The 57671-nt window shown below is 71.0% G+C and carries 46 protein-coding genes (2 of these 46 cut by a window edge); 30 read left to right on the forward strand and 16 right to left on the reverse strand.

All coding sequences use genetic code 11. The features are described 5' to 3' along the window. The 3 genes from D458_RS0129420 to D458_RS0129430 all read left to right on the forward strand — a co-directional run. Positions 1-359: the 3' portion of a hypothetical protein gene (locus D458_RS0129420; RefSeq protein ID WP_152521286.1), read on the forward strand. 580 nt of this gene lie to the left of the window's left edge; 359 of the gene's 939 nt are visible here — the last part of the coding sequence; the start codon falls outside the window, past its left edge; it ends in the stop codon at positions 357-359. A gap of 69 nt (positions 360-428) precedes the next feature. Beyond that, positions 429-1022: a hypothetical protein gene (locus D458_RS0129425; RefSeq protein ID WP_017590305.1), complete on the forward strand. Its 594-nt coding sequence runs from the start codon at positions 429-431 to the stop codon at positions 1020-1022. Beyond that, positions 962-1282, forward strand: a complete 321-nt coding sequence (locus tag D458_RS0129430; RefSeq protein WP_017590306.1) for a hypothetical protein — start codon at positions 962-964, stop codon at positions 1280-1282. Before D458_RS0129425 ends, D458_RS0129430 begins: the two co-directional genes overlap by 61 nt. A gap of 263 nt (positions 1283-1545) precedes the next feature. Here the strand turns inward: D458_RS0129430 and D458_RS0129435 are convergent, their stop codons facing one another. Continuing rightward, positions 1546-4119, reverse strand: a complete 2574-nt coding sequence (locus tag D458_RS0129435; RefSeq protein ID WP_083936466.1) for an AMP-binding protein — start codon at positions 4117-4119, stop codon at positions 1546-1548. Positions 4120-4194: 75 nt separating this feature from the next. Here D458_RS0129435 and D458_RS0129440 point away from each other — a divergent pair, with 75 nt between their 5' ends. Next, on the forward strand, positions 4195-5388 hold the full coding sequence (locus D458_RS0129440; RefSeq protein WP_017590308.1) for an MFS transporter: 1194 nt from the start codon (positions 4195-4197) through the stop codon (positions 5386-5388). A 148-nt stretch (positions 5389-5536) separates the two neighbouring features. On the opposite strand, the gene D458_RS0129445 is transcribed toward D458_RS0129440, so the two are convergent. After that, positions 5537-6022 carry an NUDIX hydrolase gene (locus D458_RS0129445; protein ID WP_017590309.1) on the reverse strand — a complete coding sequence of 162 codons (486 nt, stop codon included), beginning with the start codon at positions 6020-6022 and terminating at the stop codon, positions 5537-5539. Between the two features lie 11 nt (positions 6023-6033). After that, the gene (locus D458_RS0129450) at positions 6034-6684 is read right to left on the reverse strand and encodes a TetR/AcrR family transcriptional regulator (RefSeq protein WP_017590310.1); all 651 of its coding nucleotides are present in this window, start codon (positions 6682-6684) and stop codon (positions 6034-6036) included. 117 nt (positions 6685-6801) lie between these two features. On the opposite strand from D458_RS0129450, the gene D458_RS0129455 reads away from it, so the two are divergent. The 3 genes from D458_RS0129455 (at position 6802) to D458_RS0129465 (ending at position 11749) form a co-directional block, all read left to right on the forward strand. Continuing rightward, positions 6802-7926: a hypothetical protein gene (locus D458_RS0129455; RefSeq protein WP_017590311.1), complete on the forward strand. Its 1125-nt coding sequence runs from the start codon at positions 6802-6804 to the stop codon at positions 7924-7926. A gap of 146 nt (positions 7927-8072) precedes the next feature. Then, complete coding sequence (locus tag D458_RS0129460; RefSeq protein WP_051049814.1) at positions 8073-9437, forward strand: methyltransferase family protein; 1365 nt, start codon at positions 8073-8075, stop codon at positions 9435-9437. 161 nt (positions 9438-9598) lie between these two features. After that, positions 9599-11749: a PrsW family glutamic-type intramembrane protease gene (locus D458_RS0129465; protein WP_017590313.1), complete on the forward strand. Its 2151-nt coding sequence runs from the start codon at positions 9599-9601 to the stop codon at positions 11747-11749. A gap of 60 nt (positions 11750-11809) precedes the next feature. On the opposite strand, the gene D458_RS0129470 is transcribed toward D458_RS0129465, so the two are convergent. Then, positions 11810-14182 carry a molybdopterin-dependent oxidoreductase gene (locus D458_RS0129470; RefSeq protein WP_017590314.1) on the reverse strand — a complete coding sequence of 791 codons (2373 nt, stop codon included), beginning with the start codon at positions 14180-14182 and terminating at the stop codon, positions 11810-11812. 255 nt (positions 14183-14437) lie between these two features. Between D458_RS0129470 and D458_RS0129475 the strand changes: the two genes are divergently transcribed. The 5 genes from D458_RS0129475 to D458_RS0129495 all read left to right on the forward strand — a co-directional run bounded on the left by D458_RS0129475 (position 14438) and on the right by D458_RS0129495 (position 19503). Further along, complete coding sequence (locus D458_RS0129475; RefSeq protein WP_026119802.1) at positions 14438-15385, forward strand: HpcH/HpaI aldolase/citrate lyase family protein; 948 nt, start codon at positions 14438-14440, stop codon at positions 15383-15385. A gap of 61 nt (positions 15386-15446) precedes the next feature. Beyond that, positions 15447-16145: a response regulator transcription factor gene (locus D458_RS0129480; protein WP_017590316.1), complete on the forward strand. Its 699-nt coding sequence runs from the start codon at positions 15447-15449 to the stop codon at positions 16143-16145. 5 nt (positions 16146-16150) lie between these two features. Further along, positions 16151-17674: a sensor histidine kinase gene (locus tag D458_RS0129485; RefSeq protein ID WP_083936471.1), complete on the forward strand. Its 1524-nt coding sequence runs from the start codon at positions 16151-16153 to the stop codon at positions 17672-17674. 131 nt (positions 17675-17805) lie between these two features. Further along, on the forward strand, positions 17806-18915 hold the full coding sequence (locus tag D458_RS0129490; protein WP_040702956.1) for a DNA polymerase III subunit beta family protein: 1110 nt from the start codon (positions 17806-17808) through the stop codon (positions 18913-18915). A gap of 78 nt (positions 18916-18993) precedes the next feature. Continuing rightward, positions 18994-19503 (forward strand): hypothetical protein, encoded by a 510-nt coding sequence (locus tag D458_RS0129495; protein ID WP_017590319.1) that lies wholly within the window; start codon positions 18994-18996, stop codon positions 19501-19503. Between the two features lie 16 nt (positions 19504-19519). Here D458_RS0129495 and D458_RS0129500 read toward each other — a convergent pair whose 3' ends face one another. Next, positions 19520-20806 (reverse strand): glycosyltransferase, encoded by a 1287-nt coding sequence (locus D458_RS0129500; RefSeq protein WP_026119803.1) that lies wholly within the window; start codon positions 20804-20806, stop codon positions 19520-19522. A gap of 280 nt (positions 20807-21086) precedes the next feature. Beyond that, entirely contained in the window at positions 21087-22940 is a 1854-nt protein-coding gene (locus tag D458_RS0129505) for a trypsin-like peptidase domain-containing protein (protein ID WP_017590321.1), read from the reverse strand. A 251-nt stretch (positions 22941-23191) separates the two neighbouring features. On the opposite strand from D458_RS0129505, the gene D458_RS0129510 reads away from it, so the two are divergent. Then, positions 23192-23797 (forward strand): response regulator transcription factor, encoded by a 606-nt coding sequence (locus tag D458_RS0129510; protein ID WP_017590322.1) that lies wholly within the window; start codon positions 23192-23194, stop codon positions 23795-23797. 219 nt (positions 23798-24016) lie between these two features. Here the strand turns inward: D458_RS0129510 and D458_RS0129515 are convergent, their stop codons facing one another. Continuing rightward, entirely contained in the window at positions 24017-26182 is a 2166-nt protein-coding gene (locus D458_RS0129515; RefSeq protein ID WP_026119804.1) for a SpoIIE family protein phosphatase, read from the reverse strand. 431 nt (positions 26183-26613) lie between these two features. Between D458_RS0129515 and D458_RS0129520 the strand changes: the two genes are divergently transcribed. Both D458_RS0129520 and D458_RS0129525 read left to right on the forward strand, forming a co-directional pair. Then, positions 26614-31041, forward strand: a complete 4428-nt coding sequence (locus tag D458_RS0129520; protein ID WP_017590324.1) for a HAMP domain-containing protein — start codon at positions 26614-26616, stop codon at positions 31039-31041. Positions 31042-31047: 6 nt separating this feature from the next. Further along, positions 31048-31689 (forward strand): response regulator, encoded by a 642-nt coding sequence (locus tag D458_RS0129525; protein WP_017590325.1) that lies wholly within the window; start codon positions 31048-31050, stop codon positions 31687-31689. Positions 31690-31858: 169 nt separating this feature from the next. Here the strand turns inward: D458_RS0129525 and D458_RS0129530 are convergent, their stop codons facing one another. After that, positions 31859-33019: a PAS domain-containing protein gene (locus D458_RS0129530; protein ID WP_026119805.1), complete on the reverse strand. Its 1161-nt coding sequence runs from the start codon at positions 33017-33019 to the stop codon at positions 31859-31861. A gap of 172 nt (positions 33020-33191) precedes the next feature. Between D458_RS0129530 and D458_RS0129535 the strand changes: the two genes are divergently transcribed. Both D458_RS0129535 and D458_RS0129540 read left to right on the forward strand, forming a co-directional pair. Then, positions 33192-33965 (forward strand): GAF and ANTAR domain-containing protein, encoded by a 774-nt coding sequence (locus D458_RS0129535; RefSeq protein WP_017590327.1) that lies wholly within the window; start codon positions 33192-33194, stop codon positions 33963-33965. Positions 33966-34129: 164 nt separating this feature from the next. Then, positions 34130-34477 (forward strand): STAS domain-containing protein, encoded by a 348-nt coding sequence (locus D458_RS0129540; protein ID WP_026119806.1) that lies wholly within the window; start codon positions 34130-34132, stop codon positions 34475-34477. Here D458_RS0129540 and D458_RS0129545 read toward each other — a convergent pair. After that, positions 34467-35477, reverse strand: coding sequence for an anti-sigma factor RsbA family regulatory protein (locus tag D458_RS0129545; protein ID WP_017590329.1), 1011 nt, complete (start codon positions 35475-35477; stop codon positions 34467-34469). The two genes, D458_RS0129540 and D458_RS0129545, sit on opposite strands and share 11 nt — an antisense overlap. 15 nt (positions 35478-35492) lie before the next feature. Next, on the reverse strand, positions 35493-36767 hold the full coding sequence (locus D458_RS0129550; RefSeq protein ID WP_026119807.1) for a glycosyltransferase: 1275 nt from the start codon (positions 36765-36767) through the stop codon (positions 35493-35495). Between the two features lie 859 nt (positions 36768-37626). Between D458_RS0129550 and D458_RS0129555 the strand changes: the two genes are divergently transcribed. Next, positions 37627-38388, forward strand: coding sequence for a PP2C family protein-serine/threonine phosphatase (locus tag D458_RS0129555; RefSeq protein ID WP_017590331.1), 762 nt, complete (start codon positions 37627-37629; stop codon positions 38386-38388). Between the two features lie 189 nt (positions 38389-38577). Here D458_RS0129555 and D458_RS0129560 read toward each other — a convergent pair whose 3' ends face one another. The 3 genes from D458_RS0129560 to D458_RS0129570 all read right to left on the reverse strand — a co-directional run bounded on the left by D458_RS0129560 (position 38578) and on the right by D458_RS0129570 (position 40307). Next, on the reverse strand, positions 38578-39216 hold the full coding sequence (locus tag D458_RS0129560; RefSeq protein WP_017590332.1) for a copper resistance CopC family protein: 639 nt from the start codon (positions 39214-39216) through the stop codon (positions 38578-38580). A gap of 125 nt (positions 39217-39341) precedes the next feature. Then, positions 39342-39920: a hypothetical protein gene (locus tag D458_RS0129565; RefSeq protein ID WP_017590333.1), complete on the reverse strand. Its 579-nt coding sequence runs from the start codon at positions 39918-39920 to the stop codon at positions 39342-39344. A 123-nt stretch (positions 39921-40043) separates the two neighbouring features. Beyond that, on the reverse strand, positions 40044-40307 hold the full coding sequence (locus tag D458_RS0129570) for a WhiB family transcriptional regulator (protein WP_017590334.1): 264 nt from the start codon (positions 40305-40307) through the stop codon (positions 40044-40046). Positions 40308-41058: 751 nt separating this feature from the next. Between D458_RS0129570 and ectA the strand changes: the two genes are divergently transcribed. The 12 genes from ectA to D458_RS0129630 all read left to right on the forward strand — a co-directional run bounded on the left by ectA (position 41059) and on the right by D458_RS0129630 (position 53221). Beyond that, complete coding sequence (gene ectA, locus D458_RS0129575) at positions 41059-41604, forward strand: diaminobutyrate acetyltransferase (protein WP_083936468.1); 546 nt, start codon at positions 41059-41061, stop codon at positions 41602-41604. Between the two features lie 92 nt (positions 41605-41696). Further along, positions 41697-42965 (forward strand): diaminobutyrate--2-oxoglutarate transaminase, encoded by a 1269-nt coding sequence (gene ectB, locus D458_RS0129580; protein WP_017590336.1) that lies wholly within the window; start codon positions 41697-41699, stop codon positions 42963-42965. A gap of 156 nt (positions 42966-43121) precedes the next feature. Further along, positions 43122-43523, forward strand: coding sequence for an ectoine synthase (locus D458_RS0129585; protein WP_017590337.1), 402 nt, complete (start codon positions 43122-43124; stop codon positions 43521-43523). 481 nt (positions 43524-44004) lie between these two features. Further along, the gene (gene ehuB, locus D458_RS0129590; RefSeq protein WP_017590338.1) at positions 44005-44859 is read left to right on the forward strand and encodes an ectoine/hydroxyectoine ABC transporter substrate-binding protein EhuB; all 855 of its coding nucleotides are present in this window, start codon (positions 44005-44007) and stop codon (positions 44857-44859) included. Positions 44860-44865: 6 nt separating this feature from the next. Then, the gene (ehuC, locus tag D458_RS0129595; protein ID WP_026119808.1) at positions 44866-45594 is read left to right on the forward strand and encodes an ectoine/hydroxyectoine ABC transporter permease subunit EhuC; all 729 of its coding nucleotides are present in this window, start codon (positions 44866-44868) and stop codon (positions 45592-45594) included. A gap of 35 nt (positions 45595-45629) precedes the next feature. After that, positions 45630-46235, forward strand: coding sequence for an ectoine/hydroxyectoine ABC transporter permease subunit EhuD (gene ehuD, locus D458_RS0129600; RefSeq protein WP_040702968.1), 606 nt, complete (start codon positions 45630-45632; stop codon positions 46233-46235). Beyond that, the gene (gene ehuA, locus D458_RS0129605) at positions 46222-47058 is read left to right on the forward strand and encodes an ectoine/hydroxyectoine ABC transporter ATP-binding protein EhuA (RefSeq protein WP_017590341.1); all 837 of its coding nucleotides are present in this window, start codon (positions 46222-46224) and stop codon (positions 47056-47058) included. Before ehuD ends, ehuA begins: the two co-directional genes overlap by 14 nt. 258 nt (positions 47059-47316) lie before the next feature. After that, a complete protein-coding gene (locus D458_RS0129610) occupies positions 47317-48258 on the forward strand; it encodes a CPBP family intramembrane glutamic endopeptidase (RefSeq protein WP_193374668.1) in 942 nt (313 codons plus the stop codon). Between the two features lie 233 nt (positions 48259-48491). After that, positions 48492-50594: an RNA degradosome polyphosphate kinase gene (locus D458_RS0129615; RefSeq protein ID WP_083936469.1), complete on the forward strand. Its 2103-nt coding sequence runs from the start codon at positions 48492-48494 to the stop codon at positions 50592-50594. A gap of 53 nt (positions 50595-50647) precedes the next feature. After that, positions 50648-51613 carry an NUDIX domain-containing protein gene (locus D458_RS0129620; RefSeq protein WP_017590344.1) on the forward strand — a complete coding sequence of 322 codons (966 nt, stop codon included), beginning with the start codon at positions 50648-50650 and terminating at the stop codon, positions 51611-51613. A gap of 56 nt (positions 51614-51669) precedes the next feature. Further along, entirely contained in the window at positions 51670-52116 is a 447-nt protein-coding gene (locus D458_RS0129625) for an SRPBCC family protein (RefSeq protein ID WP_017590345.1), read from the forward strand. Positions 52117-52486: 370 nt separating this feature from the next. Next, positions 52487-53221: a M50 family metallopeptidase gene (locus tag D458_RS0129630; protein ID WP_193374669.1), complete on the forward strand. Its 735-nt coding sequence runs from the start codon at positions 52487-52489 to the stop codon at positions 53219-53221. A gap of 123 nt (positions 53222-53344) precedes the next feature. Here the strand turns inward: D458_RS0129630 and D458_RS0129635 are convergent, their stop codons facing one another. The 3 genes from D458_RS0129635 to D458_RS0129645 form a co-directional block, all read right to left on the reverse strand. Further along, on the reverse strand, positions 53345-53701 hold the full coding sequence (locus D458_RS0129635) for an STAS domain-containing protein (protein WP_017590347.1): 357 nt from the start codon (positions 53699-53701) through the stop codon (positions 53345-53347). A gap of 622 nt (positions 53702-54323) precedes the next feature. Further along, positions 54324-56624, reverse strand: a complete 2301-nt coding sequence (locus D458_RS0129640) for a hypothetical protein (protein WP_086002549.1) — start codon at positions 56622-56624, stop codon at positions 54324-54326. Positions 56625-56767: 143 nt separating this feature from the next. Beyond that, positions 56768-57671: the 3' portion of a CaiB/BaiF CoA transferase family protein gene (locus tag D458_RS0129645; protein WP_017590349.1), read on the reverse strand. The gene runs 191 nt beyond the window's last position; only the last 904 of its 1095 coding nucleotides appear in the window; its start codon lies beyond the right edge, outside the window — the gene reads right to left on this strand; its stop codon occupies positions 56768-56770.

The raw sequence follows: 57671 nt of genomic DNA on the forward strand, positions 1-57671 counted from the left end.
CTCGCTCCCGATCCGGTTCCCGGCTCTGGGGATTCTGGCTCCCGTTCGTCCTGCTCATCTGCGGGATCCTCAGCCTCCCGGTGGGGTTCGCGGTGCATACCGGCCTTCGCTACGCCGCCCTGGCCGACTCACACGTGGTGGACGCCCCGGTGCTCGATACCGGTCGGGAGAGCGGTAGCCGTGGCGGCTGTCGCGGGTTCGTGACCGTGGAGTACGAGGCACACGGTCTGCGTTACGAGGACCGTATCCGGATCTCCTGCTCCGACATCGACGACTACCGGGAACGGGAGACGGTCGCCGTGGAGTTCGGTGCCACCCGCCCCGACGTGGTCCGCCTGGTCGGCCGACCGCCTTTCTGACCAACCCGATCCGCTGGCCTTCTCCGCGTCTTCCGCGGCCCCGCCCCTGCCCTGAACGGAAAGTTCCCCGTGAGACGTCACGTCCCCTTCTTCCCGCTGATGTCCCGGAAGGACTCCCTCTGGCTGAACCTGTTGGGTCTGCCTGTCCTCGGGGTCGTCCTCGTGATCGGGGTCGCACTCGGGGTTCACGATCTGCAGACCCGGATCGCCTACGAGACGGACGCGCTGACGGCGCCGGGCACGGTCGTCGAGATCGTGGCCGGCTCCCCGGTGGTGGAGTTCCTTCCTGAGGAGAACGGCTTCGTTCCCGTGGTCACCACGGCGCGGGGAACGTTCGAGCGGGGGGCCGAAACGGACGTGGAAGTCACCTACCTGGCCGGTGACCCCTCGGAGGCAGCGCTCGAGAACGGGATGTGGATCCCCCCGATCCTCTGGGGCGCGATCGCTCTGGCGGTGGCGATCGCCGTCATGCTGCTGGCCCCTGAAGGGCCGCGAGTGGTTCTCTACCGGCTCCGCCGCAAGGCGTATCAGACCGGGCCCACCGCCACGGGAGAGGCGGCCCGCCGAGCGGTCCGGTGGCGGCGTTGGCTCACAGCTGGATCATGTGGTTCTGGATCGGCTTCTTCGGGCTCTTCCTGCTGGCGATCCCGGTCGGCCTGTTGATGGGCGGCGATCCGAGGAACCCCCAGGAGGGCGAGGCCAGGGTCACCGCCCTCGGTTGCACCCCGGTGTACAGCGACAGGGGCTGCGGCAGAGGGGCCGTGATCGAGTACGAGGTGGACGGCCTGCCCCGTACCGAGTGGGTCCACCTGGACGGGCACGGGGTGCGGGTGGACCAGACCGTCGACATCGTCTGGGCGGAGCGGGACCCGAGCCGTGTCCGCCTGGTACTGCCCGACCAGACGAGTGATTCCGAGGGGTGAGTGGTCCGAGCACGAGGCGGGGGAGCCCATGGGCATGCTGTGACGCAAGACCTGAACTCCCTCGCCCGCGCGCTCCACGGACACCACCCGGCGGACATGTTCGGGGCCGCCCCCGGCCTGACCGCCCAACGCCCCACGGCGGACCCGCTCCGGGCGGGGAGACCGGATGCTCCAACGGCGCCCGGCACTGACCGCAGCGACCTGGCGCAACGACCGCACCGGGCAACCGGTCCCGCGACCACTGACCCTGCGGAAACACTCATCTAGGGGATCATCCCGTGCAGGGCGGTGCGATCGACCTTGCCGACCGGTGTCTCCGGCAGGCGGGAGACGGGCGTGATCCTGATCGGCCCGGCGAACGCTCCGGCCAGCTCACGCGGGTCGTGGTCACCGGCCCCCGGCTCAACGACCACGAAGGCGTGCGCGGTCCTCCCGGCGAACACCACCTTCACCCGGCGGAACTTGCCCGAGCACAACAGGATGTTCTCCACCTGGCGGCTGGTGAAGCTCCGGCCGTTGACCTCGGTCACCTCACAGATCCCGTCCTGGCGCAGGAGACGGCCACTCACGTGCAGACGTCCGTGAGCGTCGACCCAGCCGATGTCACCGGTGTCGGTCCATCGCGACTCCCTCGGCTCCGAACCGACGTATCCCACCATGGAGGTCGGTGTGCTCACCCAGACGCGCCCCTGGCTCCCGCTGGGCAGGGTCCGGCCCAGCGGATCACGGACGGAGATCTCGGTACCGGGCAAGGGCATGCCGACACAGTCGGGGGCCTCCGCGTCGGCGGCGGCGGTGAAGCACGAAAGGAGCACCTCACTCAGTCCGTACCCCTGGGCCAGGGGGCGCAGGAAAGTCCGCTCGAAGTCGTCGCGCAGCGCGGGGAGGACGGGGTCGTCCCCGCAGATGCTGACCGTCCACCGGGACAACCGGAGGCCGGTGTCGCCGGTGCGTTCACGCTCTCGCCACTCCTCGACCAAGGAGTGGAAGTGTGTGGGCACGCCGACCGCGTGCGTCACCCGGGTCCTCGACAGGGTCTCCAGACCCGTCCAGTGCGCCGGGGGGAGCACGACGGCGCAGCCCGCGTACAGCGCCGAGGGCAGCACTATCCCCGAGGCGAAGGCGTGGTACAGCGGAAGGAAGAGGGCGACCCTCTCGCTTCCGTCCAGCCCGACGGCGTCGGCTGTGGAGCGGCCGCTCGCCGGCAGGGAGCCGGCCGGATGCTGGACCAGCTTGGGCCGACCGGTCGTGCCCGAGGTCGCGAAGGCACAGCCCCCGGCGTGGGGGGAGAGCACCGACGGATCGAGGTGGCCCCGAGGGGGCTCATGCGCTCGCAGCGTCAGGGTGGGGCCCCACACCGGTGGCGGAGCCGCGTCTTCGGGCAGGAGGAGGACATTCGCACCGGCGCGAAGCGCCGCCAGGAAGGTGACCACGGAAGCGGAGTCGTGGGCCATGGCCAGGGCCACACGGGTTCCCGAGGCGATCCCCTGTTCCTCGAGGAGACGGGCGCGTTCATGGACCTCGCGGGCCAGTTCGGTGTAGGTGAGTACCGTGTCCGCGTTCACGATCGCGGGCCCGTCGGGCCGGTGCCGCGCCGCGTGGAGGATCACCCCGTCGAGGCTCCGGGGGTCCGGACGCGGTGTCGTGGTCGCACGGCCGCCGCCCGCCTTCGCCCTCGCCGGTTTCCGCGCGTCACCGTTGCGGCTCCCGAAGTCGTGTTCCAGGGCGTAGGACCACACACGGGTTCCGTAGTCCTTCAGCTTCGGGGGGTGGAGGCCGGTGGCGCGGATCGTCGCCGTGTTGTCGAACTCGGGCACCCCGGTGTCGAGGAAGGGCAGATAGGTCGAGATGAGCCGCGCCGTGCGCTTCAACCGTGACGAGGCCAGGCCGGGGGGAGCGGACTCGGCCCGTGCGATCAGCTCAGGCGGGAAGAACCGCAGGTCGAGACCGCTGTGTTGGCCTTGGTGCGCACCCACTGCGGCCCGCACGCTTTCGTAGACCTCCCGGACGCTCGGTGCCCCCGCGCCCGCGGTGACGTGGAACGTCTCCCCCGGCGGCGCGTCCGCCAGCGCGGTCATGGCCCTGGCGACGTAGTCCGAGGGAACGATGTCCAGTCTGTGCCCGGGTGTGGCCGGGACGAAGGGGAGTGTCCCCCTGGCGTAGGAGCGGACGAAGTTGTATACGGTGTCGAATCCGAAAGCCCTGCCTGTCCTCGACGAACCGACGATAATCGATGGGCGGTAGATGAGGAAGGGTATTTCTGATTCACGTATGAGCTGTTCGGCGTGCGCCTTCGAACGCTCGTAGGTGTTCCTGAACCGCTCGCCCAGGTCTGCCGGAACGGGTTCGGCCACGGGTTTTCTTGTTGTGGCGACATACGCGGTAGAAACGTAGTGGAGAACTCGAAGGGATCCGTCCTCCCGAAGTTTGCGGCAGGAATGGACAAGATTGTTCACAGTTTCGACATTGGCTTCCCTGGCCTGCTCCGCCGACATGGAGAAAGAGATGTTCGAAGCGAGGGAGTACAGGTCTTCCACGCCTTCGAGCAGGGAGGATCCCAGGCTGTCGAGCCCGAGGTCACGTTGCGTCAGATCGACGCGTGCGTAGGAGATGCGTGATCTGTCGAGGTCGCTCAAGGGTCCGAGGGACCAGTCCACGGCCTCGTCCAGGCGCGCCCGCAGGTGCCCTTCCGAATCCGCCCGGGCCATGAGTAAGAACTTTGTTTCCCTGTATTCGTGAAACATGGTGGATAAAAGTTCACGACCAAGGTGGCCGGTGACGCCGATGATCGCCACGCTCCGCGGGGGCCGCGAAACAGCTTCAGGGGGGTTGCGCATGGAGATAAGTTAGGGATAGATTTTTCCCGTGTCAATGGGATGTGCACCGTTTATTCTTATTATCAAGGTAGTCGAATGAAAGAAAAGGTCACCCCCAAGCGTGCGCTCGGGGCTGTTTTCATCACGGTCTTCGTCGACATGCTCGGGTTCGGAATGGTCGTTCCGATCCTGCCGACCTACGCTCGTGAATTCGACGCCTCGCCCGCCACCATCGGCGTGCTCATCGCGAGCTACTCGCTGGCCCAGTTGTTGTTGGCACCGGTGGTCGGACGCGCCTCGGACCGCTGGGGCCGGGGTCCGGTCATCGCCGCCACGGCCGCGGGTGGCGCCGTCGCCTACCTGACGCTCGGCTTCGCGAGCACCCTGCTCCTGGTGTTCATCGGACGGATCCTGTCCGGGGCCTGCGCGGCGAGCACCGCCGCGGCCCAGGGCGTGGTGGCGGACGTGTTGCCCCCCGAACGCCGCGCGGGCGGGATGGCGGTCGTGGGTGGCGGGATCGGTCTGGGGATCGTGCTCGGGCCCGGGATCGCGTCACTGCTCGTGGCCTTGGGCGACGAGCGGCTTCCGTTCTTCGCGGCCGCGGGCTTGTGCCTGGTCAACATCGTCTGGGCGCTCGCGGCCCTGCCGCGTGGCACCGGGACCCCGAGCGGGGGGCTGGGGGTGCGGAGTCTGCGCGCCTTTCCCGGCCTGTTCCCCCTGCTCGCCCTCTCCGGCCTGATCATGGTGGGTTTTTCCATGATCGACTCCCAGTTCCCGCTCTTCACCGCGGACCGGCTGGGCTTCGCCGAGGTGGAGAACGGTCTGCTGTTCATGTACGTCGGGGTGCTCATCGTCCTGGTCCAGCTCACCGCCACCCGGTGGCTGTCGAGCAGGATCGGCGAGGTCACCCTGATCTCGGTGGGTGCGCTGGTGCTCGCCCTGGGGGCCCTCCTGGTTCCGTTCACCCAGGACTGGTGGCACGTGGCGCTGCCCGCCGCCCTGGTCGCCGCGGGCAACGCCACCTACGCGCCGACCACCATGGCCGCGCTCTCACGGGTCACTCCGCAGAACCGGCAGGGGGAGATCTTCGGGGTGTCGCAGTCCGTCAACGCCGGTGCCCGGGTCATCGGCCCGCTCCTCGGCGGCTGGCTGTTCCAGCAGTACGCCCCGTCCGCTCCCTACTTCGCGGCGGCCCTCGTCCTCGCCCTGGCGACCGTCGCGGCGTGGTCGATGCGCGGCGCGTCGAGATCCTGGTGGCGCACCGAAACGGTGTCCCCCACCGCCGGATGACATCTGTCATCGGCCGAGTCGCGCGGATCGCGGTGCCGACCGGTGATTCGTGCGTCTGCCGAGCGCCCGGGCCCTCGACCCGGGTTCGAGGCACGAACAGCGACGGCCGGCACCCCCGGAAGCACTCGTCCGGGCCCGGGTGCTCCGGTCAGCGCAGTTCGCGGGCGGCGGCCAGGCCCTTCTCGACGATGTCCCTGATGAAGTACTCGCCGGGGTCGCGGGAGTCGCGCAGCAGGTCCAGCCCGGTCTCGTCGACCCACATGAACTCGGTGTGCTTGTCCGCCTCCAGGGTCGGGTCGGCCAGGTCGCCGTCCACCCGGACCAGGTAGTCCACCTCGCTGCGGGTGCGGCCGTCGCCCGGGTCCCAGTCCAACCGGTACAGCTCGGCCACCACCGCGGACAGCGTCCAGCCGGTCTCCTCGTGGACCTCGCGGGCCAGCGCCTGGAGCATGGTCTCGCCGTCCTCGACGTGACCGCCGACCACGTCCCAGCAGTTCGGGAACACCTTCCGGGTGGCCGACCGGCGCTGGGCGAACGCGTTCCCCCGGTCGTCGACGATCACGGCCCCGGCGACCCACATCCGGCCGTCGGCGGTGTCGGGGAACTCGATCCCCTCGGCGATCTCCACGTTCACACTGTTCTCCTTCACGGGGCTTGCCTGGGTTCGGTCCCGCGGCGGGGCAGGCGCAGGGTGAGCAGTCTGGCGCGCGGGGCGAGCGCTCCGGCCAGTTCGAACACGCCCTCGGTGCGGCTCTGGTCCTCGTCCAGCACCGAGAAGAGGTTGACCCCCAGGTAGAAGGTGATCGCCGCGTACGCGACCTCGCGTGCGGGAAGCAGCTTCCCCAGGGGCGAGCCCCCGAGCACACGATCCCATTCCCCCGCGATGAAGTCGATCCAGGGCTCTGAGCGCTGGTTGATCTCCGTGCGCAGCTCGGGTTTGGTGACCGCCGCCGCGACCAGCTCGGAGAACTCGGCGATGTAACCGCGTTCCAGGTCGATCCGGTAGATGCGGGTGGCGACCTCCACGAGCTCCTCCAGGGTGCGGGCCTGCCCGGCGAGCTCCCGGTACATGGCCATGCGTTCCAGGCTGGAGCGGTCGAGGGCCGCGAGCAGCAGCTGGTCGACCCCGCCGAAGTGGTAGAAGACCAGCGCCGAGTTGGCCTCCGCCCGGGTGGCGATCGCCCGGGCCGACGCACCGGCGTACCCCTCCTCGCGCAGGATCTCGCTCGCCGCCGTGAGCAGGCGTTCCTTGGTGTCGGCACTGTTCCTGCGGCCTGCGCCGCCGCTCCTGGCCATGGTCCTCCCTCTGGGTCGGCCTTCATCATACGGTTTAATCGAGTGATTAAACCGTGTGCTTTAATCATGGCGTCAAGAAAGTTCGCGGGATCGTGCCACAGCAAGGAGCCCCCCACCGTGACGCAGCCACCCGAACCACCCGAACCCCGGGAACCGGCCGAGCCGACCGCGTCGGACCAGCCGTCCGAAGCCGACCGGCGAGCCGACCGGGAGGCCGCCGAGCGCTACGCCTCCGGCCGCCCGCTCAGGGACACCAGGGGGAGGCAGAGCGATCTCCCCAGGCCCACGCCCGCCCGGTGGATCCTGGCCGGGGTGGTGCTCGCGGCCTTCGTCGGCCTGCTCGCCGTCCGGGTGACCAGGTTCGGCGGCCTCGACCAGACCGCCCTGTTCTACGTCGGACTGCCCGCACTCCTGGCCCTGCTCGTCGTCTTCGGCTGCCGAGCACGCAGCGCGGTCGGCGTCGCCATGGTCGTCACCACCCTCGGCCTGCTGCTGGCCGGGCCGCTGCTCGGCGAGGGCATGGTCTGCCTGGTCATCTCCGCGCCGCTCATCTACGGGATCACAGCCCTGGTCACCTGGTTGGGCGTCGCGCTGTTCCGGTCCGACCAGCGGCACCCGAACGCGCTGGTCGCGGTCCCGATCCTGTTCGCCCTCACCATGGAGGGGATCGGCGGGTTCTCGCTGCTGCCGCGCGAGGACACCGGCACGGGTTCGGTGCTGGTCGAAGCGGCCCCCGCCGACGTCGCCGCCGCCCTGGCGGCCCCGCCCGAGTACGCGCCCCCGAGCGCCCTCCTCCTGCGCGCCGTCCCCTTCCCCGAGCCGGTCGAGGCGGTCGGCGAGGGCCTGGCGGTGGGCGACACCCGCCTCGTCCACTTCACCCCGCGCCGGACCCTCGCGCTCGGCGCCGAAGCCACCCCGCGCCACCTGGAGCTGGAGATCGTGGAGAGCGAGGTGGGCGACGACGGGGGCCGGGTGGTCTTCGAGGTCACCGAGGACACCGCCTTCGCCAACTGGATGGAGATGGAGCGGGCCGTGGCCACGTGGCAGACGGAGGCCGTGGCGGGTGAGGCCGACCGGACCCGCCTGACCTGGGAGATCGACTACCGGCGCACCTACGACCCCTCCTGGTACTTCGGGCCCGTGCAGGCCTACGCCACGGGGCTGGCCGCCGACTACCTCGCCGGGACCTTCCGGGACGCCGCCCTGGCGCCCGCGGAGTCCGGAGAGGAACCCCGGCCGTGATCCCCGAGCTCACCACCGGGCTCGTGACGGAGCTCCCGTTCGGGCCGGGCCCCGCCCTCGCCCGGGGCCTCGCCCCCGCCACGGAGCTCCCCGCCCTCCTCGCCCCCGCCACGGAGCTCCCCGCCCTCCTCGTCCGCGGCGCGGGCCTGCTCCTGCCGCTCCTCGTGATCATCGGGCTGTGCCTGTGGCGGGCGCCGAGTCGGAGGGAGACCGCCACGATGATCGTGGCCTCCGGCTGGGCGCTGCTCACCCTCGTCCCGCTGAACCTGGTCGCGCAGCGGGCCGGCTGGTGGTCCTTCCACGCCGAGGGCGCCGTGTGGCAGGGGATGCCGGTCGACCTGCTGCTCGCCTGGGTCCTGCTGTGGGGTGCCCTGCCCGCCCTCATGCTCCGTCTGCTGCCGGTCCCGCTGGTCACCGGGCTGCTGGTGTGGCTGGACGTGATCCTCATGCCGCTGGCCGAACCGGTGGTGGTGCTGGGGGCGCTGTGGCTGCTCGGTGAGATCCTGGGCGCCGCACTGTGCCTGATCCCCGCGCTGATGCTGGCCTTCTGGACCCGGCGCCGCCAGTTGGTGCACGCCCGGATGTGGGCGCAGGCGCTGCTCGCCTTCGGGCTGATGGTCGCCCTGCCGCTGTACGTGCTGGCCACGGTGCCGTCCCTGCTGTCCGGGCTGTCCGGGCTGCCCGGGCTGACCGGCGGGGTGGTCGGGGGACCGGCGGCCGGGGAGCCCCTGTCCCCGGCGGAGTCGTGGCTGGCGGGCGGGGTCTGGGCCCGCGCCGCAGCCTCACCCGAGGCCCTCACCGTCGGCGTCCAGCTCCTCGCCCTGCTCTGCCTGCCCGGTCTGGCGGCGGCACGCGAGTTCGCGGCGGTCGGAAAGGGGACCCCGCTGCCCTACGACCCGCCCGAACGCCTGGTCACCAGCGGCCCCTACGCCTACGTGCGCAACCCGATGCAGCTCACGATCGTGCTGCTCTACCTGGGGCTCGGCGCCCTCCAGCCGCCGCTGCTGGTGGGAGCCCTGGCGGCCTTCGCCTACGGGGCCGGGTTCGCCTCGTGGCACGAGGGAGGTCAGCTGCGGGCGGCGTTCGGGGCGGAGTGGGACACCTACCGCGCCGGGGTGCGCGCGTGGCTGCCGCGGTGGCGCCCGTGGGCCGGCCGGGCCCGGGGCACGCTGTACGTCGCGATGGACTGCGGCATGTGCCGGGGCCTGGGCAGCTGGTTGGCGGTGCGCGGGCCCACGGCGCTGGCGATGCGCCCGGCCGCGGACCACCCGGAGGTGCTGTACCGGCTCACCTACGAGAGCGAGGAGGGTGTCCGGTGGAGCGGGGTGGCCGCTCTGGCAAGGGCCCTGGAGCACCTCGCCCTGGGGTGGGCGATGGTCGGCTGGGCCCTGTCCCTGCCGGTGCTGCGCCACTTCGCCCAGTTGTGCGGGGACGCCTTCGGTGCTGGTCCGCGCCCTTCCAGGAAAACGCACGAAACTGTTTCACCAGCTGTTGCGGTTGCCAATACCTGACACAAACCCACAAAGAGAATAAAAGCCCCGAATTCGCATGTTCTGTTGGACGCCTTCGCCGTTATGCTCGTGCGGGGCCACCCGCACCTGCCGGACAACTCCGGACATGGCCGCCCCGCCCGGTCAGCCCCCAGAACCAGCCCTCCGGCACGAGGAAGTCCATGGAAGAACAGGCGATGCTCGCGCGCGACCTCGTGCTGCGCGTCTGTGCCGGCGCCACCGAGTTCGACCCCCAGTGGATCCGGGCCCGGGGGAAGGTCACCACCCCCTTCGCGGTGCCGCGCGACCGCAACCTGATCCGGGGCGTGGTCGCCGCAGGGCGGGCCATGGGCGTCGACCGGCTCCTGGTCTGCCGCACCCGAGCCGAGTTCTCCTACGACCCGGTGACCGAGGTCCCCCTCGACACCGACACCCTCATCGACCTCATCCGCGGTTGGGGGCCCGACCCCACCGACTTCCTCGTCTGCGTGGAGGACTTCTCCGCCGCGGTCCTGGTCACCTCCGGCGAACTCACGGTCGCCGCGGGACCGGTCGACTTCGTGCGGGAGATCGTCGGCCCGGACATTCCCCGGGCCCGCGCCGAGTTCGCCGAGAAGGCCCTGGACGGCAACAGGCCGGAACTGCTCCGGGCCGCCCAGCACTACAACTGCGTCGAACCCGGCGCCCGGCACGCGCGCGTCTCCCGCGGCCCCGGACCCGACCTGGCCGAACGGATCACCCGCAGGGCCGAACGCGCCCGCGAACGCACCCCCGGGCTGGTCCGCTTCCTGCGCGGACTGCGCGGCACGTGGGGCTGGCTCATGCTGGCCGCGTTGCTGCTGGTCCCCCTGGCCGTCCCGGCGCTCGGTACGGCCCTGCCCGCGCTCTTTCTCACGTTCCTGCTGGTGTTCCAGCTGGCCCTGTCGGCGCGCTCCCGGACCGTCTCGTTCGCGACGCTCCTGCGGGTGACCGCTCTGGGAGCCCTCCTGCTGTGGCCGATCGCTCTGCTGTCCGCTCTGGTCAGCGGTCTGCTCGGGCTGGACGTCACTCACGTGGTGAGCCAGACCTACGTGGCGGTCACCGTCGAGGAGGCGGGCAAACTCGTCCCGCTGCTGCTCTTCCTGCTCCTGGCCCGGCGACGCGTGCGCCGGCTCTCCGCGGTCGACTTCCTGCTCCTCGCGGCGGCTTCCGGGGCCGGGTTCCAACTGGCCGAGCAGCTGCTCAACGGGATCGTCGCCCCGGCGGTGGACCCCGTCACCGGGGTGGGGGGCGCGGACCCCGGGGCCTTCACCGGGCACGCCGTCGTCACCGGCCTCATCGGCGCCACCCTCGGCCTGGCCGTCGTCGGCCGCAGGTACGGGGGCTGGCTGTGGCTGCTGCCGGTCCTGGCCACCGGTCTGGTGTTCCTGGAGCACCTGCACACGAACGCGCGGGCGGCCGGGGCCCAGCTCGACCCGGTCTCCACCTTCGTGCACACCGTGCTCGGCGGTGGCGCGCTCACCCCGTGGCTGCTGCTGCTCACCCTGGTCTTCGCGGTGGCCATGGACTACCGGGTGATCGGAACGGCGGCCGAGACCACACCGCCGCTGCCCGGCCGGACCCCGATGCCGGGGCTGCGCCGCTGGGCGCACGGCAGGTCGGTGGCCATGCGGGTGCGCATCCCCGCCGACATCGCACCGCTGTTCCGTCGGATCGCGTTGTCGTGGGTGAACCTCCCGGTCACCCTCGCGACCACGCTCACCACCGTCGTGCACGAACTCGCCACCGCCACCATGGCCGCGAAACAGGGCCCGGGCGCGCTGTGCGACGCCCTGCGGTTCCTGCGCTGGCGCCGGGCCAACGCCATGGGGGAGGCCCGGTCGAGGGGGAGGAGCTGGCGCCGCTACCCCTCCCAGGAGGAGCTGGCCGACAACGCCGAGGACCTGGCCCGCCGCATCGGCCTGGCCGGCACCGGCGGCATCGTGGTGGTCGCAGCCGGGTTGCTGGTCCTGGGCTGCCTCGCTCTCGGCCCCGCCCCGGTCCCGGGTACGGCCGGGGAGGGGACGCCCGCCTACGCGGTACGGGCGCTGGAGGGGTTCCAGGGCTGGCTCGCCGCGGCCGACACGACGGCCACGGTGTGGACCGCGCTCACCGGCCTGGCCGTCCTGAGCCTGCTCACCATGGGCAACGCGGTCCCGCACGCGCACCCCCGCATGGGCGAGTTCCTCCGGGCGCCCACCGCCAACACGGGCGCGATCCTCGGCATGCTCGCCCCGGGCCAGGTCGGGTACGCGCTGCTGGGCCTGGTCGGCCTGATCCTGCCCAGAAGGGTCAACCGCCTCATCCGCCGCTGACCGACAGAGCCGTGTCCGGAGCGGTGGGGCCGCGCCCCGGTCGGCGGGGCCGCACCCCGGTCAGCCCTCGAAGGGCTCCACGCCGACCGGGGGGTCGAAGGCCCGGACCGGAGGCAGCGCGTCCTCGTACGGTTCCACCTTCACCCGGACCAGCTGGCCGGTGCAGCCCTGGGACAGGGACGATGTGCCCACGTCCTCGGTGAGGGCGTTCGGGTTGCCGTGCACACAGGTGACGTCGGACCCCGACGGGTCGTACCAGGCGCCGGTCGACAGCTGCACCACGCCGGGCCTGAGGGCGTCGCTCACCACCAGCCCCGCCAGGCACGAGCCCCGCGGACTGGATACGCGCACCACGTCGCCCTCCACGACCCCGGCCCGGGCGGCGTCCTCCGGGTGCATCCGCAGCGGGTCGCGGCCGCCGACCTTCCGGGAGGTGCTGTACCCGCCCATGTCCTGCTGGCTGTGCAGGCGCGTGTTGGGCTGGTTGGCGACCAGGACCAGGGGCCGGTCCGCGGGCCCGCCGTCGCTCGGGCCGTCCGCGCGGTGCCTCCCGACCCGGCCGGTCACCGCGGGCCCGGCCAGCCACACCGGGTGGCCCGGGCAGTCCTCGTAGCCGAAGGACGCGATGGTCTCCGAGTACAGTTCGATCCGCCCGCTCGGGGTGCGCAGCGCGTTCGCCTCCGGGTCCTCGCGGAACTCGCCCAGATGGGTCTCGTCCTCGACCCGGGCGGGCATGTCGATCCGGCCCCGCTCCCAGAACTCGTCGAAGCCGGGGACCTCCAGGTCCCGGCGGGCCAACAGCGCGCGCCAGCGCTCGTAGGCCACCCGCATCCACTCGCGGCTGGTCCGCCCCTCGGTGAACTCCTCGCGCACACCCAACCGCTCGGCCAGGTCCGCGTAGGTGTCGTACTCGTCGCGGGCCCGCCCGTGCGGCGGGAGGACCCTGGGCATCGCCCGCAGTGCCAGGTCCCCGTGGCTGGCGGCGAAGTCGTCGCGCTCCAGCACGGTGGTCGCGGGGATCACGATGTCGGCGTGCCGGGCGGTGGCCGTCCAGTGCGTCTCGTGCACCACCACGGTGTCCGGGCGGCCGAAGGCCCTGGTCAGCCGGGACAGGTCCTGGTGGTGGTGGAAGGGGTTGCCGCCCGCCCAGTACACCAGCCTGATGTCCGGGTAGCTGCGGCGCTCGCCGTTGAAGTCGTAGGGCTCTCCGGGGTGCAGCAGCATGTCGGAGACCTTGGCCACCGGGATGAAGTCCCGCACCGCGTTGTTGCCCTGCGGCATGCGCGGCAGCCCCAGCGGGGTCGCCCCGCCGCCGTAGTTGCCCATGGACCCGTAGCCGGACGCGAACCCCGCGCCGGGGAGCCCCACCTGCCCCAGGCAGCAGGCCAGGGCGAACCCCGCCCACAGCGGCTGTTCGCCGTACCGGGCGCGCTGCACGGACCAGCCGACGTTGACCAGCGTGCGCTTCTCGGCCATCCGCCGGGCCAGCGCCCGCAGGTCGGAGGCGGGGACCCCGCTCACCCGTTCGGCCCACTCGGGGGAGCGTTCGGTCCCGCCCGGGTTCCCGTGCTCGTCCCGGCCGCCCATCACGTAGGCGCGCAGCCGGTCGGCGCCCACGGTGTAGCGGTCGAGGAAGGCGGTGTCGGCCAGGCCCTCGCTGAACAGCACGTGCATGAGGCCCAGCAGCACTGCGGTGTCGGTGCCCGGTCTGAGGGAGACCCACTCCGACTTCACCTCGTCGGCGGTGTCGTCGCGCAGCGGGGACACCGACACGAACTCCACGCCGGCGTCCGCGGCCGCGCTCATCGCCGGGCCCGCGGTCTGGGCGGCCCGGCCGCCGGAGGACGTCCACGTGTTGGAGACCCGCAGCCCGCCGAAGCTGACCAGCAGCTCCGTGTGCTCGCGGATGCGCTCCCAGGACGGCACCCGGCTGAACAGCCGGTTGGCCGCGGGGGTGCCGATCAGGTGCGGGAACAGCACCTCCAGGGCGCCGTGGCTGTAGGTGTTCACGGACCGCGTGTAGCCGCCGACGGTGTTCAGGAAGCGGTGCAGCTGGCTCTGCGCGTGGTGGACGCGGCCCGCGCTGCCCCAGCCGTAGGAGCCGCCGTAGATCGCGGAGTTGCCGTGTTCGGTGCGGACCCGCTCCAGCTCGCGGGCGAGCAGGTCCAGCACCGTGGACCACTCCACCTCCACGTAGGCGTCCTCGGGGTCGCCGCGGCGCGGGTCGGGACCGGGGCCGTGGTCCAGCCAGCGGCGGCGCACGGCCGGACGGGCCACCCGGGTGCGGTGGTGCTGGGCCACGGGGGTGTTGCCCATGACGGGGGCCGCCGCGGGGTCGTCCGGGTTGGCGCGGACCCCGACCACCCGGTCGTCGTGGACCTCGACCTGGTAGCTGCCCCAGTGGGCGCTGGTCGGGCGAAGCGTCGCGGACATGTGCACTCCCGTTGGTCCCGGGCCGGTGTGGTTCCCCGTCCCGGAACACACTCTACGCAGCTCGGGGACCGTGCCTCGTGCCCCGGCCGGACACGGTGCGATGATGATCCGCACAGCGGGATCCGGCAGGGGCCGACAGGCGCCGACGGGATCCGGCAGGCGTCAGCGGACGCCGGCGGCCGTCGGTGAAAACCGGGGTACACCGGCGGTGGCGCGGGCACGGGACGACACCAGCGACAGGGGAGCGGGACGGCAATGGGCGAGCTCAGGTCACGAAGGTCGGTACTCGCGGTGCCGGGGTCCAACCCCCGGTTCGTGGAGAAGGCCCGAGGGCTGGAGACGGACGCGTTCTTCCTGGACCTGGAGGACGCGGTGGCACCGCTGGAGAAGGCCTCCGCCAGGGACAACGTGGTGAAGGCGCTCAACGACGGCGGCTGGGAGGGCCGGGTCCGCTCGGTCCGCGTCAACGACGTCTCCACGGAATGGGCCTACCGCGACGTCATCACCGTGGTCGAGGGCGCCGGGGCCCACCTGGACACCCTCGTACTGCCGAAGGTGACCGCCGCCCGGGACGTCCACTGGCTGGACACCCTCCTCACCCAGATCGAACGCGCCGCGGACCTGCCCGTCGGACGGATCGGGATCGAGGCGCAGATCGAGGACGCCAAGGGCCTGGTGAACGTGGACGGGATCGCCGCCGCCTCGCCCCGCCTGGAGACCCTGGTCTACGGGCCCGCCGACTTCATGGCCTCGATCAACATGAAGAGCCTGGTCGTGGGGGAGCAGCCGCCCGGCTACGACACCGGCGACGCCTACCACCACGTCCTCATGCGCATCCTCGTGGCGGCCCGCGCCCACGGGCTCCAGGCCGTGGACGGCCCCTACCTGCAGATCCGCGACGTCGACGCCTTCCGCCGGGCGGCCGGGCGCACCGCCGCGCTCGGGTTCGACGGCAAGTGGGTGCTGCACCCGCTCCAGGTGGAGGCCGCCAACGAGGTGTTCGCACCCTCCCAGGAGGACTACGACCACGCCGAGCTGATCCTGGACGCCTACGCGCACGCCACCACCGTGGACCGGCGCGGCGCCGTGATGCTCGGCGAGGAGATGCTCGACGAGGCCTCCCGGAAGATGGCGCTGGTCGTGGCGGGCAAGGGCCGGGCCGCCGGACTGTCCCGGACCCGCTCCTTCGACCCCGGATCCTGATCACTCGGCCTTCCGACCCGCCTCTTACCGGCCTCTCACCAAGGTGGGAGAGCATGGGGGCATGGAAAGCACCGCCACCGTCCTGGTCGCCGACGACGACCGGGCCATCAGGGAGTCCCTGGAACGCGCCCTCCAGCTCGAGGGGTACACGGTGCGGACGGCGGCGGACGGGGTCCAGACACTGGCCGCCGTCCACGCCGACCCCGTGGACCTGCTCGTCCTCGACGTCATGATGCCCGGGGTCGACGGCCTCGGCGTGGCCCGTGTCCTGCGCGCGGAGCACGACCGGACCCCCATCCTCATGCTCACCGCCCGGGTGGAGACCCCGGACCGGGTGGCGGGCCTGGACGCCGGTGCCGACGACTACCTCGCCAAGCCCTTCGAGCTCGACGAACTCCTCGCCCGGCTGCGCGCCCTGCTGCGCCGCGCCGCCGTCGTCCCCGAGGAGGCCGGCGAGGAGGGCCCGCTGCGGGTGGGCGAGCTCCGCCTGGACACCCGGGCCCGCCGGGTGTGGCGGGGCGAGCGTGAGATCGACCTGTCCAAGACCGAGTTCGACCTCCTCGAACTCCTCATGCGCAACGCCGGGATCGTCCTGGACCACGCCACCATCTACGACCGCATCTGGGGCTACGACTTCGGCCCGGAGTCCAAGAACCTCGCGGTCTACATCAGCTACCTGCGCCGCAAGCTGGAGGACGGCGGACCGCCGATGATCCAGACGGTGCGGGGCGTCGGGTACACACTGCGTCCCCAGGGGTGATCCGCATGTCCGACAGCGTCCCCGCCGGCGCGGGCCCCGCTGACAGCGCTGCCGCGGGCGGTACGCCGTCGGGCGGTGCCCCCGCGGGCGCCTCCCGCGGCGGTGTCCTCCTGAAACCGGGCGAGTGGCGGCTGGGCACCCGGTTCGCCGTTCTGTTCGCCCTGGTCGCGGCGGTCACCATCGCCCTCGTCGGCACCCTCGCCTACAGCACCGCTGCGGCGCTCATCCGCGCGGACTCCAAGAGCGAGTTCGAGGCCGCCGTGCAGAACCTGTCCCGGCAGCTGGTGGTCTCCGCGGAGAACAACCAGGGCACCCCGGACAGCACCACCTTCAACTTCCTGGCCCCGGGCAGCCTCGACGCGCAGGTCCTCACCCCGGACGGCACCTGGGCCCAGCTGCTCACCAACCGCCACGAGCTCTCCTCCTTCCAGCCCACCGAAGCGGACCTGGAGGTCGCCCGGGCCGCCGAGGCCGGGGTCGTGGACACCCACGAGACCCAGGTCAAGGGCCAGGAGTACCGGGTGGGCACGGTCTCCCTGGGCGACGGGCACGGCGCCATCCAGCTCCTGCAGCGGCTGTCACCGGTGGAGCAGATGATCGGGCGGCTGGCCACCCAGATCCTGTGGGTGGGCCTGTTCGTCGCCCTGTGCGCGGCCTCCGTGGGCTGGCTGGTCGGCCACAGCATCACCGGCCGCCTGGTCCGGCTCACCGACGCCGCCGAGTACGTCAGTTCCACCGGCCGCCTCGACCCCGTCACCTCGGACCGCTCCGGCAACGGCCGGGGCGCCCCGGAGGAACCGGGCCACGACGAGGTGGGCCGCCTCGGCAGCGCCTTCAACGCGATGCTGGCCCGCCTGGCCCGCTCCAAGGACGAACAGCGCCGCCTGGTCCAGGACGCCGCGCACGAACTGCGCACCCCGCTCACCAGCCTGCGCACCAACGTCCAGGTGCTCGGCAGGGTGGACCGGCTCAGCCCGGAAGCCCGGCAGCGCCTCATCGACGACCTCCAGGGGGAGACCCGCGAGCTCGCCGACCTCGTCAACGAACTGGTCGGGCTGGCCACCGGGAACCACGAGGACGAGTCACCGAGCGCGGTGGTCCTCGCCGACGTCGCCGAACGGGTGGCGGCCCGCAGCCGGCGCCGCACCGGCCGGGAGATCCTGGTGGACGCGGACGGCAGCGTCGTGTGGGGCCGCCCGGGCGCCCTCGAACGGGCCCTGGCCAACCCGGTGGAGAACTCCGCGAAGTTCGACCCCGACGGGAGCGCGCCGATAGAGATCCGCATCCGGGAAGGGGTGGTGGAGGTACTCGACCGCGGCCCGGGTGTGGACCCCGAGGAGATCGGGCACCTCTTCGAACGCTTCTTCCGGGCCACGGTCGCCCGCAGCCTCCCCGGCTCAGGTCTGGGGCTGGCCATGGTCAAGGAGATCGCCCAGGCGCACGGAGGCCAGGTGTTCGCCCGCAACCGCGAAGGCGGCGGCACCGTCATCGGCTTCCACCTGCCGGTCCACCAGCCGCTCCAGGACTGAAAGCTCCGGGACCAGCTGCTCCGGACCCGGCCGCCGTCGGGCCCACCGGACCCCGCAGGTCCGGCAGGGCCCGGCGGGGCAGCCACACGGCGGGTTGACCTTCAGGTTGGTCGAAGCCCAATGATGGGGGAGTGCCAAACGACGAGCTGATGCCGATCGGCGTCTTCGCCCAGCGCAGCGGGCTGACCTCCAGCGCCCTGCGGTTCTACGCCGACTCCGGGCTGCTGCGCCCCGCCGAGGTCGACCCGGTCTCGGGCTACCGCTACTACTCCGCCGGTCAGGTGGCGAGGGCGACCGCGCTGCGGCGGCTCCGCGAGATCGCCATGCCCCTCGCCGGGGTCGAGGAGGTGCTGGACGCCGACCCCGCGGAGGCGTCCCGGCTGATCGACGGCCATGTCGCGAAGGTGCTCGGGGAGGCGGAGGCCGCGCGGCACAGGGCCGCCGCAGCCAAGGCCTCGCTCTCCGTCCCGGATGCCGGGGAGGCCCCGCCGATCGAACCTCCGGGCCTGCCGATCGCCGCGCTGAAGGGCCCCGTGCTGGCCGACGCGGTCGAGCAGGTCCTGACCGCGACCGCGCGCGAGCCGGGGGCGCCGGTCCTGTCCGGGGTACGGGTCGAGGCGAGCCAGGAGGCGCTCACCCTGACCGCCACCGACCGCTACCGGCTCTCCGTCCGGACCCTGGTCCCCGCCGAACCGCCCGCGATGACCTGGGCCGCCACCCTCGACGGCGGACAGCTCCGGGACGCGGCCGCGGAGGTCCGCCGCAGCGCGCTGGTGCGGATCGAGGCGGCGCCGCACGGGGTGTGGTTCCGTCTGACCGGCCGCGGCGACCGGTACTGCGGCACGCTGTCGGAGGTGTTCCCCGACTACCGGCTGATGCTCGCGTCGCTGCCCGAGGCCACCACCCGTGCGACGGTGCCCAAGGAGCCGCTGCTGAGGGCCCTGGAGGAGCACCCCGGGGAGCGCGTGGCCCTGCACGTGAGCGCTCACGGGGTGGCCGTCCTGTCGGAGGAGACCGTGGACGGGGACCACCCCGCCACCCGGCTCCCCGCCGCCACGAGCGGACCGGAGCTGCGGATCCGGTTCGAGCTGACCACCCTCTACCCCGCCGTGAGCACCGCCGTGGGCCCCGACGTGCTGTTCGACCTTCGAGGGAGCGAACAGCCGGTCACGATCCGCTCCGCCGACCGCGGCGACCTCACCACCCTGGCCATGCCGGTCCGGCCGACGCACCCGACCTGACCGCCCCGGCCACCCGGCCACCGGTCCACCCGTCTCCGTCCACCCGGCCGACCCGCCCGAACCGAACAGGAACCCGTCATGACCACCGCTCCCGCCGCCCCCGACCCGACGATGGAGGCCATCGGCCGCGCCGTCACCGAGGGCCGGGCCGGAGACCCCGCCTCCGCCCGCCGCCGGCTCCTGGACCTGTGGGCCGGGATCGGAGTGACCGGTGACCCGCTGCACCGCTGTGCCCTCGCGCACTACCTGGCGGACCTGTACGAGGACCCCGCACGGGCCCTGGTCTGGGACGTCCGTGCCCTGGACGCCGCCGACGCCGCGACCGACGAGCGCGTCCAGGAACACCACGCCGGCCTGTACGTCGCCGGCTTCTACCCCTCGCTGCACCTGAACCTGGCCGACAACCTCCGCCGTCTCGGGTCCTTCGAGGCCGCAGCCGAGCACGCCGACGCGGCCAGGGCGTACGCCCCGAACCTTCCGGAGGGGCCCTACGGAGACACCCTGCGCACCACCGTCGACGAGGTCGCGGAGGCCGTCGCCCGGAAGGACACCGCTCGGCGGAGTTCCGCCCCCGGTCCCGCCGCGTGAGGCACCGCGGCGCGGCCTACGGCCGGGCGGCCACCTGCGAGCGCACCCCGGTCACCGCGTCGCGGTAGATCCGCTCGAAGCGTTCCAGGGAGTCCTCCAGCCGGTGCCGCGAGGCCATCGCCCGGCTGTGGGCGCCCATCCGCGCCCGCACGGCCTCCTCCGACACCACCGAACCCACCCGGTCGGCGAGATCGGCCGCCCGCCCCGGCGGGTACAGGTACCCGTTGCGGCCCTCCTCCACCAGGTGGGGCAGGGCCATGGCGTCGGCGGCCACCACCGGCAGCCCGCTGGCCATGGCCTCCAGGGTGGCGATGCTCTGGAGTTCGGCGATGCCCGCGATGGTGAACACGTCCGCGCACCGGTACACGTCGGGCAGGTCCCCGTGGGCCACGAAGCCGAGGAAGACCACCCGGTCGCCCACCCCCTCCTCCCGGGCGAGCTCCTCCAGCCTGGCCCGGTGCGCGCCGTGCCCCGCGAGCAGCAGTTGCACGTCCGGGAGGAGGGCCACCGCGCGGACGAGTTCGTCGATGCGCTTCTCCTCGTCCAGACGGCCCACGAACAGCATCGTCGTGCGGTCGGGTACACCCAGTCGGGCGCGGAGGCGGCGCCGCTCGCCGGAGGCCCGGCTTCCGGGGCGGGGTTCGGGGAGCGGCTCGAACCGGACCAGGTCGATGCCGCAGGAGACCGGTTCCACCGGCCGGGCGAACCCCTGTTCCAGCAGGAGGCCGGCCGCGGCCGGGGTCGGCGTGGTCACGTGTTCGGCGCGTGACAGCACCCGGCCCAGGTCCCACCAGGCCAGGCGGGCCGCGTACGGGCGCAGTGCCTCGGGAACCCGCAGGGGGTCGAACAGGTTCTCGGGCATGAAGTGGTTGGTGGCCACCACCGGGATGCCGTGGTCGTGTGCGGCGTTGACGAGCATCCGGCCGACGATGAAGTGGTTCTGGACGTGCACGGCGTCCGGGCGCAGCCGGGCCAGGAGGCGGTTCAGGTGGCCGCGGACCCCGGGCGGCAGTGTCAGGCGCACGCTCTCGTGGGCCAGCGACGGCACGGAGCGCAGCCGGTGCTCGACCACCCCTCCCCGCTCCGCCACGTACGGGCGGCCGTCGGGGGAGGGGCACAGGACGTGCACCTCGGCGCCGCGTTCGGCGAGGCCCCGGGCGAGCCGGGCGGTGAAGTAGGCGGCACCGTTCACGTCGGGCGGGTAGGTGTCGGTACCGATGAGCACCCGGACGCGGCTCGGCCCCCGGCCGTTTCCCGAAACGCGGGCAACGGCCGGGGACTGCGGTGCGAAGGACGTGGACATACCGGTTCTCCTGGGGGCGTCGAGCGGCTGGGCCGTGCTCCGGTCCGGTGGGGACCACCACGAGTGTGGGCCACGGTCATGGACCGTCGCCGACCTTCCGGTGACGCTGAGAAGACCGATGACGTAGCACACGGCGCAGGGAAGAATACTCTTCGTGTTCGACTTTGTGTGTCAAGTCACAGAGGCGCCGACCGCCCCGGCATGCGGGCGGGGGCGGACCGGCCCGCTGGCCCGTCCGCCCCCGCTCGTCTTCCGGAGACCGTGAAGAAAGACGCCCCCGTCAGTCCTCCTCGGCCTCCGAAGCCTCCTCCGTGGCCGTGGCGGCACCCTGCTCGCCGAGTGTCACGGTCACGTCCTGCTCCGAGCCGCTGCCGCCGGACAGTACGCCCAGGGTGACCTCGTCACCGGGCTGGCGGGCGCGGATCTGCGCGATCAGCTGGTCGGGCGAGGTCACGGCCTCACCGTCCACGGACACGACCACGTCGCCGGGCTCCAGGCCCGCCTCGTCGGCGGCCCCGCCCTCGGTCAGCTCCATGATCTCGGCCCCGCCGGTCCGGCTGGGCGCGATGGTGGCCTGGATGGCCGGGTAGCTCGCGCTGCCGCCCTCGATCAGCTGCTCGGCGATCGGCTGGACCTGGTTGATCGGGATGGCGAACCCCAGACCCACCGAACCGCTCTCCTGGGAGAGCCCGGCGATCGCGGTGTTGACGCCGATCACCTCACCGGCCATGTTCACCAGCGGGCCGCCGGAGTTGCCGGGGTTGATCGCGGCGTCGGTCTGGATCGCGTTGATCACCGTCGCGGTCTGGCCGTCGCCGCTCTCGGTGGCGCCGGTGTTGACCGGGCGGTTGAGCGCGCTCACCACACCCGTGGTCACGGTGCCGGACAGGCCGAGCGGCGAACCGATCGCCACCACCTCACCGCCCACGCCGACCTGGTCGGAGTCGCCGAGCGTCGCCGGGGTGAGGTCGTTGCGGTCCTTGGCCTGGATCACGGCGATGTCGGAGACCGGGTCGGACCCGAGCACCTCCGCCTCGGCCGCGCTGCCGTCGTTGAACCGCACCTGGATGGGGCCGCCCCCGCCCGCCTCCACCACGTGTGAGTTGGTGAGGATCTGTCCGTCGGAGGAGATGATCACACCGCTGCCGCCGCCCGATCCGGTCTGGATGGAGACCACGCTGGGCAGGACCTGCTCGGCGACCTCGCCGACGGCTCCCTCTGTCGCGCTCGAACCCTGCTCGCCGGTGAGCGAGCTGATCGGCGAGCTGACCCCTCCGGGCATCAGGTAGGCGGTGCCCAGCGCGGCCGCCGGGCCCACGATCAGACTGGTGACCAGGGCGGTCGCCGCGGCGATGCCCACGATCCGGCCGGTGCCGCGCTTCTTGCGGGGCTCCTGGGGGTGGCCGGGGTAGGGGCCCTGCCCGAACTGGTTGTAGTGCGACTGCCCGGGCGGACCGAACGGGGGAAGGCCGCCCTGGTGCGGGTCGCCGGGCCGGGGTCCGTTGAAGCCGCCGGGCCCCTGCGGGCCGCCGAAGGCGCCGGACCCGTCGCCGTGGCCCACGGAGGCGAAGGCCGCGGTGTGCGAACCCTGCTGCCCCGGGTGCCCCTGGTGCGCGCTGTGACCGTGAGGGGAGCCGAAGGCGCCGGGCCGGGGGCCGTTCTGGCCCGCCTCGGGTGCGGACCCGGGGAAGTTCTGCGGGGCGCCGGGGGCGGCCCCGGGCCGGCCCTCGTCGGGGCCGGGGAAGACGTAGGAGGCCCGGTCGGTGTTGTTGGGGCCGGTCGCCCAGCCGGGCTCGGAGCCCTCGGGCGGCGACAAACGCGGCGCGGCCGGGCTCTGGGCCCCGGACGCCTCAGCGGGATCGGGTGTCTCGGTGAACGCGGAGGCCGCGACGGCATCGGACCCCGGGGCCTCGGAGGCCTCGGGTGCGTCCGGTGTCACCTGTTCCGCCGTGCCGACGTCGTCCGCGGCGCGGTCGTCGAAGAGCGAGTTCTCGAAGGAGCGCGCCTGCGCCTCGTCGGCCTGCTCGGCGCTGGTCTGATTCGGGGCACCGGACCCGGTGCGACCGTGCTCGGCGTCGCCGTGCTCGGCTCCAGCACCGGTCTCCGGACCGTCACTCGGGTCGTTCGGGTGCAACTCATCCTCCAACTGGCGGGACGATGTACTGACATGCTTCATCTTGGGGCGCGTGGGTTAGAACAGGGTGAGAGCCCCATACAGCGTGGTTTCGAGTCCGCTCCGATGCTGGTCGGCGGCGCCCCCGATCACCCGAACGCGCGACCCCGGTGGCTACTCCCCTGCGATTTCAGGGTCGTATGCACCACAATGTCCGGAACGATACCGTGCCCGCGCCCCCGAAACGCGGCTGCGACAGGGAAGGTCCACCCGTGATCAAGCTCGTGCTGGCCGACGACGAACACCTCGTGCGCGGAGCGATCGCCGCACTGCTCGGCCTGGAGGAGGACCTGGAGGTCGTCGCCGAGGTCGGCCGGGGGGACCAGGTGGTGGACACCGTCCTCGAGCACGACGCCGCCATCGCGGTCCTGGACATCGAGATGCCCGGGGCCACCGGCCTGGAGGCCGCCGCGGAGCTGAAGAAGCGGGCCCCCGGCTGCGGGGTCGTCATCCTCACCAGCTTCGGCCGCCCCGGCTACCTGCGCCGCGCCCTGGCCTCGGGAGCCCGCGGCTTCCTCGCCAAGGACGCCCCCGTCGAGCAGCTCGCCGGCGCCATCCGCAAGGTCCACGAGGGCGGCCGCTACATCGACACCGAACTCGCCGCCGCGGCGATGGTCGGCGGGGAGAGCCCGCTCACCGACCGCGAGGCCGAGGTGCTGCGCGCCGCCGCCGACGGCGCCACCGTCGCCCGCATCGCCAAGAGCCTGCACCTCACCGAGGGCACGGTGCGCAACTACCTGTCCAACGCCATCGGCAAGACCGGCGCCGACAACCGCATGGCCGCCATCCGCACCGCCCAGGACATGGGCTGGCTCTGACCGGACCCGGCCCCGCCGACCCCGGGGACTCCCTAGATCGTGTTCCTTGGATCATTTCGGGTTCGCGACCACCAGGCTGCCTCTCGCTGCACCGATATCACTCGGACAGCCAAACCCAGGCTGACCTTCGCTCATCGTCTGGCGAGAGATTGCCTGGACGGCCGCTCACGGACATCGACGCAAGCGCCGAGCCCACCGAAAGCATCCGCGGAACACTCCCTAGAGGAAGCGCAGCACGAGCATCGCGGTGTCGTCCTTGTTGCCGCCGGGGGCGTACTCCTCGAGTTCGCGCTCGATACGGCTGATCACCGCCTGGGCGGTCAGCCCGGCCGCGCCGGAGAAGATCTTCTCCAGTCCCTCGTCGCCGAGCATGTCCGAACCGCTGCGCCGCTCGGTGACGCCGTCGGTGACCGCGAGCACCACCTCGCCGGGGCGGATGTCCACGCTCTCCGTGCTGAAGCCGACGTCCTCGAAGGCGCCCAGCAGCGGCTGCGACGTACCGAAGGACTCCACCTCGCCCTTCTGGTTGAGGCGCATCGGCAGCGGGTGCCCGGCCGAGACCATGCGCACCCGCATGCCGCCCGCGGCGTCCGTGGCCGGGGTCATCTCGCCGTACAGCATGGTCAGGAACCGGGTCGAGGTGTTCTCGTCCAGGATCGCCAGGTTCAGCCGCTGCATGATGTGCGCCGGGGTGAAGCCCTCCCGGGCCAGGGCGCGCAGGGTGTGCCGGGCCAGGCCGGTGACCGCGGCGGCCTCCGGGCCGGTGCCGCACACGTCGCCGATCGCGAAGCACCAGCGCCCGCTCGCGGAGAACACGTCGTAGAAGTCGCCGCCCACCTCGCTGCGCTCGTCCGAGGGCCGGTAGTAGACCGCGTGGTCCACACCGGGGATCACCGGCTCCTTGTCCTTGGGCGGAAGGAGGCTGCGCTGGAGCGCCGTGCTCATCGACGTGTGCCGCTCGTGCAGCCGGGCGTTCTCCATCGCCGACGCCACCCGGCGGCTGAGGTCGTCGGCGACGTCGGCCTCCTCGCGGGTGAAGTCGTCCGAATCGTTCTTGCCGATCGTCATCCGGCCCAGCGCCCGGCCGTGCGCGACCAGCGGAATGCTGATCGCCGGGCCCCGGGCGATCGAGCCGGTGATCTGCTCGTCCAGCCCCTCCTGCACCAGTTCCTGGTGCGACCACAGCGGTCCGGGCTCGCGCTGCTCACGCGGGGGCAGCGCGGTCAGCAGGGACCGCAGGAGGTCGTTGAGGTTCTCGTCGCCGTGCACCACGTGCGTCAGCTTGGAGACACCCAGTTCGTTGATGGTGTGGATGGCGCACCACCGGCCCATCCGCGAGGTGATCAGCTGCGCGGCCAGCGCGCCCGTCATCCGCTCGTCCAGGGTGCCCGCGAGCAGGTCGCTGGCCTCGGCCAGGAAGCTCAGCGAGGCGCGGCGGCTCAGTTCGACCTCGGCCAGCCGGGACCGCTCCACCGGGAGCGCGATCAGGTCCGCGCCCTCCTGGAGCCGTTTGGCCGCCGCCGGACCGAAGTGCCTGGCCCGGGTCGAGGCCACACCGAGCAGCCCGGTCACCCGGCCGTCGACGATCAGCGGCGCCGTCACCAGCGAACGCATCCCGCCCCTGGCCAGGGCGCCCCGCGTGGCGCGGGCGATCATCAGGTCGTCGTTGATCACCGGGCCCTGCTCGGGCGCGGCCGACGGGAAGATCTCCTCGGTGCGCACCCGCAGCGGACGCCAGTGCGCTCCACCGGTCAGACCGACCGCCGCGCGCACCTCCCACATGGTCTCGTCGGAGGTGGCCAGCGCGATGTAGGCGGAGTCCCCGCTCAGCGCCGTGGTCGCGTACTCCACGGTGCGTTCCAGCAGCTGGGGCAGGGACAGCCGGGAGTTCAGCGCCGAGTCCAGGGCCGACCACGCGGGCGGCCGCACGGGGCGGGAGGGGCCCCTGCGCACCGGAGGGGACTCCAGCGAAGGGTGATCGCCGGCCTTGTCCTCGATCCGGAACCACACGGCCTTGTCGTTGCGCCCGTAGCTCACGCCCCAGCTGGAGGCGATCGCCGACGCCAGGGCCAGGCCCAGGCCGCCGCTGCGTTCCTCACCGGTGGAGGGCGAGGTGTCCACGGCCAGCGGCCCGGCCTGCGGGACGGCCCGCTCGGGCGCGGAGTCGGTGACCATGACCTCGGTCGAACCCTCCGAACGGCGCACGGTCACCTCCAGCGCCGAGTCCGCGTGGATGACGGCGTTGGTGACCAATTCGCTGACCAGCAGGATGATGTCGTCGAAGGGGTCGGGCACACCCCAGGTCAGGAGGGTGTCGTACACGAACTCTCGGGCGGCCGCCGCGGTCTCGGGAGCAGGGGGGAACTCTCGTCGAGCGACCTTCAACGCGTCTTGTGCTGCCAAGCCGTCGGTGTCCTTCGTCACTGGGCGCGGGTGTGGGAGTGGTGGCCACTGCCACGATACGCGTGCTGTTCCCCCGGGGAACCGGGATCCACACGGAACCCGCCTGGTGGCCCCTCCGATCGCCGGGGCGGGCGGGCACGCTTCCGACCGGTCGGTCGCGGGCACAAGGGGAACATGGCGAACCCTCCTGTGCACAATGCCGTGGCCAGTTAGTGTAAGACGACACATCCGCTTCTTTCGGGTGGTACCTCGCGACGATAGCGTGACGGGGTGTCGCCGAGGGCTCGCATGAGACATGCGTGCCTGTGTGTCCCGTGCGTGCGGTTCGTACGGGACCGGCCCACCGCGGGCCGGGCGGGTCTGGCCGCGCGGGTTCGGCAGCCGAGAAGACGTGCGGGATTGAGGAGGGGTTCATGCCCGAGGCGGTCACGGAACTGGCCGACGACCAGCTCGACGAGATCCTGAGTGCCCTGTACCGGATGCGTGACGGTGACTTCAGCGTCCGGCTCAGGTCGCGTGGCAGCGGCAGGATTCGCGAGATCACCTCGGTGTTCAACGAGGTGATCGACCACAGCGAGCAGCTCAGCACCGAGCTTCAGCGGGTCGGCGACGTCGTGCGCGACGAGGGCCGGCTCAACGAGCGGGTCAACGTCCATCCGGCCCGGGGCGCCTGGGGCAACAGCGCCAGAGCCCTCAACGTCCTCCTGGACGAGGTCGCCGAACCCGTCACCGACGTCGCCCGGGTCCTGGACTCGGTCGCCGAGGGCGAACTGAACCGCAGGGCCTCCACCGAGGGCCGCCGGGGCGAGCTCAAGGGCGACCTGCTGCGGCTGGCCAACACGGTGAACCGGATGGCCGACCAGATGAGCGGCTTCACCGAGGAGGTCACCCGCGTGGCCCGCGAGGTGGGCACCGAGGGCAAGCTGGGCGGCAGCGCCAACGTCGAGGACGTCTCCGGCGCCTGGCGCGAGGTCACCGAGTCGGTCAACCAGATGGCCTCCCGCCTCACCCTCCAGGTCCGCGACATCTCCACCGTCACCACCGCCGTCGCCCGGGGCGACCTCAGCAAGAAGATCACCATCGACGTCCAGGGCGAGATGCTCGAGCTCAAGGACACGTTCAACACGATGGTGGACCAGCTGTCCACGTTCGCGGACGAGGTCACGCGCGTGGCCCGCGAGGTAGGCACCGAGGGCAAGCTGGGCGGCCGCGCCAACGTCCGAGGGGTCCAGGGCATCTGGAAGAACCTCACGGACAACGTGAACTCCATGGCGGACAACCTGACCAACCAGGTCCGCGACATCTCCAAGGTGACGACGGCGGTGGCCCGGGGCGACCTGACCCGCAAGGTCGAGGTGGACGTCCAGGGCGAGATGCTGGCCCTGAAGAACACCGTGAACACCATGGTCGACCAGCTCGACTCCCTCGCGGACGAGGTCACCAGGGTGGCCCGTGAGGTGGGTACCGAGGGCAAGCTGGGCGGCCGCGCCAACGTCAAGGGCGTGTCGGGCATCTGGAAGGACCTGACCGACAACGTCAACTCGATGGCCAACAGCCTCACCTACCAGGTCCGCAACATCTCGCAGGTGACGACGGCGGTCGCCAAGGGCGACCTGAGCAAGAAGATCACCGTCGACGCCCAGGGCGAGATGCTCGACATGAAGGACACCATCAACAAGATGGTGGACCAGCTGTCCACGTTCGCGGACGAGGTCACCAGGGTGGCCCGTGAGGTGGGTACCGAGGGCAAGCTGGCCGGCCAGGCCCACGTGCGCGACGTGTCCGGGGTCTGGAAGGACCTCACGGACAACGTGAACTCGATGGCCAACAACCTGACCTACCAGGTGCGGCAGATCTCCATGGTCACCCGGGCGGTCGCCGCCGGCGACCTGTCGAAGAAGGTCACCGTCAACGCCAAGGGCGAGATGCTGGAGCTGAAGGAGACCATCAACGTGATGGTCGACCAGCTGTCCGCGTTCGCCGACGAGGTCACGCGCGTGGCCCGCGAGGTGGGCACCGAGGGCAAGCTCGGCGGGCGCGCCAGCGTCAAGGGCGTCTCCGGCATCTGGAACGACCTCACCGAGAACGTGAACTCGATGTCGCACAACCTCACCACCCAGGTGCGCAACATCTCCGAGGTCACGACCGCGGTCGCCGCCGGTGACCTCAACAAGAAGATCGACGTCAACGCCCAGGGCGAGATCCTGGAGGTGAAGACGACGGTGAACACGATGGTGGACCAGCTGTCGGCCTTCGCCACCGAGGTCACCCGGGTGGCGCACGAGGTGGGCAGCCAGGGGCAGCTGGGCGGACAGGCCAAGGTCGAGGGCGTCACCGGCACGTGGAAGCAGCTCACCGACAGCGTGAACGGCCTGGCGGGCAACCTCACCACCCAGGTCCGCGCGATCGCCGAGGTCGCCAACGCCGTGGCCAAGGGCGACCTGACCCGCAACATCCAGGTCGACACCCGCGGCGAGATGGAACAGCTCAAGGACAACATCAACCTGATGGTGTCCAACCTGCGCGAGACCACCGCGGACCAGAACGACGCCGACTGGCTCAAGTCCAACCTGGCCCGCATCTCCGGCCACATCCAGGGCCACCGCGACCTCAACGAGCTCGCCCGCCTGATCATGACCGAGGTCACGCCGCTGATCGGCGCCCAGCACGGTGCCTGCTACCTGCCCGAGGACCAGGACAACGAGGGCGTCTTCCGCCTCTACGCGGGCTTCGGCTTCGACCCGCCCGAGGAGCGCAAGCGCATCCGCAAGGGCGTCGGCCTGGCCGGGGAGGCCCTGTCCCAGCAGGTCGAGCAGCAGATCTCCAACATCCCGCCCGGGTACGTGATGGTCGAGTCCGGGTTGGGCGGTGCCCAGCCGCGCCACCTGTACATCCTGCCGATCGTGACGGAGGGGCGCTCGCTGGGCGTGGTGGAGTTCGGCTCCTACGACGAGTTCCGCGAGATCCACAAGAACTTCCTGCGCCAGCTGGTCGCCCTGCTCGGCACCACCATCAACACCATCCTGGCCAACAACCGCACCGAGCACCTGCTCGAGCAGTCCCAGCAGCTCACCAGCCAGCTGCGCGAGCGCTCCAACGAGCTCCAGCGCCAGCAGGAGGAGCTGCGCGGCAAGAACGCGGAGCTGCGCCAGAAGGCCACCCAGCTGGCCAACCAGAACCGCGCGATCGAACTCCAGAACCAGCAGATCCAGCGTTCCCGCAACGCCCTGGAGGAGCGCGCCCACCAGCTCCAGGTCTCGTCCAAGTACAAGTCCGAGTTCCTGGCGAACATGTCGCACGAGCTGCGCACCCCGCTGAACAGCCTGCTGATCCTGGCCCGGCTGCTCGCCGACAACGCCGAGCAGAACCTGTCCGCCAAGCAGGTGGAGTTCGCCCAGACCATCCACAAGGCCGGCAGCGACCTGCTGCTGCTCATCGACGAGATCCTCGACCTGTCCAAGGTGGAGGCGGGCCGCGCCGAGGTGCAGCCCAGCGAGGTCTCGATCGCGCAGCTCGTCGACTACGTGGAGGCCACCTTCCGGCCGGTCACCGGCGAGCAGGGGCTGGCGTTCGCGGTGGACGTCTCCCCGGACATCCCCGGCACCCTGTGGACCGACGAGCAGCGCCTCCAGCAGATCCTGCGCAACCTGCTCTCCAACGCGGTCAAGTTCACCCCGCAGGGCGAGGTGCGGCTGCTGATCGAACCGGCCTGGGCGCTGGAGGACACCGACCTCGACATGTTCGTGGAAAACGAGGAGGTCATCGCGTTCACGGTCGCCGACACCGGCATCGGGATCGCCGAGGACAAGCTCCAGGTGATCTTCGAGGCCTTCCACCAGGGCGACGGCGGTACCTCCCGGCGCTTCGGCGGCACCGGGCTGGGGCTCTCCATCAGCCGGAACTTCGCCCGCCTGCTCGGCGGTGAGATCCGGGTGCAGAGCGTGGCCAACCAGGGGTCCACCTTCACCCTGCTGCTCCCGGTGCGCCTGCCCGAGGACGCGGGGGAGACCGCCGACGAGATCCCCGCGATGGAGCCGATCCCCGCGCTCGAACAGAGCCGGATCGACTACGACTCCCTGCCGGACCTCGGCGACAGCGACCTCGACCTGCCGGACGAGGACTTCGACGCGGTCGTGGCGGCCCTGACCGACGCCGGCGAGTCGGTCGAACCGCTGCCGATGGTGCAGGTGCTCAAGTCCCCCGAACCCGCCGAGACCACCGGCGCGGAGCAGGAGGCCTCCCAGGAGGCGGCCGAGGCCCGGCCCGACCCGGAGCGCCGCGCCGTCCTCACCGGCCAGCGGGTGCTGATCGTCGACGACGACGTGCGCAACGTCTTCGCGCTGACCAGCGCCCTCGAAGCCCAGGGCCTGGAGGTCCTCTACGCTGACAACGGCCACACGGGGATCGAGAAGCTGGAGGCCAACGAGGACATCTCACTCGTCCTGATGGACGTGATGATGCCCGAGCTGGACGGCAACCAGACCACTCAGCGGATCCGTGAGATGCCGCAGTTCGAGGACCTGCCGATCATCTCCCTCACGGCCAAGGCCATGCAGGGCGACCGGGAGCGCAGCCTCGCGGCGGGCGCCACCGACTACGTGACCAAGCCGGTGGACCTGGACCACCTCCTGGACGTGATGCGCAGGTGGCTCACGGCGGATCCGGAGGAGACCAGGGCCGGTGCCGCGGGCGACGATCTGAGGGCCGCCGGCACGGCGGAGTCCTCGGACGGGCACAATGGCGCCACGGATCACAAGGCTCACAGCGACACCAGGGATAACAGCGAAGCGAACGGGGACACTGGCAGCACCGGTAGCGCCCCGCCCAACGACTCGGAGTAGCCAGCAGTGACTCAGAAGGCCAACATCCTTCTCGTCGACGACCGCGACGAGAACCTCATCGCTTTGGAGGCGGCCCTCACCTCCCTCGACCAGAACCTGGTCCGGGCCAACTCCGGCGAGGAGGCGCTGAAGCACCTTCTGGGCACCGACTTCGCGGTCATCCTGCTCGACGTGATCATGCCCGGCATGGACGGGTACGAGACCGCCGCGCACATCAAGCAGCGCGAGAAGACCAAGGACGTGCCGATCATCTTCCTGACCGCCCAGGAGGTCGACCGGCACCAGGTCTTCCGCGGCTACTCCTCGCGGGCGGTGGACTTCCTGATCAAGCCGTTCGACCCGTGGGTGCTGCGCTCCAAGGTCGAGGTGTTCGTGGAGCTGCACCAGCTCAAGGCGCAGATGCGCGAACAGGCCAGGTCGCTCCAGCGCATCCTCAACCAGGAGACCGGCGAGCCCGGGAAGGTCCTCGCCGAACAGCTCGCCCAGCGCTCCCGCCAGGTCCAGTCCGACCTGGCCTCGCTGCGCGAGCACGTCGTGGACAACTACCAGGACGTCGACCAGCCCCTGGTGGACGCCGTCCGCCGCGTGGACCGCTCGGCCTCCCGCCTGTCCACCCTGGTCGACACCCTCCACGGCCCCGACGAATAGGACCGGCGGGTAAGAGGGACCGGGGGCACCCGCGGACACTCCCGTCCCGTGTCGAACCCCGAGAGGCCGGAGCCGCGCGCGTCCCCGGTGCGGAGGCGGTGTCCGGGTTCCCGCCGGGCCCGGCGCCCGGCCGCAGCAGCGGGGCCGTGCGGGAGCGGCGCGGGCTCCCTCACTGGGGGCGTGGCGGCAGGGCCAGGCCGATGTGCTCGCCGATCTCCTCGATGAGGCCGAGGTCGGCCAGGCGGAAGCTGCCCCGGTTGCTGCGGCGGATCAGGGTGAGGGCGCCCCGGACGCCGCGGCTGCCCCTCAGCGGCACCGAGAGCAGCGAACCCGCGCCGAGCACGGACAGCAGTGGGGCTCCCGCTCCCGTGTGGCCCAGGACCGTCTCGTCCTCGATCAGCGGGAACAGCAGCGACTGGCCGCGCCCCAGGACCTCGCCGGGGATGTCCGAGTCGCCCGGGAGCAGTGCCCGGACCTCCTCGCACTGGCCCTCCGGGGCGTCGGCCGGGCCCACCACGGCCGCCCGGCGGGCCGCCTTCGGGTCCCCGGGCAGGTCGCAGACGTCGACGATCACCCAGTCCGCGTACGAGTCGGCCAACAGGTCCCCCGCGTCGGTCAGCGCGAGGTCCCTGGTCGGGGTGGTGCCGCGCAGCAGGAGCCGGGTCATCCGGGTCAGCACGTCCAGCCGGCGGGCGGCCAGCACCACGACCTGGTCCTCGACCTCCGACTCCAGCGGGGCGGGGCCCTCCTCCTCGGTGCCGTTCATGGGCGGGGACATCGCCACCAGTACCAGCGGATGCGCCTCGGTGGGCAGCTCCAGGCGGGTGAGGGTCAGGTGCACGTCCTCCGCCCAGCCGCGCTGGGCCAGCCGCGACTCCAGGTGCGCGGGGCCGTCCCCGCGCAGCACCGCGGCCAGCCACGACCGCATGGCCGCACGCTTGCGCAGGTCCACGAAGTGGGCGAAGGGTTTGCCGGTGAGGTAGCCGGGCGCGCTGCCCAGCTGGGTGGCCCCGGCGTTGTTGATCCTGCGGACGTATCCGTCGTGGTCCAGCAGGAGCACCGGAACGCTGAGTTCGTTGAAGACGGCGCGCAGCAGGGCGCGGTCACCGTCCTCGGGGGGCCTGCGGGGTTCGGGCGGCTCACTGTGCGCGCGGGCCAGTTCGGCCCCGGCCGCCCCGAGCAGGCGCTCGGTGTACTCCAGTTCGGCCAGGGCGGCCTCGGCGGTGCCCTGGGCGTCGTCCGGGTACATGGCGTGCGTATTGCGCAGTGCGGCTATGCGTTCACTCAGCGCAGCGATCTCGCGTTGCAGATCGGCGAGGTTCTCCGACACGCTCACGGTCTCCCGGTCATCTTCGAGGGCGTCTTGCCAGTACCCGTCAGGGGCGGGCCTGACACCGTTGTCTCCGATGTCTCCCGGCCGAAGCTGACTGCTGTCCGGTCGAGGGTCCCCCGAAGGTTACCTTTGGTGCTGGAACCCGGGACTTCTGGAGGAGGTTCGGACGGTGTGGATCGAACACCTCGCCCGTGACATCGGCGCGCTGGGACAGGCGGAGAACACCACGCTCGAACGGGCCCTGGACCAGATGAGCAGGGCCGCCGCCCTCGGGGTGCCCGGGTGCTCGGCCGCCCTGGTGGTGGTCTGGCGCGAGGTGGTGGGATCGGACGGATCCATCCGCCATGTGGTCGCCGACTACGGTGCGTCACACTCCGATCTCTCCGAGGCCCTGGAACACCAGTACACGACCGACGAGGGCCCCACTGTGGAGGCCGTCCGGGAGATGCGCCAGGTCCGGGTCGCCGACGTGCTGCGCGAACACCGCTGGCCCCGGTACACGAGCATGGCGGTCCAGTGCGGCGACCGCTCCTCCGTCACCCAGCCCAGCAAGCTCTCCGGGGACGGCGACGGGGACGAGGACCGGATCCTCACCTTCGGAGTGCACTCGGGTCGGGCCGACGCCTTCGACGAGGAGGTGGTCACCCAGCTCACCGCACTGCTCGCCGAGCACGCCGCGATGGCCCTGAACACCGCCGGCCGTCAGGCCGACGCCGCCCGGGAGTCCGCCCACATGCGCCGCGCGATGTCCGCGCGCACGGTGATCGACCAGGCCAAGGGCATCATCATGCACGCCCGGGGCTGTGACGCCGACACCGCCTTCGCCGCCCTGCGGGAGGTGGCCCAGCGCAACCGCAAGAAGGTCGTGGACGTGGCCCGTGACCTGGTTTCGGAGAACACCGGGCCGCAGCGGTCGCGCCGGCCCCGGCCGGACGGGCGCTGACGGGCCGGGAACCCGGTCGGGTCCGAGGTCGGGATGAGTCCAGAGCGTGACCGTAAGCCGTCATGATGAGGGTTCGCGTCCGTTGCGGCAAGCAGTGGCGGTCGGTCCGGCCGGGGGAGCGCCGAACTCCGAGCGGTGCACGTGAACGACAAGGAGAACCGAGCGTGACGTCAGACATCTCGATCCGCCGCGAAGATGGCGTCGTCATCGTGACACCAGTGGGGGAGATGGACGCCGTCACCTCGCCCGCGCTCGCGGACGCCCTGGACGAGGTCCTGGCGGCGCCCCTGCCCGCGGGGGTGGTGGTCGACCTCGCCAAGGTGGGCTTCTGCGACTCCCGCTGCATCGGCGTCCTGGTCTCGGCCTTCAGGCAGGCCCGCGACCTCGGGTTGGGGCTGGTCGTCGCCGAACCCCAGCAGCAGGTGAACCGCCTGTTCGTGATAGCCGGGATCGACCAGGTCATCCCGATCGACACGAGCACCGACAACGCCGTGGAGACGCTCAGGGGGTGAGCCGGGCCTCCTGCCCCCGCCGTCCTCCGTGGTCCGCCCGTGACCCGTCGGAACGCGTCCCGTCCGGCTGTGCCCTGTCGGCACGCTCCTGATCCAAGAAGTGCAACCGCACCAGCGAACCCTCCCCGCTTCCGCTGATCTCCAGGAAGTCGCAGGTCTGCCGGGTGATCCACAACCCGTAGCCGCGTGGTCTGAGGGTGTCGGCCGGGCGGTAGCCGGCGAGCGGGTCGCTGAGGCCGCCGCGTTCGTCGAAGACGTCGCACACCCACCGGTCCTCGCCCCGCCACACCTGGACGCTGCCCTTGCCCGCCCCGTGCTCGAGCACGTTCGCGGCGAGTTCGTTCACCGCCACGACCAGGCTTTCCACCCGATCGGAGGGGAGCCCGAGCCCGGTGCCCAAGGACGTGAGGTCCTCACGCAGGCGCGGCAGTGACTGGCCGATCTCCAACCGGTGCACCGGCCCCCGCACGGGGAGCGGTTCCGGCGCCGGGGGGCGGTGCCCGAAGGCCTGGGTGCCGAGGTAGGCCGGATTGGGGCGGGGGCCCTCCGCCTCCAGGAGCGTCGGGTGGGTGGCGCGGACCGCGGCGCGGGCGCCCGGCCCCAGGGGGCGCAGGTCGTGAACGCACAGCAACCGCATGCGCATCGGCGCCAGCGCCGTGCTCAGTACCGACTCCAGCCGGTGCCACTCCCGCAGCTCCATCGTCGAACCGCCGGTGACCGGGGGCTCGGCGACCACGCTGACCGGAACGGGGCCGTGGACCAGGGCCAGCCGGTGCAGGGCGGCCAGGGTGCGGCCGGGGGCGTCGTAGAGGGTGTCCCGTCCGATGACGTGCACCCGGCCGCGCTCGTGCGGGTCGAGCCCGCCCAGGAGCACGGCCGGGTCGGTGACGGCGAGTACGACGTGCGCGTTCTCGCGTACGGCGGACCGCAGCCGCTCCCGTGTCACCTCGTGGAACCGTCTCTCACGGTGAAAGAGCAGTCCCTGGTGTTCGAACGTCATCGGTGTGAGGGCCGTTCAGTTCGACGAACCGGACAGGAGGAGGTCGGCCTCGTCCTCCTCGACCTCGTCCCGGTCCGACTGCTGGGGACGGGAGCGCTGGTAGGCGATCTCGGTCTCGACGGCGATGCGCTGCCAGGTGAACCGGGAGCGGGCGCGGTCCACGGCGGCGATGCCGTAGGCCGTGCTCATGGTCGGCGTGTTCAGGACGGCGCGGACGGAGCGGGCGACCTCGTCGGGGCGGCCGAAGCGCATGAGCACGCCGCTGGTGCGGTGCAGGACGGCCCCGGGGACCGCGCCGGTGGCGGTGGCCACCACGGGCAGGCCGCAGGCCATGGCCTCCAGGACGGCGCCGCCGTAGGGGTCGTAGGAGGCGGCGGAGACGTACACGTCGGCGGAGCGCAGCAGACGGGGGAGCTCCTTGCGCTCCACCGGACCGGTCATGTGCACGCGGTCGTCGACCCCGGCCTCCTTGGCGAGCAGCTCGATCCTGCGGGCGTTCTCGTCCAGGGCCACATCCTGGTCGTCCGCGGTGGAGACGAGCAGGAGCTCGGCCTCGGGGAGGCGGGTCATGGCCTCGACCAGGCGCTCGGCGCCCCCGGACCCGGTCAGGGAGGTCACGGAGATCAGCCGGGGCCGCTCCTCGCGACGGGCCTGCCACGGTTCGGCGGAGGCGCTGCCCTCGACGCTGAAGTGGTCGGGGTCGACGCCGAAGGGGACGACGCTCACGTGGTGGCGGGGCACCCCGAGGCGGGCCAGTTCGCCCTGCTGGTCGGTGGAGTTGACCAGGACGTGGTCGGCGCGGGAGGCGAGGATCGTCTCCATGCGGGCGCGGTCGGGCCGGTGGGCGAGGCCGGAGCGCTGCTCGCTGGCGTTGAGGGAGTGGAAGGTCTGGACGATGGGCGTTCCGCTCTGGTCCTTCTCGCTGTGCGCCTGGGCGTGCAGGGCGGCCAGTCCGCTGGTCCAGCCGATGGCGTGCAGGACGTCGGGGACGTCCTCGTCGAGGACGGAGGCGAGCGCGGTGCCGAAGGCCCCGGTGTGCTCGGCCTGCTCACTGTCGTCGAGCGGGCGGGCGGGCCCGGCGTCCAGGTAGGCGACGGAGACGCCGCGGGCCATGCGGGTGCGGCCGTCGGGCTGTTCGGGGTCACTGCGGCGCACGTAGACGGTCACCTTGTGACCGCGTTTGGCGAGCTGGCGGGAGAGCGCACACGCGTGCAGACTCGCGGGGCAGGCCGGCTCGCCCCGGTGGGCGGGAAGGGGGTTGGCGTGTTCGGCGACCATAGCGATCTTCACTGGGCTGAACTCCTTGGACACCGCCGTGGTGTCCGTCGTGGATGGGCCCGGGGGACTCCGGAGCGGGGAGTCGGAATCCTCACGGGTGTGACTGTGTGCTGTTCTCCGGCCGCTGTGAGGGGTGCCGGGCCGCCCGGTACGGGGCGGGGGGACAGGGGCTCACGGGGCCGGTGCCGGTTCAGGGCGACGAGAAGGCCGGCCCGGGAACCGGTGGAGGAGGGTGCCAGGCAGCGCTGAGCATCGCGCGGGCGCAGGGCGCACGGACGGTGGATACCGGAGAGTGGAGAAGATGGGAGCGACGCACGACAAGACCACACCAAACGACCGTCGAGGGAGAGTTCGAGCCACCGGGGCGCCTGAGGGCTCGAGTCCTGAGCCCAGGGGCCGCACGGGGCGGGTCGTGTGTGTCTGCGTCTTAGACACCCAACGCGGCCTATTCTGCCAGACAGTGAGCGAGGCGACAACGTGGGTCCGCTCGCCCCCGGGTACCCCTGACCCGACCGGAACCCCTCCGGCGGTTTCCGAACGGCTTCCCGTGCAGGGCCTCTGGTCTGCGGGTTGACCGAACCTGGCGGCAGGCCCTGTTGAGCGGGTCCCAGCAGCGCTACTGTCAGACCGGAACCGGACGACGGCACAACACACGTCCCAGGTTGAACCGCCACAACACTTTTGGCGGCGAAAACCGGTTCGGGAACTGCGTAACCGTAGGTTTTCCGCCATGATGTAGCGGGATTTTGACCGACTCCGGCGAGACGGATCGATACGGTTGCAGGATCCAGACGTTGTACGGGACTCGACCAAGTCCCGGCGCCAGACGCCGGGCAACCGGCCACGGCCGATGAAACGGGAGGAAGGGCGTATGGGTGTCGCTGGTGGGGAAGTCATTGTCACGGCCCTCACGCACCGGGGCGCTATCCGCCCCGCCAACGAGGACTCCGTGGTCATGGGAGCTCTCACCGTCGCCAGCGCGAACATGACCTCCCCGGTCCGCTGCGTGCTGCCGGTGAGTGAGCCCGTCATCCTCGCGGTCGCGGACGGGATCGGTGGCCAGGCCGCGGGAGAGATCGCCTCCGAGCACGCGGTTCACCGCATGGCCGAGATGGGGCCGCGACTGAACGGGCCGGAGGAGATCGCCCAGCTCCTCACCAACATCGACGAGGAGATCAAGGACCACGCCCTCCAACACACCGAGTTCTCCGGCATGGGGACCACGGTCGCGGGGGTCCTGCTCAACAGCGACGGCAACTTCTGGTTCAACGTGGGTGACTCCCGCACCTACCGCCTGGAGGGCCGCCACCTGCGTCAGCTCTCCGAGGACGACTCCCCGGCCCTGCCCCCCTCCGAGGACGGCCGTCCCGTCACCACCAACTTCATCACCCAGTCCCTGGGCGGCAGCTCGGGCGGGTCGATGGTCCCCCACGTGGGCCGGGACGACGCCGCGGACCCCAGCGCCTGGCTCATGTGCAGCGACGGCCTGTCGGACCTGGTGCTGCCCGAGGAGATGGAGCGGATGATCGCCGAGGCGGGCAGCGACGAGGCGGCCGTGCACGCCCTGTGGCAGGCCGCGATGGAGGCGGGCGGCAAGGACAACATCAGCATCCTGCTGGCCCGCCGCCGCTGACGCGTGACTGCTTCGGGCCTTCGCCTCGGCCCGTCTCCGGGAGCCAGGGCGGCCCCCGGCTGAACGCGCCTCTCCGAGGGCTTCCGAGATCCCCGGAGGCACACGGACACGGGAGGGGCCCGCACGCGTCGGCGTGCGGGCCCCTCGGTCGTTGTCGGGCCCCTCAGGCGCGGTGAGCGGGCGCTCGGTCTACTTCTGCGCCGATCCCTCTCCCGAGCCCGTTCCGGGGCGGTTGCGCATGCGCACCACGACCAGCACGACCGCACCGATGGCGGCGACCGCCACGACGATGCCGGCCAGCACCATCACCGGAGAGGTACCGCTCTCCTGTGCGGCGGGGTCCTCCTCGGCCGCGGCGGGGGACTCGTCGACGGTCTCCGCGTTCTCTCCGGCTTCCTCCTCGGCCCCGGCCGGGTCCTCCTCGGGCTCCTCGGGGGCGGCCGCCGCGACGGCGTCCTCGGTGACCGAGAAGGTCAGGGTGTCCTGGATGGGGTGCCCGTCGGAGGAGACCACGCGGAAGGCGATGCTGTACTCGCCGGCCTCGGCGAGCGGTGCCAGGCCCACGGACACGTCGGTGCCGTCGAAGGTCAGGTCGCCCTCCTGGTGCTCCTCGCCGTCGGGGCCGGTCACCACGACGGCGCTGCCGCTCCCGCCCTCCATGGGGGAGTTGTTGAAGGTCAGTACGACCTCCTCGGGGACGGTGTCGAGGGTCTCCTCGTCCTTCGGGTTGGAGCCGGTGAGCACGTCGTGGGCGAAGGCGGGGGCGGGGGCCAGCAGCAGCGCCGCGGCGAACGGGGCGATCAGGGCTGCGGTGTGGAGCTTTCTCATGGTCTTCTCTCAGGCCGTTGCGGGTGCGGTTCACGACCGGAGCGCACGGGGCGGGCCCGTGCTCGTCCGGATCTCTCGACTGCGTCCGCCCCGGTGGCCCGGGACCCCGGAGGGCCGGGCCCGGGTCAGAGGCGGAACGCGGACGAACCGGGAGGTCCGCGGGGGCCGTGCGCCGACGGCTCGGGGGGAGAGGGCGCGGTGGGCAACGGCGCGGTGAACGTCTGCCCGGGCACCTCGAGCACGAGGCCGGGGACGCGCAGCAGGCGCGGCAGGGACCGGGAGACGGCTGTGGCCAGGGACCAGAGCGCGGACTCGCCGTGGGCCAGCAGCGCCGAGGCGAGCAGGGCCGCCCACAGGTGTGCGAACAGCATCCCCGGCGCGAGGCCGAGGGTGTGGGAGAGCAGACCGTGCCCGCTGTGGTCGGTTCCGGGCTCGAGCGCGACGAGGCCGGGCCCCGCCGTCTGGAGGATCAGGTGCAGGGCGACCTGTGCGAGGGCCATCACGGCGAAGATGTCGCCGAAGCCCCGCATGATCCGGGTGAACCGCCACAGGAGGCCGAAGAGGAAGGCCGTCGCCAGGAGGAAGCCCCCGGCTCCGGCCGGGCTCTCGGCCCAGAGGTTGTGGCCGACCCAGGCAAGGCCTGTGCACGCACCGGCGAGGAGCGCCGTGCGTGTGAGGCGGAGTGTGCCGTGAGCGGGTCGCACGATAGTGAACCTAGGCCGTGCTCCCGGGGGTCGCAAGACCCGCGTACGCGGGAGCTCCGACCGCGGAAGCAGAGTGGAGCCGCCGGGCGCGATCCCTCGCGCGCCGGCGGCTCCGCCACCCGCCTATCCCGCCGGTACCAGCTCGCGGCGCATGTAGCGGCGCTGTTCCGGGGTGGTCCCACCCCAGACTCCGTGAGCTTCACCGGCGCGAAGGGCCCACCGCAGGCATTCCGGGCGAACAGTACAGCTGCGGCAGACGTCCAGGGCCTGCTCCGTGTCGGTGCGGCCGATCCCGGTGCTGCTCACCGGGAAGAAGATCTCGGGGTCGTACGAGCGGCAGTTTCCCTGCTCGACCCAGTCCTCGCTCTCGTGGTACAGGCGGTTCACGGGCGCCTCCGATCCCTGGTCAGTGGTCCTCGCCGTGTTCCCACGGCGAGTCAGTGAAGTACGTGGCCGCACTGCCGTCCCGGGCGTTCCCGACCCTCATGGGCTGCGGCGAAGCGGTGCGACTAATTGTAGTACTACATGAGGTCGTACTACACAGAGTCTGATGGAAAACCGGCGATACATCAAGGACGTTCAGCGGTGGTTGGCTCCCTTGTGCCCCCGTCGGTGTCAAGGGAGCGGGGCGATCGGGGCAGGAGATGACAAGCCGGCGTGTCGCTCCGGTCGCGGAGGAATTTCCTGCACACAGGGGCTTTCGAGAGTCCGCGGGCGTAGCGTGTGACGTGCGGGGCAGTCCCGCTTGCGCGTTATGTCGCGAGGTTTCCACCGAATTGATGTGACTTAACGCACGCTTAATATTCCTCGCCGAGGCTCTATGTTTGACCCTGACGGTTGTCGACAGCCCGTTGACAGGAGCGATCTCACCCTGTGCGACGCGGACCCGCTCCCGGGGTCGAACCCCCTGATGGGCAGGGCGTGAACAGGGCGCTTGGCGGCTACCCCGCGTCACCTGAAAGCCCAGGTCAGAGCGGTTTCAAGCTGCTAAATAAACGAGTCCTACCCAATACGGATCCTCTTAAACATCTGCGCGGAATCTCGCTGAAACGCCCTTGACCTTCGTTCGCTAAGTTCGATCGACGTGCCACATCTACGAACGAACCTCCAAGCACGCGACCGAACTGAAGGCGGGGCCATGAGCTCCCGGACCGCAGAGGCCGCGGGCCGTGAGGGCGTGCGCCTTTCGCACCCTTCCCCGGAGGACGGGCCGCACATGTGGCGGTTGGCCGGCGAGACGGGGATGGACGTCAACTCCCCGTACGCCTACACGCTCTGGTGCCGGGACTTCGCCGCGACCAGCGTCGTGGCGCGGGACACCGACGGCCGGGTGGCGGCCTACGTCACCGGTTACGTCCGTCCCGACAGCCCGGACACGTACTTCCTCTGGCAGGTGGCCGTCGACTCCGCGTACCGGGGTCAGCGGCTGGCCCGCCGGATGCTCGACTTCATCGGCGACGCGATCGCCGAGCAGGGCCTTCAGTACCTCGAAGCGACCGTCACTCCCGACAACGAGGCCTCCCGGGCCCTCTTCGCCTCCTTCGCGAGGAGCAGGCGGACCGAGGCCGTGTGGAGCCCGCTCTTCGGCGAGGAGCACTTCCCGAAGCACGGCGAGGAGCCCCACGAACCCGAGGACCTCGTCCGCATCGGGCCCTTCGGCTCGCACCCCGACACCGACGACTGACCGTCCGTACCGGATCGAACGCGATCCTGCACCCACCCCTCGTCTAAGCCATGAGCCCACGAAGTTGGGGAAAGGAACCAAGGAACATCACGATGGAGACCTTCCAGCGCCTCGAGTCCGAAGTCCGCGGATACTGCCGGAACTGGCCTGTCGTCTTCGACAAGGCCGTCGGCAGCCACGTCTACGACGAGTCGGGCAAGCCGTACCTGGACTTCTTCGCCGGGGCCGGATCGCTCAACTACGGTCACAACAACCCCGAGTTGAAGACCTCGCTCATCGAGTACCTGACGGACGACCGGATCGTCCACAGCCTCGACGCCTACAGCACGGCCAAACGCGACTTCCTGAAAACCTTCGAGGACGTCGTCCTCAAACCGAGGAACCTGGACTACAAGATCCAGTTCCCCGGCCCCGCGGGGAACAACGCGGTCGAGGCCGCGCTCAAACTGGCCCGCAAGTACACCGGTCGCCAGACCATCATCAACTTCACCAACGGCTTCCACGGCATGACCCTGGGCGCCCTGGCCGTCACCGGCAACTCCATGAAGCGCGGCGGCGCCGGTGTGCCGCTCGACCACGTGGCCACCATGCCGTTCGACAACTACCTCGACGGCAAGACCCCGGACTTCCTGTGGCTGCGCAGCCTCCTCGAGGACAGCGGCAGCGGCCTGGACGCCCCGGCGGCCGTCATCGTCGAGGCCGTCCAGGGTGAGGGCGGCATCAACGTCGCCAGCGCCGAGTGGCTCCGCGGGCTCTCCGAGCTCTGCAAGGAGTACGGGATCCTGCTGATCCTCGACGACATCCAGATGGGCTGCGGCCGCACCGGCAAGTTCTTCAGCTTCGAAGAGGCCGGCATCACCCCGGACATCGTCACCCTGTCCAAGTCCATCAGCGGCTACGGTCTGCCGATGGCGCTCACGCTGTTCAAGCGCGAGCTGGACGTCTGGGAGCCGGGAGAGCACAACGGCACCTTCCGCGGCTTCAACCCCGCCATGGTCACCGGTGCCGAGGCGCTGCGCCGCTTCTGGACCGACGACGCCTTCTCCGAGGCCACCAAGGCCAAGGGCGACATGGTCGAGGCCCGCCTCGCCGAGATGGCCGCCGAGCACGCCGAGTTCGGTGCGCACGTGCGCGGTCGCGGCCTGGCCCGCGGCCTGGCCTTCGACGCCGAGGGCGGCATCGCCAAGAAGGTCGCCGCCGAGTCCTTCGACCGCGGCCTGCTCCTCGAGACCTCCGGTCCCGAGGACGAGGTCGCCAAGCTCCTCCCGCCGCTCACGGCGACGGAGGAGGAGCTGACCGCCGGACTGGACATCATGGCCGACGCCGCGCGCGCCGCCGTCAAGGTGTCCCAGCCCGCCTGAGGACCCTCCGGCCACCGTTCGCGGTGGTTGCGGTCCGACGGGTTCCACCGAATTCGGTGACGGGGCCGGTCGGTATCCCCATCCGGGGTGCCGGTCGGCCCCGTACCGTGTATCACCAGCGCATACAGCGCGCATCAGAGCGTGAAGGAGACACAAGTGATCGTTCGCAGTCTGGACGAGGTCAACGACACCGACGCCGACATCAAGACCGAGAACTGGCGCAGCCGTCGGATCGTCCTGGCCAAGGAGAAGGTCGGCTTCTCCTTCCACGAGACCGTCCTCTACGCGGGCACCGAGTCGACGTTCTGGTACGCCAACCACATCGAACTCGTGCACTGCATCGAGGGCGAGGCCGAGCTGACCAACGAGGAGACCGGGGAGAAGCACACCATCACCCCGGGCACCCTCTACCTGCTCAACGGCCACGAGAAGCACACGGTCCGCCCCAAGACGGACTTCCGCGTCCTGTGCGTGTTCAACCCGCCCGTCACCGGGCGTGAGGTCCACGACGAGAACGGCGTCTACCCGCTGGTCGTCGAGGAGGACGCCTCCGCGTAGTCCGGAGGACACACAGCGTTGACAAAACGGGCGGGGTCCGAGGGTTCGGACCCCGCCCGTTCGCGTGCGCACGGTAGGAACCCCTGGGTGACGGGCACAGGAACCCATAGTCACCAAGCACAGGTGACCAGCTCGGAGGGGGTGTGTCATCGGGTCACCCGACGGGCCATGACTCATAACCAGTGCATAACGGACTAAACATGTTCAGTTACTGCACGGCGGGCCCGGGGAGGGAGACCCCGTACCAGTGCCGTCGTCCCGAGCACCCGGGCAACGGCCACGGCCGCGGCACCGCGCCGCGGAAGCGCCCACACGAGGCGATCCACCATTCGAATGAGCGGCGCCCTCGCCCTGTCCTTCGGGCGAAGGCTCCGCACTCGCGAGTTTTCGAGGAGCAGTCGTGAACAATCAGGGACCAGCGCGTCGGCGGGGAACCTGGGGGCGTCGAGACGCCCTTCGACTGGGAGGCGCCGGGCTCGCTGTGGCCGGCCTCGCGGCGTGCAGCCGAGTCGATGACTCCGGTGGCGGCGGCGGAGACGGCGAGGGGGGCCAGTCCACTCTCGAACGCCTCCGCGAACAGGGCTTCGTGGCGGTGGCGCTGGCCAACGAGGTGCCCTTCGGCTTCGTCGACTCCACCGGTGAGGCCGCCGGGCAGTCCCCGGCGGTGGCCAAGGCCGTCTTCGAGGAACTGGGCGTCCCGGAGATCCAGGCCTCGGCGACCACCTGGGACGGTCTGATCCCGGGTCTGCAGGCCAACCGTTACGACGTCATCGCGGCCGGTGTGTTCATCACCCCCGAGCGCTGCCAGGAGGTCGCGTTCAGCGAACCGACCGCGACGTCCCCCGAAGCGTTCCTGGTGGACAAGGACAACCCCCACGACATCCAGCACTTCGAGGACTTCGTCGACAACCCCGACCTCACGCTCGCGGTGCTCAACGGTTCCGTGGAGCAGACCTACGCCGAGTACTTCGGGGTGCCCGGGGACCAGCTCGAGCTCATCCCGGACCAGACCCGCGGCTTCGAGCTGCTGCAGTCCGGCCGGGTCGACGCGGTGTCCATGCTGGCGGTGTCCCACACCTACCTGCTGATCGAGCGCGAGATGGAGGACGAGTACACCGTCACCGAGCCCTTCTACCCCGTGATGGACGGCAACGAGGAGAAGGGCTGGGGCGGTCTGTGCGTCCGCCAGGAGGACGAGGAGCTGCTCTCGGAGATCAACCGGGTCATCGGTGAGTTCAAGGAGAGCGGCCGCCTGCTGGAGCTCGGAGAGGAGTGGGGCTTCACCGAGGACGACCTTCCCGACGACACCACCACAGCTGAACTCTGCGAGGGCTGATCCCCCGTGGAGTTTGTGATCTCACAGTGGCCGCGCTTCCTCGACGGCGCGTGGCTCACGATTCAGCTCACGCTCGGCGGCATCGTCCTGTCCTTCGTCCTGGCCATGTTCTTCGGCATCCTGGGCACGGTGGGGCACTGGCTGCCCAGGGCCGTGGCCACGGTGTACGTGGAGGTGTTCCGGGGCATCGCGGCGCTGGTCGTCATGTACTGGTTCATCTACGCCCTGCCGCTGGCGACCGGCTTCCAGCTGGACGACATGTTCGCCGCGATCCTGGCGCTGGGCCTGAACCTGGGCGCCTACGGGGCCGAGGTGGTGCGTTCCTCGATCAACGCCGTCCCCAAGGCGCAGATCGAGGCGACCGTCTCACTGAACATGTCCTGGTTGCAGCGCACGCGACTGGTGGTCCTGCCGCAGGCGTGGGCGCAGATGCTGCCGACGTTCGGCAACCTCGTGGTGGAGCTGATGAAGGCCACGGCCGTGGTCTACCTGGTGGGGTTGCACGACCTCTCGTGGGTGGCGGACGACCTCCGCCGCCTCTCCGGGGACACGATCCCGGTCTTCCTGGTGGCCTTCGCCCTCTACTACCTGGTCGCCCAGGTCCTGATCTTCTGTGTACGGCTGCTCGAACGCCGGGCCAACCACAAGCTGGGTAGGACGCCGCCCTCCGGCGGCGGGCTCATCGGGCTGTTGCGACCCCCGACTGTCGGTACGAAGGTGGGGATGGCCAAGTGAGCGGCTTCTTGGACTTCGAGTACACCGGGCAGATCATGCCCGACCTGCTGGGCGGCCTGCAGATCACGGTCCAGGCGACCGTGATCGGGTACGCCATCGCGCTGACCCTCGGGCTGCTCATCGCGGTGGTTCGGAGGGTGCCGGTCTTCGGCTCCCTCCTGCACTTCCTGATGGAGTTCATCAGGACCACACCCCTCGTGATCCAGCTGGTGTTCGTCTTCGCGATGGCCCCCGCCAACTTCTCGCCGTTCACCATCGGCGTCGTCGTCCTCGGTATCCACTACGCGGCCTACACCGCCGAGGTGTACCGCTCGGGCATCGAGGGCGTGGCCAAGGGGCAGTGGGAGGCGTCGCGGGCCCTGAGCCTGCCGACCTCGCGCACCTGGGGAGCGGTCGTGCTCCCGCAGGCGATCCGCAAGGTCATCCCGGCACTGGGCAACTACCTCATCGCGATGTTCAAGGACACACCCTTGCTCTTCGCCATCGGTGTGGTGGAACTGCTGGCCGTGGCGCAGCAGGTCGGCAGCAGGGACTTCCGCTACGTGGACACGTTCACCGTCGTCGGCCTCCTCTTCCTTGTGGTGAGCATCCCCTCCGCGATTCTGATTCGACGACTGGAGAAGCGATATGTCGCCGTCTGATACCCCCGAGAACACGACGGCACCGGGTGTCGAGGGCAATGCCGCCGACGCTCCGCTGATCGTCTTCGACAAGGTGGTGAAGCGCTTCGGCGACCTCACCGTCCTCGACCACCTCGACTTCAACGTGGAAGCCGGCGAACGCGTCACCCTGATCGGGCCGAGCGGTTCGGGCAAGACCACCATCCTGCGCCTGCTCATGACGCTGGAGAAGGTCACCGAGGGGCACATCAACATCGGCGGGGAGCCGTTCAGCCACATGCCGCGCGGCAGCGGCCTGGTCCCCGCCAGCGAGAGCTACCTGCGGCAGCGCCGCAAGAGCATCGGCATGGTGTTCCAGCAGTTCAACCTGTTCCCCAACATGACGGTTCGCAAGAACATCATGGAGGCGCCGGTCCACGTCCTGGGCCTGAGCAAGGACGAGGCCAGCGAGCGGGCTGCGGAGCTGCTGGACCTGGTGGGCCTGGGCGACAAGATCGACGCCCACCCGACCCAGCTGTCCGGTGGCCAGCAGCAGCGCGTGGCGATCGCCCGGGCCCTGGCCATGCGCCCGGAGATCCTCCTCCTGGACGAGGTCACCTCGGCCCTCGACCCGGAGCTGGTGGCGGGCGTGCTGGACGTGCTGCGGGAGGTGGCCGAGACCACCGACATCACGATGCTGTGCGTGACCCACGAGATGGGCTTCGCGCGGGACGTGTCCCACCGCGTCCTGATGTTCGACAAGGGCCAGATCGCCGAGGAGGGTCACCCCGACCAGATCTTCGGCGACCCCCGTGAGGACCGGACCAAGTCCTTCCTCAAGTCGGTTCTGGAGAACGGGCACTAGGAAGTTCCCGTCAGCGCCGAGGGCGTCGGCCGGGTCGCCACCGCGACCGGGCCGACGCCCTCGCCCCGTTCGGGGCCGGTGCGGCCACGGGCGCGGTCGCGAGCGTGTTCGCACCGCGTTCAGCGGTGCCGGAACCGGTTCCACTGCGTGTCGAAGCCCTGGTAGCGGCGAGGTGACGACATACCGTAGTCATTAAGTCGCTTTTAGTTTCCCCTGGTGCAGAATGTGTGTTCTGAGACTGGAGGGACTCTTGTGACCATGGTGCGAAGATGGGGGCTCGCTTGGGGGGTCGCCTTCGCCGCGGTCCTGATCGCGGGGGCGCTGCTCGCCCATCCCGTTCTGCGGGACGACGTCCTCGGGAAGTCGTCCCTGCTGTTCCTGATCTCCTGGCTGCCGATGCTGATCGGCGGGGTGATGGCCTGGGGGCTCGTGCAGGCGTTCGGCCGACGGGACGAGCTGGACCGCCGGACCGTCCTGGCCATGGACGGGCATCCCGTCTACCGCGAACTCGGTTGGTTGGTGCTCCTGCTGGCCGGGTTCGTCCTGTCGATGGTCCTGTTGTCGGGGATCTTCGCCTTCTACGGGGCGGAGACCGGCATCGCGCCGGATCTGGCGATGTCGGTGTCCCTGGTCTCGCGGCTGCTGTTCCTGTTCGCCGTCCCGCTGCTGATCATGGACCGCTCGGGGGTCACGGTCGACGGCAAGGGCACCGCCATGCCCTCCATCGCGCTGAAGGTGGCCGAACCCTGGCGCTGGCTCGGTCTGGTCCCGGTGGTGTTCTCGGTGGGGCTGATCGGTTACCTGATCACACCGCACATCGGGCTGCCCGAGCCCTCCCTGACCCTGTACGGGATGCTGATCGCCTTCACCGTGATCGCGGTGTGCGAGGAGATCTTCTTCCGCGGCATGATGCAGACCCGTCTGGAGCTGATCCTGGGGCGCTGGGGCGGCATCGTGATGACCTCGCTGGTGTTCGCGCTGACCTACGCGCTCATCCAGCCCTACGACGCCGTCTCCCAACTGCCCGGCCACGACCTCCTGCACGACGCCGGCATGGCCGTGCTCACCTACGGCGCCGCCGGCCTGCTCTACGGCTACCTCTGGGCGTGCTTCCGCAACACGTGGCTCAACGTCCTCATGCGCGTGGCGGTGTTCGTGATCATCCTGCCGCCCGAGCTGCAGATCGGTATCGCCCAGTAGACCTCCGGCCGAACCCGCGGAACCTTTCCCACAGCGGCCGCGGAATCCTTCGCGCAGCGCGTCCCACCAGGTCAGGTGGGGCGCGTTGTCACGTGGTGAGTGAAAATTCGCCCCGATTCCCAGGGGAACGGGTGGGATATGGGTACAGAAGCTCCATAGCAGTCGCGTTGCGGTCATTTTCCCCTCATGGGGTTGTCACCGTGCGGTCATGAAAGAGGGGGAGTCTGCCCACTGTGAGCACGGAATCAGCGCCAACGCCAGCGGGTCCAACCACCACCGAACTTCCCGTCGACAGGTTCATGGACCGAGAGGAGGGATGGCTCCGCTTCAACCAGCGGGTCCTCGAACTCGCCGAGGACGAGAACATCCCGCTGCTCGAGCGGACGCGGTTCCTCGCGATCTTCTCCAACAACCTCGACGAGTTCTTCATGGTCCGGGTCGCCGGGCTCAAACGCCGTCTGGCCACCGGCCTGTCCGTCCCCTCGGCCAGCGGGCACCACCCGAGGGACCTGCTCGAACGCGTCTCCCTGTTCACCCACGACCTCATGCTGCGCCAGACGGCCTGCTTCGAGGACAGCGTCGCGCCGGCACTGGCGGAGGAGGGCATCCGCATCGTCCGGTGGAACGAACTGGACACCGCCGAGCGCGAGTACCTGCACGGCTACTTCCGCCGCTCCATCTACCCGCTGGTGACGCCGTTCGCGGTCGACTCCGCGCATCCGTTCCCGTACATCTCCGGACGCTCGCTCAACCTCGCCGTCACCGTGCGGGACCCCCGTGACGAACGGCACATGTTCGCCCGGGTCAAGGTGCCCAGCGCCCTGCCCCGGTTCATCGAGCTCACCGCGCGCGGCGGCGGCCGCTTCGTCCCGGTCGAGGACATCATCGCCGCGCACCTGCCGCAGCTCTTCGAGGGCATGCAGGTGGTCGAGCACCACGCCTTCCGGGTCACCCGCAACGCCGACCTGGAGGTCGACGAGGACGAGACCGACGACCTCGTCCAGTCCCTGGAGAACGAACTCCTGCGCCGCCGTTTCGGCCCGCTCGTGCGCCTCGAGGTCGAACAGACCATCAGCGACGAGGTCCTGCTGATCCTCCGCGAGGAGCTGGGCGCGGAGGAGGAGGAGATCTACCGGGTCCCCGGACCGCTCAACCTGGCCGGGCTCGCCCAGATCGCCGACACCGACCGCCCCGAACTGAGCTACCCGCCCATGGTCCCGGTCGAACCGCGCGCGCTCACCTCGGGCGACCTGTTCGCGAGCATCCGCGAACGCGAGATCCTGGTCCACCACCCCTACGAGTCGTTCTCCACCACCACCGAACGGTTCCTGGCGCTGGCCTCCACGGACCCCAAGGTCGTGGCGATCAAGCAGACCCTGTACCGCACCAGCGGGGACTCGCCCATCGTCGAGTCGCTCATCGAGGCGGCCCGCGAGGGCAAGGAGGTCGTGGTCCTGGTCGAGATCAAGGCCCGCTTCGACGAACAGAACAACATCCAGTGGGCCCGCAAGCTCGAACGCGCGGGCTGCCACGTGGTCTACGGGGTCGTCGGCCTCAAGACCCACTGCAAGCTCTCCATGGTCATCCGCCAGGACGACGACGGGCTGCTGCGCCGCTACTGCCACGTCGGCACCGGCAACTACAACCCGAGCACCGCGCGCACCTACGAGGACCTCGGCCTGTTCAGCGCGGACTCGGAGGTGGGCGAGGACGTCAGCGACCTGTTCAACAGCCTGACCGGGTTCACCCGGAAGAAGCACTACCGCAGGCTCCTGGTCGCGCCCGCCGCCCTGCGCAAGGGCCTGCTCCAGCAGATCGACACCGAGATCGAGAACCGCCTCAAGGGCGAGCCCGCCCACATCCGGATCAAGGTGAACTCCCTGGTCGACGAGGAGATCATCGACTCCCTCTACCGGGCCTCGCAGGCCGGGGTCAACGTCGACCTGTGGGTACGCGGCAGCTGCGTGCTGCGCGCAGGAGTTCCCGGACTCTCGGACAACATCCGGGTGCGCAGCATCCTCGGCCGCTTCCTCGAACACTCGCGGGTGTTCGTCTTCGCCAACGGCTGGCGGCCCAAGGTGTGGATCGGCAGCGCCGACCTCATGCCCCGGAACCTGGACCGGCGGGTGGAGGCGCTGGTCCGGATCGCCGATCCCGAGCAGTGCCGCCGCTTGGTGGGCATCATGGACCTGGCGATGTCCGACAACACCTCCTCATGGCGGCTCGAACCCGACGGCACATGGACTCGGGTCACCCACGACGAGGAGGGACAACCGCTGGTCGACCTCCAGGACACCCTGCGGGGCGACCGGCACCTGAGAGTGGTGGACGGGTGAATACCCAAGAGTCCGGGGCCTGTGTCGAAGGCCCCGACACCGAAGGCTCCGTCGTGGACGGTTCCGACATCCGCGTGACCAGTGCCTTCCCTCCGCGGGAGACCGCGGTGGGCGGGTACCTGGAGCCGATCCGGGCGGGCGGGGCGGTGCTCTGGCGGGACACCGGACGGGGGAGGGAGGTCGTCCTCATCCGCCGACCGGACCGCGGCGACTGGACCCTGCCCAAGGGCAAGCTCAAGAACGGTGAGCACCCGATCATCGGCGCCGTCCGCGAGGTCGAGGAGGAGACCGGCCTGGTCCCCGTGATGGGGCGCCGCCTCCCGCCGCAGCGCTACCTCAAGGACGGCTGGCCCAAACAGGTGGAGTGGTGGGCGGCCACCCCGGCCCGGGCGGGCGGGGCCCTCGACTACGAACCCAACGAGGAGGTGGACGCCGTGGAGTGGGTCCCCGTCGAGGAGGCCCGCGGACAGCTCACCTACGACCACGACGTCCAGGTCCTCGACAACTTCCGGGTCGGGCCCGCGCGGACCTTCCCGGTCATCCTGCTGCGGCACCTGTCGGCGGGGGACAAGCGCTCCTGGACCGGCAACGACCTGCTGCGCCCGCTCGACGGGACCGGCAGGGCGGACGCACTGGCCCTGCCACGGGTGCTGGCCGCCTACGGGAGCCCCGGCGCGGTGTCGTCGGCCGCGGCGCGCTGCACGGAGTCCCTGCTGCCGTACACCGTCGAGTGCGACGTCCCGATGCGCACCGAACGCGCCTTCACGGTGGGGCCCGAGGGGAAGGGCTACGAGGTGGAGGAGGCCAGGGAGGCCTTCGCCCGGATCCTGGCGGAGGGACGGCCCGCCGTGGTGTGCACACACGGGGAGCTGGTCCCGCACCTGATGACCGAGGCGCTCACCCGGCTGGGCGCCCCGCTGTCGCAGCAGCGCGGTCTGCGCAAGGGTTCGTTCTGGGTCGTGCACGTGTCCCAGGACGGGGTCCTGGCGGGGGTGGAGCGGCACGGCGTCCGGGAGTGAGCACGGGCGGTCGGCCCCGGTGGGGGAGTGGTCCGGGGCGGTGACATGATGCGGTCATGGCCAAACACATGGTGGCTCGGAGCGTCGTCGTCGACGCCCCGGCCAAGAGGATCTTCGACCTCGTCGCCGCACCGTCCCGGCACCCCGTGCTGGACGGTTCGGGGACCGTCCAGGGGGCCCTTTTCGGCCCGGAGCGTCTGGAGCTGGGCTCCGAGTTCGGCATGGACATGAAGATGCTCGGGCTTCCCTACCGGATGACCAACCGGGTGGTGGAGTTCGAGGAGGGACGGCTCATCGCCTGGAGGCACACCGGCTCGCACCGCTGGCGCTACGAGTTCGAGGAGCTGCCGCAGGGCGGGACCCTCGTCACCGAGACCTTCGACTACTCGCGGGGGCAGGCGGCCCTCTACATCCTCACCGGGGCCCCGGCGCGCAACGCCCGTGACATCGAGCGCACGCTCCAGCGCCTCAAGGAGGCGGCGGAGGCGGACGGGGCCGCGTAGGCCTGGCGCCGCTCCACCCCTCGGGAAGCGGTCCTGCCGGAACCACCTCCGCGGGACACACGTCCGGCCCCGGTCGCGCGACCGGGGCCGGACGTGTGCGTCTGTTCGGCCGGGGCTAGTAGTAGCCGTAGCCGAAATTCTTACTTCGGGTGCCCAGTTGGGCACTGTCAGTCGTGACTGTGGGTGGGTGGATCGTGTTCGGCCAGTTCATCGAGGCCCGACGTCACGGAGTTCCCGGTTCCGGGGCGGGCCGACGTCCAGACACGGGGCCCACCGAAATGCCCTAAAGTTCGGCAAGGGCCCGCGTTCTCCGCGCCTCCCGGCCGCCGCGGTGTCGGCTGAACGGGTCCGTTGACAGGTGTGCCGGTCGATGCGGGAAGTCGGGAGACCAGTAGTGGTGGGAACGAGCTTGGGTGACGTGTGGCAGGACGTGCTGTCCGTCCAGCCCGACCCGGAGCAGTGGATCATCGTCACGACGGCGGTGGTGGCCCTGGCGACCGTGCTGCTGGGTCCGCCCTGGCGGGTGGCGCGCAACGTCGTCACCATCGCCCACGAGGGCGGGCACGCACTCGTGGCCCTGCTCAGCGGGCGCCAGCTGACCGGTATCCGGCTGCACTCGGACACGTCCGGGGTGACGGTCTCCCGGGGCAGGCCCACGGGCATCGGCATGATCTTCACGGTCTTCGCCGGGTACGTCGCCTCCAGCGTGGTCGGCCTGCTCGGCATCCTCATGCTGATGTCGGGCCACATCACCGCGCTGCTGTGGCTGAGCATCGTCTTCCTCGCCGCGATGCTGGTGATGATCCGCAACTTCTACGGTGTGCTGTCGATCGTGGTCACCGGGGCGGTGGTCTTCGGCGTCAGCTGGTTCACCCCGCACGAGGTCCAGGGGGCCTTCGCCTACCTGTTCATCTGGTTCCTGCTCTTCGCCGGGGTGCGCCCGGTCATCGAGCTCCAGTCGCAGCGCAGCCGCAACCCCTCCCCGCACTCCGACGCGGACCAGCTGGCCCGCCTCACCGGACTGCCGGGCACCTTCTGGGTGATGGTGTTCCTGCTGGTGAACCTGGCCGTCACCGCGCTGGGTGTGTGGCTGCTGTTCTTCTGATCCAGGGCCCGGGACACCGGTCCCGGACATGACTGCGGGCCCCGCGTTGCGACGCGGGGCCTTCGCGCTGTCCGGGCTGGTGCGCGGCCCGGCCCCGTGGGGCCGGCCGGGCGCCGACGCGACCTAGTTGGCGGTCTGCGGGGCGGCGAGTGCCTGGGCGACCGAGGGGAACACCGGGATACGGGTGTCCAGGGAGGTCACGCGCAGGGTCTGCAGGACCCGCGGCAGCGGGGCGGCGATCACCAGAAGGGCCTGCTGCTCCTTGGCGGTCTTGTGGGCGCGGATGAGTACGCGCAGACCGCTGGAGTCGATGAACCGCAGGTCGGAGCAGTCCAGCACGACGCGACCGAAGGGCTGCGTCGTCAACGCCTCCGTGACCGCCTCCTGGAAGCGGTTCTCGGTGGCCATGTCGATCTCCCCGTCCAGGGCCAGGACGCGTCCGGACTCGTGGAGGGTGGAGGAAATGGTCAGGTCGGGCATTGCGACTCCGGCGTACTCGGGCCGTGCCCGAAGGGTCGGCGAGGCAGGCCGTACGTCGCCCCACCGGGGACGGGTGGTGACCGGTGCGTTGGTTGCGTTACCGCGTGAGCCAAGCTGATGGTTCATCAAGTTCCTTGCGTGGTGCCCCGGGCTGGAAACCGGGGGAGGAAACGCCTTTCTCACCTGGTTTGCTCGGAAAGTCACGGCATCTTCGAAACGCGCGGACCCGGTCCGAAAGTTCCTGGCGCCGTGCGTGTCATCGGTGTGACGTGAGTCGGTGTGAGGTGCGCTCGAGGGCTCGGAGGCTGGTGTTCGTTGCCCCCGTGCCCGGCTGGTGCGCCAGGACCCGGAGGCCGTGCCCGGCCCTGCGCTCGTAAGAACCCGCCTGAGTCGGCGGGCATTCCCCGGCGGGCACCGGAGGGGACTGCGGCTGGGCCGGTTCTCCCCTGCGTTCTCCCCTGGTGCTCCCGGCCTCCGCCCACTCCGCGGAGACGCCGGGATCTACTGCCACCGGGGTCGTTCAGCCTCGGACTTTATCACAGGGCCGTGGCCGATTCGTGACGTGAGAGACGCAAGGTCGTGCCCGTGCGCTTTGCCGTTTCCGGGGCTGCTGGTGTATGGGTCATGTCCTTTGGACGCACACGGTCCCCTCCGGGTTCGGTTCCTCCGGCTCCTGTTCCTGCTGTTGGAGCGCCCAGACGCAGGCTGACAGGGTGAGCGGGACCGCCACGGTCAGCGCCAGGGCGGGGATCGCCACGCCCGAGTCGTTGGCCGCGAAACCCACCAGCGCCGTCACGAGGGAGCCCGTCAGCCCCGCCCGGAGCGTCGGGGCGTACTCGTAGGCCCGCTGGAGCGCCCCGATCCGCCAGTTTCCTGGCCGGTTGAGGACAGCGAAGAGGAACAGCAGGGCGCCGGCGGCCAGCAGGGTGAGGTGCCAGTTGCCCAGGGTGCCCAGCATCGCGCCGAGCTTGCGGGTCAGCACCGTCCCGGCGTCCCCGTTCACCACCTGCGCGGCGAACGCGCCGAAGTGGCTCTGGTCCTCCACAGGCCGGAGGTAGTCCATCCAGGCCAACAGGGAGATCGACGTGAGCGCCGCCGCGCCCACCGCGGCCAGGCGCGTCGCGGTGATCCGTACGCCGGCGATCATCATCGTGGTCACCGCCACCCCCGGGATGAGCGCGATCACCCCGCCGAAGTCGGTGCCCAGCCCCGGCCAGCCGACGATCAGCACCGAGGCCGTCCCGATCACGAGGGTCGTGGCCACCGCGGCCCGCCGCCTGCCTCGGCGGATCAGCACGTGGGTGATGCCCGCGATCGTCATGAGCATGCCGGTCGCGAAGGTCGCGAAGGCGATGTTGCCGATCCCGTAGAACCGGCCGGCCACGATCGGCGAGTACCCGGTGGGCGAGTTCATCTGCAGATGCGCGCCGAAGCAGAGGTCGAGGAAGAGCACCGCGGTGGTCGCGCCGGCCACCACCGTCATCGGGCCGAGGGCGCTCCTGCGCCACGGTCCGGCCACCGCCAGCGCCACCACCAGGGCGTCCACGGCCAGGACCGAGGCCAGGAGCGCCAGCAGCGGTGTGCTCGCGGCCCACCACGGGATGAGGTTGGCCAGGTAGCTCGCCACCGGGAAGGCCGCGCCCGCCAGTGCGACGATCCTGGTCACCGACAGCACCAGGGCCCGTTTCCCGCGCTCGGCCCCGGAGTACCGGTGCAGCGTGTAGGCGGCCGCCGCGTAGATGAGCAGCTGGAGCGCGACCAGGCCGCTGAAGAACCCGGGGATGGCGGTGCCCACCACCACGGCAGCGGTGTTGAAGTCCACCAGGCGGCCCACCGCCTCCTCGGCGGGTTCGGGGCGGTCCTTCAGCTGCCAGACCCGGCCCCCGGTGGGCTCGGCCGGACGCATCCCCAGGGCGGTCAGCACGGTCACGGTGGTGTCGGTCAGGGCCACCAGACCGGGGCGCCGGGTCGATTCCGAGGCCAGGTAGGCGGCGGGTCCGACCAGGCCCCGTTCGGTCATCTCGCCGGTCAGGGCCACGGTCAGCTGCGAGGGCCCGGTGTCCATGGAGACCCCGACGACCATCAGCGACGCCCCGACGGGCAGGGTTGCGGTCAGGGCGGACAGCCGGGCGTCGAGTGTCTCCAGGGTGTCCTCGCGCACCTGTTCCGGCACGTCCCCGGGGTCGGGCTCCGGCGGCTCCCCGCCGCCCCCGGCCCCGACGGGGGCGGAGTCGGGGTACAGGCGGGTGAGCTCGGGCAGCTCCACCACCGCGAGGGAAACGCCTTGAAGCCGCTCCGCGGTGAGGTCGCGCGCCGAGTCGACGTAGTGGTCGACCCGCCCCGACTCGTCGGCGGCGCCCAGGGCCGCGCCCGGCCCGGCGGCCAGGGTGAGGCCGCCCCGGTCGCGCACGGTCTGGCCGAGCATGCCGACCGGTGCGGCGAAGACCGACTCCGCGTTGCGCTCGACGTAGGACCGGTACCCGGGCACGGCCGCGCCCGAACCGTCCGCGACCGGCTCCGGCGCGGGTTCGCACACGGTGAAGCGCTCACGCTCCGACAGGGCGCGCTGTCCCGCCGAGACCGAGAGCCAGCCGTCCGTGGGGCAGGTCCGGGAGGTGGCGGTGCGGATCGACACGTTGCCGATGGCCCCCGCCCCGGCCAGGTCCCACAGCGCGGGCGTGTGCTCGGGGGTGACGTCCTCCCAGAGCAGCCCCGGGACCCCCACCAGGACGACGGGTCCGGTGCGCCGGTCGTCGACGTCCGGGTCCAGCCCGGGGGCCCCGGCGCCCGCGGCGGCGGGAGCCGTGCACACCAGCACCACCACCGTCAGCAGGAGCGCGCACAGGCGCCCTCCAGGGCGTCGCCGCTGAAGCCCTTCCGGGCACCCTTCCGAGCGCACGCCGAGCCGTCGACTCGGTGACATGGCGGTCCCCCCGATCGCGTGATCACCCCACTACTGGCGGCCCACACTAGTGATCAGGCGGCGCTGAACGGGGAAAACGGCGATTCCGGGCGAGACGGCGCGGGTCAGGACGGAGCGACCGCGGAGCCGGGGCCGGAACGGCGTCAGGGGGCGATGCCCCATTCCTTGAGGGTCTCGTCGGCGTCGGGCAGGGGGAGTCCCCGGGTGACACCGCCGGGGGTGCGGCTGAACCTCGGCGCCGGCCCGGAAACGATCCGGTCGCCCTCACGGACGAGTGAGCCCCGGGCCCGCACGTGCGGGTGGTCGGGCGCCTCCTCCATGGACAGGATCGGCATCACGCAGGCGTCGGTGCCCTCGAACACCGCACCCCACTCGTCACGGGTGCGGGAGCCCAGCACCTCGGCGAAGCGCTCGCGCAGCCGGGGCCAGCCCGCGGTGTCCCACTGGTCGGGCAGGTCCTCCCCGGCCAGCCCGGTGCGCTCCAGGAACTCCGCGTAGAACTGCGGCTCGATGCAGCCGACGGACAGGTGGCGGCCGTCGGAGCACTCGTAGACGTCGTACCAGGGGGCCCCGGTGTCGAGGTAGTTGGTGCCGCGCTCGTCGGTCCACGAACCGCGCGCCCGGTCCTCGTGCACCATCGACATCAGCAGGGCGCTGCCGTCGACCATCGCGGCGTCCACGACCTGGCCGCGTCCGGAGTTCTGCCGTTCCAGCAGGGCGGCGAGGATGCCGGTGACCGTGAACATCGTGCCGCCGGCGAAGTCGCCGAGGAGGTTGATCGGGGGGACGGGCGGACCGCCCGCGCGGCCGATCGCGTGCAGGGCGCCGTTGACGGACACGTAGTTCATGTCGTGGCCGGCGGTGTGGGCCAGCGGACCGTCCTGGCCCCAGCCGGTGACCCGCGCGTACACCAGGCGGGGGTTGAGCTCCAGGCAGTCGTCGGGGCCCAGCCCGCGCCGCTCCATGACCCCGGGGCGGAAGCCCTCCAGGAGGACGTCGGCCCGGGAGACGAGCTCGCGTGCGTGGGCGAGCCCTTCCTCGGACTTG

Origin of the sequence: Nocardiopsis ganjiahuensis DSM 45031 (assembly GCF_000341085.1) — a bacterium.
GTDB lineage: Bacteria > Actinomycetota > Actinomycetes > Streptosporangiales > Streptosporangiaceae > Nocardiopsis > Nocardiopsis ganjiahuensis.

Excerpts from the sequence above, each read along its gene's own strand:
- D458_RS0129430 (WP_017590306.1), top strand. The coding sequence starts at position 962 with ATGTGGTTCTGGATCGGCTTCTTCGGGCTCTTCCTGCTGGCGATCCCG.
- D458_RS0129435 (WP_083936466.1), bottom strand. The coding sequence starts at position 4,119 with ATGCGCAACCCCCCTGAAGCTGTTTCGCGGCCCCCGCGGAGCGTGGCG.
- D458_RS0129440 (WP_017590308.1), top strand. The coding sequence starts at position 4,195 with ATGAAAGAAAAGGTCACCCCCAAGCGTGCGCTCGGGGCTGTTTTCATC.
- D458_RS0129450 (WP_017590310.1), bottom strand. The coding sequence starts at position 6,684 with ATGGCCAGGAGCGGCGGCGCAGGCCGCAGGAACAGTGCCGACACCAAG.
- D458_RS0129465 (WP_017590313.1), top strand. The coding sequence starts at position 9,599 with ATGGAAGAACAGGCGATGCTCGCGCGCGACCTCGTGCTGCGCGTCTGT.
- D458_RS0129470 (WP_017590314.1), bottom strand. The coding sequence starts at position 14,182 with ATGTCCGCGACGCTTCGCCCGACCAGCGCCCACTGGGGCAGCTACCAG.
- D458_RS0129475 (WP_026119802.1), top strand. The coding sequence starts at position 14,438 with ATGGGCGAGCTCAGGTCACGAAGGTCGGTACTCGCGGTGCCGGGGTCC.
- D458_RS0129480 (WP_017590316.1), top strand. The coding sequence starts at position 15,447 with ATGGAAAGCACCGCCACCGTCCTGGTCGCCGACGACGACCGGGCCATC.
- D458_RS0129485 (WP_083936471.1), top strand. The coding sequence starts at position 16,151 with ATGTCCGACAGCGTCCCCGCCGGCGCGGGCCCCGCTGACAGCGCTGCC.
- D458_RS0129495 (WP_017590319.1), top strand. The coding sequence starts at position 18,994 with ATGACCACCGCTCCCGCCGCCCCCGACCCGACGATGGAGGCCATCGGC.
- D458_RS0129500 (WP_026119803.1), bottom strand. The coding sequence starts at position 20,806 with ATGTCCACGTCCTTCGCACCGCAGTCCCCGGCCGTTGCCCGCGTTTCG.
- D458_RS0129520 (WP_017590324.1), top strand. The coding sequence starts at position 26,614 with ATGCCCGAGGCGGTCACGGAACTGGCCGACGACCAGCTCGACGAGATC.
- D458_RS0129545 (WP_017590329.1), bottom strand. The coding sequence starts at position 35,477 with ATGACGTTCGAACACCAGGGACTGCTCTTTCACCGTGAGAGACGGTTC.
- D458_RS0129555 (WP_017590331.1), top strand. The coding sequence starts at position 37,627 with ATGGGTGTCGCTGGTGGGGAAGTCATTGTCACGGCCCTCACGCACCGG.
- D458_RS0129560 (WP_017590332.1), bottom strand. The coding sequence starts at position 39,216 with ATGAGAAAGCTCCACACCGCAGCCCTGATCGCCCCGTTCGCCGCGGCG.
- ectA (WP_083936468.1), top strand. The coding sequence starts at position 41,059 with ATGAGCTCCCGGACCGCAGAGGCCGCGGGCCGTGAGGGCGTGCGCCTT.
- ectB (WP_017590336.1), top strand. The coding sequence starts at position 41,697 with ATGGAGACCTTCCAGCGCCTCGAGTCCGAAGTCCGCGGATACTGCCGG.
- ehuD (WP_040702968.1), top strand. The coding sequence starts at position 45,630 with ATGCCCGACCTGCTGGGCGGCCTGCAGATCACGGTCCAGGCGACCGTG.
- ehuA (WP_017590341.1), top strand. The coding sequence starts at position 46,222 with ATGTCGCCGTCTGATACCCCCGAGAACACGACGGCACCGGGTGTCGAG.
- D458_RS0129610 (WP_193374668.1), top strand. The coding sequence starts at position 47,317 with ATGGTGCGAAGATGGGGGCTCGCTTGGGGGGTCGCCTTCGCCGCGGTC.
- D458_RS0129625 (WP_017590345.1), top strand. The coding sequence starts at position 51,670 with ATGGCCAAACACATGGTGGCTCGGAGCGTCGTCGTCGACGCCCCGGCC.
- D458_RS0129630 (WP_193374669.1), top strand. The coding sequence starts at position 52,487 with ATGCGGGAAGTCGGGAGACCAGTAGTGGTGGGAACGAGCTTGGGTGAC.
- D458_RS0129635 (WP_017590347.1), bottom strand. The coding sequence starts at position 53,701 with ATGCCCGACCTGACCATTTCCTCCACCCTCCACGAGTCCGGACGCGTC.
- D458_RS0129640 (WP_086002549.1), bottom strand. The coding sequence starts at position 56,624 with ATGTCACCGAGTCGACGGCTCGGCGTGCGCTCGGAAGGGTGCCCGGAA.